Origin of the sequence: Steroidobacter flavus, assembly GCF_042651805.1 — a bacterium.
Taxonomy (GTDB): domain Bacteria; phylum Pseudomonadota; class Gammaproteobacteria; order Steroidobacterales; family Steroidobacteraceae; genus Steroidobacter; species Steroidobacter flavus.
Window position 1 is genome coordinate 1,267,838 of the sequence record NZ_JBHSDU010000003.1, and the last position, 57,086, is coordinate 1,324,923.

Annotated in this window: 51 protein-coding genes and 1 pseudogene (2 of these 52 running past the window's edge); 31 read left to right on the forward strand and 21 right to left on the reverse strand. The window is 62.3% G+C overall.

The window, feature by feature from the left end; genetic code table 11:
• On the forward strand, positions 1–1,393 hold the 3' portion of the coding sequence (locus ACFPN2_RS11080) for an ATP-binding response regulator (protein WP_380596663.1). It extends 371 nt beyond the left edge of the window; only the last 1,393 of its 1,764 coding nucleotides appear in the window; its start codon lies beyond the left edge, outside the window; it ends in the stop codon at positions 1,391–1,393.
• On the opposite strand, the gene ACFPN2_RS11085 is transcribed toward ACFPN2_RS11080, so the two are convergent.
• The 3 genes from ACFPN2_RS11085 to ACFPN2_RS11095 are packed head-to-tail and all read right to left on the reverse strand — an operon-like array spanning position 1,394 to position 4,586.
• Positions 1,394–2,635 (reverse strand): aminotransferase class V-fold PLP-dependent enzyme, encoded by a 1,242-nt coding sequence (locus ACFPN2_RS11085; RefSeq protein WP_380596664.1) that lies wholly within the window; start codon positions 2,633–2,635, stop codon positions 1,394–1,396. It lies immediately after the preceding gene.
• 53 nt (positions 2,636–2,688) lie between these two features.
• Positions 2,689–3,156, reverse strand: coding sequence for a hypothetical protein (locus ACFPN2_RS11090; RefSeq protein ID WP_380596665.1), 468 nt, complete (start codon positions 3,154–3,156; stop codon positions 2,689–2,691).
• An 8-nt stretch (positions 3,157–3,164) separates the two neighbouring features.
• Entirely contained in the window at positions 3,165–4,586 is a 1,422-nt protein-coding gene (locus tag ACFPN2_RS11095) for a GMC oxidoreductase (protein WP_380596666.1), read from the reverse strand.
• A gap of 145 nt (positions 4,587–4,731) precedes the next feature.
• Here ACFPN2_RS11095 and ACFPN2_RS11100 point away from each other — a divergent pair, with 145 nt between their 5' ends.
• The gene (locus tag ACFPN2_RS11100; RefSeq protein WP_380596667.1) at positions 4,732–5,586 is read left to right on the forward strand and encodes a pseudouridine synthase; all 855 of its coding nucleotides are present in this window, start codon (positions 4,732–4,734) and stop codon (positions 5,584–5,586) included.
• Here the strand turns inward: ACFPN2_RS11100 and ACFPN2_RS11105 are convergent, their stop codons facing one another.
• Positions 5,587–6,561, reverse strand: a complete 975-nt coding sequence (locus ACFPN2_RS11105; RefSeq protein WP_380596668.1) for an acyl-CoA thioesterase — start codon at positions 6,559–6,561, stop codon at positions 5,587–5,589. It lies immediately after the preceding gene.
• 85 nt (positions 6,562–6,646) lie between these two features.
• Between ACFPN2_RS11105 and ACFPN2_RS11110 the strand changes: the two genes are divergently transcribed.
• Genes ACFPN2_RS11110 through ACFPN2_RS11125 form a run of 4 tightly spaced genes read left to right on the forward strand, consistent with a single transcriptional unit; the run spans position 6,647 to position 11,650 of the window.
• Positions 6,647–7,384, forward strand: a complete 738-nt coding sequence (locus ACFPN2_RS11110; protein ID WP_380596669.1) for a PspA/IM30 family protein — start codon at positions 6,647–6,649, stop codon at positions 7,382–7,384.
• Positions 7,385–7,394: 10 nt separating this feature from the next.
• A complete protein-coding gene (locus ACFPN2_RS11115) occupies positions 7,395–9,050 on the forward strand; it encodes an AAA family ATPase (protein WP_380596670.1) in 1,656 nt (551 codons plus the stop codon).
• A complete protein-coding gene (locus ACFPN2_RS11120) occupies positions 9,047–9,904 on the forward strand; it encodes a hypothetical protein (protein ID WP_380596671.1) in 858 nt (285 codons plus the stop codon). The genes ACFPN2_RS11115 and ACFPN2_RS11120 overlap by 4 nt, the downstream gene beginning before the upstream one ends.
• Before the next feature lie 36 nt (positions 9,905–9,940).
• The gene (locus ACFPN2_RS11125) at positions 9,941–11,650 is read left to right on the forward strand and encodes a phosphate ABC transporter substrate-binding/OmpA family protein (protein ID WP_380596672.1); all 1,710 of its coding nucleotides are present in this window, start codon (positions 9,941–9,943) and stop codon (positions 11,648–11,650) included.
• 56 nt (positions 11,651–11,706) lie between these two features.
• Here ACFPN2_RS11125 and ACFPN2_RS11130 read toward each other — a convergent pair whose 3' ends face one another.
• From ACFPN2_RS11130 to ACFPN2_RS11155, 6 genes are all read right to left on the reverse strand, one after another.
• Entirely contained in the window at positions 11,707–13,068 is a 1,362-nt protein-coding gene (locus ACFPN2_RS11130) for a heavy metal sensor histidine kinase (RefSeq protein WP_380596673.1), read from the reverse strand.
• Positions 13,065–13,754: a heavy metal response regulator transcription factor gene (locus ACFPN2_RS11135; RefSeq protein ID WP_380596674.1), complete on the reverse strand. Its 690-nt coding sequence runs from the start codon at positions 13,752–13,754 to the stop codon at positions 13,065–13,067. Before ACFPN2_RS11135 ends, ACFPN2_RS11130 begins: the two co-directional genes overlap by 4 nt.
• Before the next feature lie 25 nt (positions 13,755–13,779).
• Positions 13,780–15,270: an efflux transporter outer membrane subunit gene (locus tag ACFPN2_RS11140; RefSeq protein ID WP_380596675.1), complete on the reverse strand. Its 1,491-nt coding sequence runs from the start codon at positions 15,268–15,270 to the stop codon at positions 13,780–13,782.
• Positions 15,267–18,419, reverse strand: a complete 3,153-nt coding sequence (locus tag ACFPN2_RS11145) for a multidrug efflux RND transporter permease subunit (protein WP_380596676.1) — start codon at positions 18,417–18,419, stop codon at positions 15,267–15,269. The genes ACFPN2_RS11140 and ACFPN2_RS11145 overlap by 4 nt, the downstream gene beginning before the upstream one ends.
• On the reverse strand, positions 18,416–19,609 hold the full coding sequence (locus ACFPN2_RS11150) for an efflux RND transporter periplasmic adaptor subunit (protein WP_380596677.1): 1,194 nt from the start codon (positions 19,607–19,609) through the stop codon (positions 18,416–18,418). The genes ACFPN2_RS11145 and ACFPN2_RS11150 overlap by 4 nt, the downstream gene beginning before the upstream one ends.
• Before the next feature lie 198 nt (positions 19,610–19,807).
• Positions 19,808–21,061: a serine hydrolase domain-containing protein gene (locus tag ACFPN2_RS11155; protein ID WP_380596678.1), complete on the reverse strand. Its 1,254-nt coding sequence runs from the start codon at positions 21,059–21,061 to the stop codon at positions 19,808–19,810.
• 205 nt (positions 21,062–21,266) lie between these two features.
• Here ACFPN2_RS11155 and hrpB point away from each other — a divergent pair, with 205 nt between their 5' ends.
• The 5 genes and pseudogenes from hrpB to acs form a co-directional block, all read left to right on the forward strand.
• The gene (hrpB, locus tag ACFPN2_RS11160) at positions 21,267–23,810 is read left to right on the forward strand and encodes an ATP-dependent helicase HrpB (RefSeq protein WP_380596679.1); all 2,544 of its coding nucleotides are present in this window, start codon (positions 21,267–21,269) and stop codon (positions 23,808–23,810) included.
• Between the two features lie 48 nt (positions 23,811–23,858).
• The gene (locus tag ACFPN2_RS11165) at positions 23,859–24,638 is read left to right on the forward strand and encodes a DUF4412 domain-containing protein (protein WP_380596680.1); all 780 of its coding nucleotides are present in this window, start codon (positions 23,859–23,861) and stop codon (positions 24,636–24,638) included.
• 32 nt (positions 24,639–24,670) lie between these two features.
• Positions 24,671–24,940, forward strand: a complete 270-nt coding sequence (locus ACFPN2_RS11170) for a DUF4404 family protein (protein ID WP_380596681.1) — start codon at positions 24,671–24,673, stop codon at positions 24,938–24,940.
• A gap of 8 nt (positions 24,941–24,948) precedes the next feature.
• Entirely contained in the window at positions 24,949–25,383 is a 435-nt protein-coding gene (locus ACFPN2_RS11175; protein ID WP_380596682.1) for an HIT family protein, read from the forward strand.
• A gap of 13 nt (positions 25,384–25,396) precedes the next feature.
• A pseudogene (gene acs, locus ACFPN2_RS11180) lies at positions 25,397–27,337 on the forward strand (acetate--CoA ligase); the annotation flags it as partial.
• A 283-nt stretch (positions 27,338–27,620) separates the two neighbouring features.
• Here acs and ACFPN2_RS11185 read toward each other — a convergent pair.
• On the reverse strand, positions 27,621–28,211 hold the full coding sequence (locus ACFPN2_RS11185; protein WP_380596683.1) for a C40 family peptidase: 591 nt from the start codon (positions 28,209–28,211) through the stop codon (positions 27,621–27,623).
• A 235-nt stretch (positions 28,212–28,446) separates the two neighbouring features.
• Here ACFPN2_RS11185 and ACFPN2_RS11190 point away from each other — a divergent pair, with 235 nt between their 5' ends.
• From ACFPN2_RS11190 to ACFPN2_RS11200, 3 genes are all read left to right on the forward strand, one after another.
• The gene (locus ACFPN2_RS11190) at positions 28,447–30,078 is read left to right on the forward strand and encodes a M28 family metallopeptidase (RefSeq protein WP_380596684.1); all 1,632 of its coding nucleotides are present in this window, start codon (positions 28,447–28,449) and stop codon (positions 30,076–30,078) included.
• 34 nt (positions 30,079–30,112) lie between these two features.
• Positions 30,113–30,367 carry an EF-hand domain-containing protein gene (locus ACFPN2_RS11195; protein WP_380596685.1) on the forward strand — a complete coding sequence of 85 codons (255 nt, stop codon included), beginning with the start codon at positions 30,113–30,115 and terminating at the stop codon, positions 30,365–30,367.
• Positions 30,368–30,577: 210 nt separating this feature from the next.
• Positions 30,578–30,820, forward strand: a complete 243-nt coding sequence (locus tag ACFPN2_RS11200; protein ID WP_380596686.1) for a hypothetical protein — start codon at positions 30,578–30,580, stop codon at positions 30,818–30,820.
• A 227-nt stretch (positions 30,821–31,047) separates the two neighbouring features.
• On the opposite strand, the gene ACFPN2_RS11205 is transcribed toward ACFPN2_RS11200, so the two are convergent.
• The 4 genes from ACFPN2_RS11205 to ACFPN2_RS11220 all read right to left on the reverse strand — a co-directional run bounded on the left by ACFPN2_RS11205 (position 31,048) and on the right by ACFPN2_RS11220 (position 34,121).
• On the reverse strand, positions 31,048–31,431 hold the full coding sequence (locus ACFPN2_RS11205; protein WP_380596687.1) for a LytR/AlgR family response regulator transcription factor: 384 nt from the start codon (positions 31,429–31,431) through the stop codon (positions 31,048–31,050).
• 12 nt (positions 31,432–31,443) lie between these two features.
• Entirely contained in the window at positions 31,444–32,088 is a 645-nt protein-coding gene (locus tag ACFPN2_RS11210) for a response regulator (RefSeq protein ID WP_116807151.1), read from the reverse strand.
• Positions 32,089–32,141: 53 nt separating this feature from the next.
• On the reverse strand, positions 32,142–32,528 hold the full coding sequence (locus tag ACFPN2_RS11215; RefSeq protein WP_380596688.1) for a helix-turn-helix domain-containing protein: 387 nt from the start codon (positions 32,526–32,528) through the stop codon (positions 32,142–32,144).
• 162 nt (positions 32,529–32,690) lie between these two features.
• Positions 32,691–34,121: a CHASE3 domain-containing protein gene (locus ACFPN2_RS11220; protein WP_380596689.1), complete on the reverse strand. Its 1,431-nt coding sequence runs from the start codon at positions 34,119–34,121 to the stop codon at positions 32,691–32,693.
• Positions 34,122–34,400: 279 nt separating this feature from the next.
• Between ACFPN2_RS11220 and ACFPN2_RS11225 the strand changes: the two genes are divergently transcribed.
• The 14 genes from ACFPN2_RS11225 (at position 34,401) to ACFPN2_RS11290 (ending at position 45,256) form a co-directional block, all read left to right on the forward strand.
• Positions 34,401–34,829, forward strand: a complete 429-nt coding sequence (locus tag ACFPN2_RS11225) for a hypothetical protein (protein ID WP_380596690.1) — start codon at positions 34,401–34,403, stop codon at positions 34,827–34,829.
• A gap of 48 nt (positions 34,830–34,877) precedes the next feature.
• Positions 34,878–35,198, forward strand: coding sequence for a BON domain-containing protein (locus ACFPN2_RS11230; protein ID WP_380596691.1), 321 nt, complete (start codon positions 34,878–34,880; stop codon positions 35,196–35,198).
• Positions 35,199–35,348: 150 nt separating this feature from the next.
• A complete protein-coding gene (gene bufA2, locus ACFPN2_RS11235) occupies positions 35,349–35,603 on the forward strand; it encodes a BufA2 family periplasmic bufferin-type metallophore (protein WP_380596692.1) in 255 nt (84 codons plus the stop codon).
• An 88-nt stretch (positions 35,604–35,691) separates the two neighbouring features.
• The gene (gene bufB / locus ACFPN2_RS11240) at positions 35,692–36,543 is read left to right on the forward strand and encodes an MNIO family bufferin maturase (protein ID WP_380596693.1); all 852 of its coding nucleotides are present in this window, start codon (positions 35,692–35,694) and stop codon (positions 36,541–36,543) included.
• Entirely contained in the window at positions 36,540–37,328 is a 789-nt protein-coding gene (locus ACFPN2_RS11245; RefSeq protein WP_380596694.1) for an HvfC/BufC N-terminal domain-containing protein, read from the forward strand. Before bufB ends, ACFPN2_RS11245 begins: the two co-directional genes overlap by 4 nt.
• Before the next feature lie 31 nt (positions 37,329–37,359).
• Positions 37,360–38,043, forward strand: coding sequence for a fumarylacetoacetate hydrolase family protein (locus ACFPN2_RS11250; protein ID WP_380596695.1), 684 nt, complete (start codon positions 37,360–37,362; stop codon positions 38,041–38,043).
• Positions 38,040–38,678, forward strand: coding sequence for a maleylacetoacetate isomerase (maiA, locus tag ACFPN2_RS11255; RefSeq protein WP_380596696.1), 639 nt, complete (start codon positions 38,040–38,042; stop codon positions 38,676–38,678). Before ACFPN2_RS11250 ends, maiA begins: the two co-directional genes overlap by 4 nt.
• A gap of 19 nt (positions 38,679–38,697) precedes the next feature.
• Positions 38,698–39,504, forward strand: a complete 807-nt coding sequence (locus ACFPN2_RS11260; RefSeq protein ID WP_380596697.1) for an SAM-dependent methyltransferase — start codon at positions 38,698–38,700, stop codon at positions 39,502–39,504.
• An 11-nt stretch (positions 39,505–39,515) separates the two neighbouring features.
• The gene (locus ACFPN2_RS11265) at positions 39,516–40,058 is read left to right on the forward strand and encodes a GNAT family N-acetyltransferase (protein WP_380596698.1); all 543 of its coding nucleotides are present in this window, start codon (positions 39,516–39,518) and stop codon (positions 40,056–40,058) included.
• 283 nt (positions 40,059–40,341) lie between these two features.
• Positions 40,342–40,623 carry a hypothetical protein gene (locus ACFPN2_RS11270; RefSeq protein WP_380596699.1) on the forward strand — a complete coding sequence of 94 codons (282 nt, stop codon included), beginning with the start codon at positions 40,342–40,344 and terminating at the stop codon, positions 40,621–40,623.
• A 115-nt stretch (positions 40,624–40,738) separates the two neighbouring features.
• Complete coding sequence (locus ACFPN2_RS11275) at positions 40,739–42,448, forward strand: GGDEF domain-containing protein (protein ID WP_380596700.1); 1,710 nt, start codon at positions 40,739–40,741, stop codon at positions 42,446–42,448.
• 119 nt (positions 42,449–42,567) lie between these two features.
• Positions 42,568–43,287, forward strand: coding sequence for a response regulator (locus ACFPN2_RS11280; RefSeq protein WP_380596701.1), 720 nt, complete (start codon positions 42,568–42,570; stop codon positions 43,285–43,287).
• Complete coding sequence (locus ACFPN2_RS11285; RefSeq protein WP_380596702.1) at positions 43,287–44,696, forward strand: ATP-binding protein; 1,410 nt, start codon at positions 43,287–43,289, stop codon at positions 44,694–44,696. The genes ACFPN2_RS11280 and ACFPN2_RS11285 overlap by 1 nt, the downstream gene beginning before the upstream one ends.
• A 110-nt stretch (positions 44,697–44,806) precedes the next feature.
• Positions 44,807–45,256 (forward strand): hypothetical protein, encoded by a 450-nt coding sequence (locus tag ACFPN2_RS11290; RefSeq protein ID WP_380596703.1) that lies wholly within the window; start codon positions 44,807–44,809, stop codon positions 45,254–45,256.
• Positions 45,257–45,310: 54 nt separating this feature from the next.
• Here the strand turns inward: ACFPN2_RS11290 and ACFPN2_RS11295 are convergent, their stop codons facing one another.
• On the reverse strand, positions 45,311–47,335 hold the full coding sequence (locus ACFPN2_RS11295; protein ID WP_380596704.1) for a DUF4394 domain-containing protein: 2,025 nt from the start codon (positions 47,333–47,335) through the stop codon (positions 45,311–45,313).
• Positions 47,336–47,609: 274 nt separating this feature from the next.
• Here ACFPN2_RS11295 and ACFPN2_RS11300 point away from each other — a divergent pair, with 274 nt between their 5' ends.
• The 3 genes from ACFPN2_RS11300 (at position 47,610) to ACFPN2_RS11310 (ending at position 51,769) form a co-directional block, all read left to right on the forward strand.
• Positions 47,610–48,197, forward strand: coding sequence for an acyl carrier protein phosphodiesterase (locus tag ACFPN2_RS11300; RefSeq protein ID WP_380596705.1), 588 nt, complete (start codon positions 47,610–47,612; stop codon positions 48,195–48,197).
• 173 nt (positions 48,198–48,370) lie between these two features.
• Positions 48,371–49,585 (forward strand): energy transducer TonB, encoded by a 1,215-nt coding sequence (locus ACFPN2_RS11305; RefSeq protein WP_380596706.1) that lies wholly within the window; start codon positions 48,371–48,373, stop codon positions 49,583–49,585.
• 54 nt (positions 49,586–49,639) lie between these two features.
• Positions 49,640–51,769 (forward strand): WD40/YVTN/BNR-like repeat-containing protein, encoded by a 2,130-nt coding sequence (locus ACFPN2_RS11310; protein WP_380596707.1) that lies wholly within the window; start codon positions 49,640–49,642, stop codon positions 51,767–51,769.
• On the opposite strand, the gene ACFPN2_RS11315 is transcribed toward ACFPN2_RS11310, so the two are convergent.
• The 5 genes from ACFPN2_RS11315 to ACFPN2_RS11335 form a co-directional block, all read right to left on the reverse strand.
• Entirely contained in the window at positions 51,756–52,523 is a 768-nt protein-coding gene (locus tag ACFPN2_RS11315; RefSeq protein WP_380596708.1) for a hypothetical protein, read from the reverse strand. The two genes, ACFPN2_RS11310 and ACFPN2_RS11315, sit on opposite strands and share 14 nt — an antisense overlap.
• Before the next feature lie 43 nt (positions 52,524–52,566).
• Positions 52,567–53,502: a pectate lyase gene (locus ACFPN2_RS11320; RefSeq protein WP_380596709.1), complete on the reverse strand. Its 936-nt coding sequence runs from the start codon at positions 53,500–53,502 to the stop codon at positions 52,567–52,569.
• 202 nt (positions 53,503–53,704) lie between these two features.
• A complete protein-coding gene (gene paaK / locus ACFPN2_RS11325; protein ID WP_380596710.1) occupies positions 53,705–55,009 on the reverse strand; it encodes a phenylacetate--CoA ligase PaaK in 1,305 nt (434 codons plus the stop codon).
• 42 nt (positions 55,010–55,051) lie between these two features.
• Entirely contained in the window at positions 55,052–55,426 is a 375-nt protein-coding gene (gene paaI / locus ACFPN2_RS11330) for a hydroxyphenylacetyl-CoA thioesterase PaaI (protein ID WP_380600107.1), read from the reverse strand.
• A 117-nt stretch (positions 55,427–55,543) separates the two neighbouring features.
• Positions 55,544–57,086, reverse strand: partial view of an efflux RND transporter permease subunit gene (locus ACFPN2_RS11335; RefSeq protein ID WP_380596711.1) — the 3' end only. Its footprint extends 1,670 nt past the window's final position; only the last 1,543 of its 3,213 coding nucleotides appear in the window; its start codon lies off the right edge, out of view — the gene reads right to left on this strand; its stop codon occupies positions 55,544–55,546.

Below are 57,086 nucleotides of genomic sequence, written 5' to 3' on the forward strand. Positions count from 1 at the left end.
CACCATCAGCGTCATTACTCATGCTCACTTTCCTCCGGCGCTCCATGCGTTCACCGCGCCGGTGTTCGGTTCGCTCGCGCTTCGTTACATCTTGCTCGGCGGCTACGGTAACGCCGCGCTCGGTGTGATGTGGTTTGCGGTGCTGGGCTATCTGTTGTTGTTCGGCGATCGTCAGGCCCGAGTGATCGTGGCGCAGATCCGGTTGCGTTATGAGAACGAGCAGCTGGTCGGTCAGTTACAGCAGCAATATGCACTGGCCGATCAAGCCCGCGCGCGTGCCGAGTCCGCCAGCCGGTCCAAATCGTTGTTCTTCGCCGCCGCCAATCACGATCTGCGTCAGCCGCTGCATTCGCTGGGCTTGTTCGCCACCGCCCTGCGTAACGGCAAGGTCGATGAGCAGGGCCGCCGCATGATCGATCAGATCCTGCAAGCGACCGAATCGCTGGAGCAGTTGTTCGATAACCTGCTGGATATTTCCAAGCTCGACGCCGGCCAGGTCGAGGTCAAGAAAGAGATCGTGCCGGCGAACCTGGTGCTCGATCGTCTGCGCAGCACCTTCACCAAGCAGGCCGAGGAAAAGGGACTCAAGCTGGTCGTGCGCCGCTCGCGAGGCGTGCTGTACACCGACCCGACGCTGCTGTTTCGCGTGCTGTCCAATCTGGTCTCGAATGCGCTCCGCTATACCGAACGGGGCGGCGTGATCGTTGCTTGTCGTAAGCGCCGTAACGGCGTGAGCATCGAAGTGTGGGACTCGGGCATCGGCATCCCGCCCGAGCAGCACGAGCGCATCTTCGAAGAGTTCTATCAGCTCAACAACCCGGCGCGCGATCGCTCGCGCGGTTTGGGATTGGGCCTCGCCACCGTGCGCCGTATCGTCAATCTGCTCGAGCATCCGTTGAATGTGCGCTCGACGATGGGCCGCGGCTCGCGCTTCAGCATCGAAGTGCCGCTCGCCGATCCGAACAAGATTCACTCGGGCGCCGCGACCATCGAGCAGAAAGTGCCGAACCTGATCGGCGGCAAGCTCATCATGGTCATCGACGACGAAGAATCGGTGCGCCTCGGCATGCAGAGCCTGCTGGAAAGTTGGGGCTGCAAATGCATCACGGCCATGGATTCGGACCAGGCGCTGGCCAGCATCAATGGTCGCGTGCCGGACTTCATCATCGCGGACTTGCGCTTGCGCGGCGACCGTAACGGCATCGACGCGATTCGTGAGCTGCGGGCAAAGTTGGGCGACGGCATTCCCGCCGTGCTGATCTCCGGCGACACGGCGACGGAACAGCTACGCAAGGTGAGCGCCGCCGGCCTGACGATGATGCACAAGCCGTTGAAAGCAGTTCGCCTGCGCGCCCTGCTCAATCACGAATTCGCGAAGAAACAGCGCGCCTGATCACCAGCGCGCGGCGGGACCTGCCAGCGCCTTTCGCAGCTGTTCGACATCATCGAGGCTCGTGAACATCGACGGCGTCGCGCGCACGCAGGCGCCCGACTCGACGCCGGTTCGATGCACGGTCAGGATCTTTGTTTCTTCCAGCAGGCGCTTCGCCAGCTCGATGTTGTCCTTGAGTTCGGCGCGACCTTTGCGCCTGAACGACGTCAGTCCCGCGTACAAACGGGGGTCGGTCGGTGTGAGAATCTCCCAAACGCCGTGGTCACGAATGGCTTCGGCCCACTGATCTCGCAGGTATCTCAAGCGCGCTTCCTTCACGGCCGTGCCGATGGCGTCGTGGAAATCGAGCGCGTCGGGCACCGTCATGAACGCAGCGAAGTTGGCGGTGCCGGAATGCACTCGACTACGAATATCATCCGCCGGAAAGCTGCTGTCGCCCATGTACGGCTCGATGTCCGCCAGCCGTGAGCGGCGGATGTACATGAAGCCCACGCCCAGCGGCGCGCCCATCCATTTCTGCACATTGAAGCCGGCGAAATCCACGCCCAGCTGATCCAGACGAAAATCGATCTGGCCCCAGGCGTGCGCCGAATCCAGAATCACGTCCACGTCGCGATGCCGGGCCAACGCGATGATTTCTTTCACGGGCGCGATCAAGCCAGTGCGATGACCGAGATGTGTGAGCAGGATCAGTCGAATGTTTGGATGCGCTTCGAACGCAGCGGCGTACGCATCGATGATGCCTTGATACGTCGCAGGCTCGGGCAGCGCGATTCGTATCACCTCGACACCGCGACGCGCACTCAACCAACGCATCGCATCCTGCATGGCGTCGTAGTCCAGGTCCGCAAATAACACGGCGTCGCCAGGACGCAGCTTACCGTAACTACCGATGAGTGCTTGCAAGGCCTCGGTCGCGTTTCGAGTCAACGCGATCTCCTCGGCACTGACGCCGAGAGAAGCCGCGATACGAGCGCGAACCTTGTTCTGATCGTCCGCGAATCGAAGCCGCGCGTAATACGAGTTCTCGCGATTCACTCGCTCCAGGTTGCGCTCATAGGCAGCCAGCACGGGCCGCGCCATGACGCCGAAATATGCATTCTCCAGGAGCACGACATCGCGGGTGACGTCGTACTGCGCGGCTATTTCACGCCAGTAGCCTTCATTACGCGCGAGCTGTTCTGGCGTTTGGTTAGGGCGCGCCGGTAGCTTGGCGGCGGCAGCGGAGATCGGAGAGGCCATCGCCGCAATCATACCTGTGACCAGCAGATCGCGGCGCGAAACCATGGACCTGTTTATGCCCTGCTAACGGTGGGAGGACTACTGTAAGTGAATGGATTCCGGCACGCCACGATCATTCCGCTGTAAACAATCGTCTCGCGTTTCGGATCGGGGATGCGGAAGAAGTTGCTGCCGATCAAATATTCGGTCAGCACATAGCGCTCCAGACCTTCCAGGCCGTGGCGCGCCTTGGCGATGTGCGCCGGCAGCCAGGGAACGAAGCGATCGGCGAATACCGTCACCTTCACCTCCCGACGCTGCATCCGTTCGCTCGCCAGCATGTCCTTGACGAACGTTTGCAACGAGGCCGGATCGAGATCGATCCCTGGCAGGTTCTCCCGGACCACACGCTCGATCCAGGAGGCGCGATAGTTCGTCAGCTGCCCCCACGATGCGGCACCGAAGATTCCCAATGCAGCGACGCCGCCGCCTGCGATGAGCAGCTTGCGTCGGCCGGGTGAAAATTTGCGGGTCTCGTTCATCGACATAGTCACGCGATCAAAGCGGCGCTACGCAAGGACAGCGCGGCCACACTCAAGCTGGGATTCGAGTTCGGCCCCGACGGGAACACCGAGGAGCCGACGACCACCAGATTGCGCACATCATGATGGATCTGTTTCGCGTCGATCACGGACGAGGCGCGATCGCTGCCCATGCGCAGCGAGCCCTGAATGTGAGATTCGGTATCGCGCATGCCCTTGAAGTCGATGCGCTCGACCGGCAGCGGCTCCAGCACTTTCTCGATGTTGGTCAGCGATTCCTGAATGCCACGCTTGGCATAGTCGGAAACGTCCGCGTGCAGCACCTTCGGCACGCCGTCTTTATCGAGCACGACGCGATTGGAATCCTGCGGCAGATCCTCGACCACGACGACCAGAGGAGACAGCTGTCGCCACCGCCCATACTCCTTGCGCAAGCCGTGCGGCCAGCGGTTGTCGAAATAGATGAGCGCGCCGGCGTAGTCCTTGCGGGACGGGCCGTCGTAAAGCGAGTAGTTCAACGCGGTCGTGATCGTGCCGCCATCGAGACTGTCCACACCGTCGAGCAGCACTTCCAGGGAGTAACCGACTTGCTCGTGAATGCCCACGCCGGTCAGTGGATGATCGATCCCCGAGCGCAACAGGATGGCGGGGCTATGAATCGCGTTCGCGCCGAGCACGAACAAATCGCCGGTGACTCGATGCTCCGCCCCGCCCTTGTTATAGACAGCGGCGCTGACAGTGCCGCCGGAACGATCGAAGTGCGTCACCTCGCACTCGGTGCGGATCTCGACATTGGGAAGATCGCGCAGCGTGGTGAAGCCATTCTCGAAAGTGAACTTCGCATTCACCGGGCACAGATTGCATCGAGCCGAAGCACAGCACGGCGGACGACCCGCGTCCGCGACACTGGCACGCGCCGTGGCGATAGGAACATGAAACTGCGGCTGAGCCTTGCGCATGATCGCGTCGACCGCGGTCTGCTTATGCGGCGGCTGAGGAAATGGCGCCGAACGCGGCAGGATCACGCCCATGTCCGGCGAGCCCGCGACCGACATCTTGGTTTCAGCAGCGACGTAGTAAGGCTCGAGCTCGTCGTAATCGAGCGGCCAATCCTGCGCCACACCGTACTTGCTGTGCATCCGGAAGTCGCTCGGATGAAAGCGCGGCGTCTGCGCGTACCAGCAATTGGTGCCGCCACCGACGCCGATGGTGAAATTCCAGACCTTCTTGGCCTCGTCGGTGCGGAACGTCGAGGCGGGAGGAATGGGGGAGTTCTTGCCTTGTTCGAGCTGCCACGCGTGCGAATTGAACGTGCCGCGCTCGAGCATCAGGATCTTCGCCGCCGGTCGCTTGCTCAGGTACCCTTCGACAAAAAACAATGAACCGAACCCGGAGCCGACCACGACGACGTCGAAATGCTCTTGAACCATCCGTCCTCCCGAAACGCATCGGAATTAAACCGACGCGTAGCCGGGAAGTTCCGTTGACAGGTAGCTTTTGCGCGCATACCTGACAGCCCGGCGCGGGAATCCGTGTAAGCTTCGCGCCCAGATTTGAACACACCTCGTACTTTCCATGCCCAAGTCGCGACTTTCCGACACTGCTCCCAAGGGAGTGAGGCTGCAAAAGGCCATGGCCGACGCAGGCCTCGGCGCACGTCGCGATTGCGAGGAGATGATCACTTCAGGGCGCGTGGCCGTGAATGGGCGCATCGTCAACACGCTGCCCTGCTTCGTGGACCCGGTCAACGACGAGGTCCAGCTCGATGGCGAGGTCATCGCGTTGCCCGTGCCGGAAGAAAGCGCGGGCGACACGGCCGCGCCCAAGGCGCGCTCCTTCATCTATGTACTGATCAACAAGCCCAAGGGCGTGATCACCACCACCAGCGATCCGGAAGGCCGTCGCAACGTGCTGGATCTGGTGCCGCAGTCATTACGTAATAACGAGCGATTGTTTCCTGTCGGTCGGCTGGACGGCGATTCCACCGGCCTGCTGCTGATCACCAACGACGGCGATCTGGCGTATCAACTTACTCATCCGAAGTTCGGCATCGCCAAGGAATATCGGGTGCTGACGTCCGGTCTCGCCTCCGACGAACAGCTGCAAAAACTGCGCGCCGGCATGTACCTGGTCAATCCCGCCTCGGACGGCACCAAGACGTCGAAGAAGGCGTCGATGGAATCCGTGCGCATCGTCAAACGTTTCGTCGATCGCGCTCGCGGCGATCGCACGATGCTCAGCGTGACGTTGCGCGAAGGTCAGAATCGCGAGATCCGTCGCATGCTCGCACGCGTCGGCTTGAAAGTGCGCGAACTGGAGCGAGTCGCGATCGGCCCGCTGCGCGCGGGCGATCTCAAGCCGGGTCAGGCCAAGCTGCTCGGCAAGAAAGATGTGGAGAAGCTGCGGGCCGCGACGCTCAGTAGCGACTGACTAGCGCGGCTGCTTATCGAGCAGGCGAATCAATCCTTCCTGCGCGACTGACGCCACCAGTTTCCGGTCGCGACTGAACATTTCCGCTCGCGTCAGCCCACGCGCGCTGCCGGCGAACGGGCTCACCGCTTCGACCAGTATCCACTCATCCGCTCGCGGCGGGCTGTGGAACCACATGGCGTGATCGAGGCTGGCCATCATCACGTCCTTGTTCTGCATCTCGATCGGATGCTTCAACAACGCGGTCGAGACCAGGAAGTAATCCGATAGATATGCCAGCCCCGCCAGCTGCGTCAGCGGATCGTCCGGCAGCGGCGATGACGAGCGGATCCAGTACTGAGCCCGCTGCAGCGACTGCTTGCGAAGCATGAACATTTCCGGATTGACCGGCTTCAGCTCGATGATGCTCTGTTGAGAAAGCAGCGCGACTGCGCCCTTCGGCAGCCGGTCGCCGAACTTCTCGACCAGCTGACGCACGTCCATCAGGTCTTCCGGATCGGGCACGTCGCCGCTGACCGTGACCTCGTGCTGCAGGCCTTCCTCATGCCGGTGGAAGGACAGCTCCATATGGAAAATCGGGCGCGAGCGCTGCCGGGCCACGACGCGGCGGGTCGAGAAGCTGCCGCCATCGCGCGTCAATTCGACGTCGTAGATGACGGGAATGTCGCTGGCGCCGGCCAGCAGGAAATAGCCATGCAGCGAGTGACAGACCCGGTCGGGCGCCACCGTCTGCTGGGCCGCCCGCAACCCCTGACCCAGGATCTGGCCGCCGAACAGCGTGCGATTGACGTTGATCTGGTTGACCTGGCTGCGGAACAGATTGGTGTCGAGCTGCTCGAGCTCCAGCACTTCGCGCAGATACTTCGGAGCCGGGGGCGGCGAAATCGGGGTGACCATGGCGGCCAGTGTAGCACCGGCGCGCAGTCCACCGGTGCCGGCGGGCCACTCACCGGCGGTGGCCGGCCGCCGACCCACGATCTCTACTAGTTACCGGTGAATTTCGCTAGGCTTTGCGCACTTTTACGGCTTGGGCCACCGGCCCGAAATCCTTGGAGGGTGCATGTTCAGCCGGCTCGGAAACCTCATCAAAGGCTTCTTCTCCCTCTTCATCTCGGGCATCGAGAAGCGCAACCCCGAAGCGCTGCTGGAGCTGGAGCAGGAAAACCTCCGCAAGCAGATCGCCAACTTCAACCAGGGCCTGGCGACGCACGCCGGCCTGTGCGAGCGGATCATGGGCCAGGTGCGCAAGCTCGAAGCCGAGCAGAAGGACCTGCGCGCCAAGACGGCCGCGCATCTGCGCGCCGGTAACAAGTCGGCTGCCGGGCAGTACGCCCTGCGCCTGCAGACCATCGAGTCGCAGCTGGAAGAGAACCGCAAGCAGCTCGAAGCGGCCGAAGGCACTTACAAGAATCTGGTCAAGGCCCGCGACGTGGCGGTGCAGACCGCCCGCGCCAAGATCGAGAGCTTGAAGGGCGCCATCAACGACATGAAGATGAATCAGGCCATGGCCGAGATCCACGAAATGGCCTCGGGCATGATCACCAGCATCGGCGGCTCGGGCGACACGCTCAATCGTCTGCACGAAATGGTCGAGGAAGAACGCACCAAGGCCGCCGGCCGCGCCCGCGTCGCCAAGGACTCGATCGACATGACCAATGTCAACGTGCAGGAAGCCGAAATGAATGCGCTCGCCGATCAAGCGCTGGCCGACTTCGCCGCGCGCGAGGGCATCTCTATCGAAGGCAGCACCCCGGCCGCGCCGGCGACCCGCACCATGGGTGCGCAGTCGGAATCGTAAAGAGCAGACGATGCCAGCACCGCATGGAGCACCGGCTTGGGCGAACGAGCTCGCGCTCGCTTACGAAAGCGGCGCGCACGGGCAATTCATCCTGTACGGCAACGTGCATGACCGGATTGCGGTCGGCGCGCAGCTGGTCGGGCTCGCCGGCTATCTCGAGAATCATCTGCTGTCGAGCTTTCAGGTCGTGCTCTCGTACGACCTCGGCAACGGGCTGACCATCGAGCGCGGTGGCGAGCTGGTGGAAAAATGGGGCGGCTCGGATCTGAAGTCTCTGCCGCGCGAGCCGCAGCCGGCGCTTCAGTACATCAGTCGTTACCTGCGCTATCTCGGTAACCTGCGAGCGATCGGTCGCGAAGTGAAAGAAAACGTCGCGGTTATTCTGCGTGGCGTGGATCACATCGTGCCCGCCGATGGTGCCGGCTTCGAACACGGCAGCCTCACGAGCGTGCTGCGCGAGTGGTCTTCCGAAGCGCCGTTCGCCGACCTGCCGTTCACCAGCATTCTGATTGCCGACAACCTCAACGATGTCGAGCCGCTGGTCGCGTTCAGCACGCATGCTTCGCGCATTCGGGTGCCGCTGCCAGATTCCGCTGAGATCGAACGTGCGCTGACCCTTCTGCGCACTCACGAGCCGAAAGCTTTTCCTGCCGACGCGAATCTCGCGCAGATCGGCGCGGCGCTCGTGGGCGTGACGATCTCAGCGCTGGAAAGCCTGGTGAAGGTCCGCGATCACTCCGGCCAGGCGCTGACCAACTCCGATCTCACTCGCATCAAGAAAGAACTGGTGGAGCGCGACTCCGCCGGCCTGGTGGAATTCATCGAGTCCACTCGCACACTCGATGCCTATCACGGCCAGGAAGCGCTGAAACGCTGGCTGCGCCAGGACATCAAGCTGTGGCAGGCCGGTGATCTCAAAGCGCTACCCATGGGTTATCTGCTGTGCGGCCCGGTCGGCACCGGTAAAACGTTTCTAGTCGAATGTCTCGCCGGCGAGGCGGGCGTGCCGGTCGTCAAGCTCAAGAACTTCCGCGACCGGTGGGTGGGCTCGAGCGAAGGCAACCTGGAAAAGATTTTCCGGCTGATTCGCGCGCTCGGTCGCTGCATGGTGTTCATCGACGAAGCCGACCAGACGCTCGGTCGTCGCGACTCGGGCAGCGGCGATAGCGGCTTGTCGGGCCGGTTGTATTCGATGATCGCGCAAGAAATGTCGGACTCGTCCAATCGCGGCCGCGTGCTGTGGATTCTGGCGTCGTCGCGACCTGACCTGATCGAAGTCGACTTGAAACGCCCGGGCCGTGTCGACGTGAAAGTGCCGCTGCTGCCGACCAGCACTCATGCTGAGAGCGCCGCGCTGATCGGAGCACTCGCTAAACGTTACGGCCTGCAATTGAACGACGCGGATCTCACCGCGCTGGAGTCGCGCATGCCCTTGCTGCTGACGCCGGGCGCTGCCGAGGCGCTGGTCGTGAAAGCTTATCGTCGCGTTCGCACGGAGAGCCTGGAGCCGCGCGCCGCGCTGGAGGCGTGTTTGGTCGGTTATCAGAACCCGGTGCCCTCGGATGTGCTGGAATTCCAGATGCGCATCTCGATCCGGGAAGCGACCGATCTAGCCTTCGTACCGCCGGCGTTCCACAAATACGCCGAGCCCAACGCCACGCCATGAGTGGCCAACGCTCTTATCTCGCCGCGGCTTTCAACGCGCGCCCTTTCGGCATGCCCGTGCCGCTGAACTGGTTTGGCATCGCGGCCTTCGCGTTGCTGGGCGCGTTTGTGAATCCCGGGCTGTGGTTGATCGGCGCCGGCCTCGAGGGTTTGTATCTCTGGGCGCTGTCCCGGAACGAACGTTTCCGGGCCGTGGTCGATTCGGAGGGCAAAGGGGACGATTGGGTCGCGCGTTACAACGCGCTCAGCTATCACCTCGACGAAGACGCTCGCCGTCTCCAGGAATCGATTGAGATACAGGCGCGGGAGATCGTCGATCTGTTGTCGCGCACGGGCGCGACGGAGATGCAGAAGAGCGATGTGCGACAGATGGCGTGGCTGCATCTGAAGCTGCTCGCCGCTCGTGCGTCCATCTTGCAGGTGATCAATTCAGCGGAGCGCGACAAACGCGCGCTCGAAGAACAGGAACGCCGAGTTATCGACCGGCTGTCCGAAGCCTCGATCGGCGACGAGCTCAAGCGCAGCCTGGAACAACAGCTCGAAGTCCTCCGCTCCCGGCGCGCCGGGCACACGGATGCTCAGCGTCGACGCGAGCTGGTCGAAGCCGAACTGGAACGGCTGCGACAGCAAGTTTCGCTGGTGCGTGAGCAGGCGCTGCTTGCGACCGATGAACACAGCGTCGCGTCGTCGCTCGATGCGCTGTCAGTTTCGTTGAACGAAGCAAATCGCTGGCTGCGGGATCAACGTGAGTTGTTCGCCGGCTTGGAAGGGCTCACCGATGAGCCGCCGCCGGCCGATCTGCTTCAACCGCGTGCGAGCCAGACGAAACGTCGGCGCGAGCGGGTCGCGCAATAAATGAATCGAACAGAGTTCTCAGCAAGGACCTCTTCCATGAGCAACCTGAAATCAAGGCTGATCCAACGCGGCTCCGCCGGCGGCAACATCGTCACGTTGGTGTTGCTGGTCGGCATCATCGGCCTGGGCCTGTTTCTATGGCTCGGTAAGAAAGGGGACGATAGCGCCGGGTCCGCCAACAACTCCAGCGCGCCCACTTCTCAAACCAGCCCCAGCAAAGCCAAGAGCAACGACGGTGACGCGCCCGCGCCCATCGAGCCCGTTACCGGGACACCGCCTCTTGATGCCGCAGCCACTTACGTCCCCAAGGACAACGTGCTGCAAATCGATATCAGCGAGTACGCCGGCTACGGCGGCCTGATCGTCGCGAACGGCGGCATGGAGCCGAATCCCGACTCCATCTTCGCGAAGGAATACGGCTTCAAAGTAAAGATCACCAAGAGCGAAAGCGAAACCTGGTCCGCGCTGAATAACGGCCGCCTCGCTGCCACCGCCACAACCACCGACTCGCTCGCCGTGCTCGGCCGGCAATTCGACGCCGTCGTTCCTTTGCAGATCGGCTACTCGCGCGGTGCCGACATGGTGGTTGTCGATCGCGGGGTCGCCTCGGTCAATCAGCTCGCGGGCAAAGTGCTCGCCGCCTCGCAGTTCAACGAAAGTGAATTCTTCATCCGTTATCTCGCGCAAGAAGCCGGCGTGCCCGTCACCGTCCTGCGTGACCTCGACTCGAAGCCCTCTTCCAGCGAGCTCGGCCTCGTGTTCTACGACGACGCCTCCATCGCCTGCAAAGCCTACGAGCACGAGCTGACCGGCTCACAGCGCTTGAACGGTTGCGTCGGCTGGACGCCGTTCACCGATGAAGTCGTGGAGAAGTCGAACGGCGCCGCGAAGGTGCTGGTATCCAATCGCAACCTGCTCGTGATCGCCGACGTGCTCGCTGTGAACGGCGGCTTCGCTCGTGCGAATCCCGACATGGTGCGCGGCCTCGTGCACGGCATTCTCGAAGGCAACCGCCGCTTGCGCGATCAGCAAGCCGCGAACATCGGCATCGTCGCCAAAGCTTTCGGTTGGAGCGACGCAGACGCTCGCGACGAGCTTTCACGCGTGCATCTCGCGAACCTTCCCGAGAACCGCGCCTTCTTCGCGGGCACGATCGACTCCGCCGGCTCGTTCGGCGGCATCTTTCAGTCGTCGGTGCTGGCGTACGGCAGCGTGATTCGCAATCCCACCGACGCGTCGCGCTTTGCCGATGTCACCGCGCTCGATGCGCTGGCAAAGAAAGGTCTGTTTGCCGATCAGACCATCGCCATCGCGCCGATCCGCAGCAGCACGCAAGCGTCGCTCGAAGGCGATCCGTTGCTGAGCAAGGACATCCGGTTCTTCTTCGAAGCGAACTCCGCCAAGCTCGACAAGACCGAGACCAAGAATCAGGAATATCTGGACACCATCAAGCGCTTCCTGCAGGTGAGCCCCGGCTCGACCGTGCTCTTGCGCGGTCACGTCGATAACGCACGCGTCAGCGAGTTCCGCGATCAAGGTGGCGAACAGTTGGTGAAGAGCATGGCCCTCAAAGCCATGGAGCTGTCCCGTCAACGTGCCCTCGCGGTCAGCGAAGCACTGCGCGCTCGTCACAAGGACATCGATCCTTCACGCATCGAAGCTGTCGGTCGCGGCTGGGAAGAGCCCGCCGGCCCGGACAGCGAGTTGAACCGGCGCGTCGAAGTGCAGTGGTTTACGCTGGAATAATCACTTCGCGAACTCTTGTTCCCCCTCCCGTCGGGAGGGGGCCAGGGGGTGGGTCTTCACGTCGCAACAGTGAAGCCAATATTCGTAGCCCCACTCTCACTCTCCGCGAAAACAGTGCCACCATGCATGGTGGCAACCGCGCGCACGATCGCGAGCCCGAGGCCGTGATTCTCACGGCTGCCGCTGCGGGAACTGTCGACACGATAGAAGCGGTCGAACAGCCTCGAAAGGTGCTCCCGCGCGATACCGGGGCCGGTGTTCTGCACCGAGACGCGAATCGCGCCTGGCTCGTGCAACACGAACACGACAATCTCGGCACCGCGCGGGGCGTGCTGGACGGCGTTCTGTAACAGATTGGTCACAGCGCGCCGAAACAGAGAAGTCTCGATACTGGCCTGGGCATCGCCTTCGATGCGCACCTTGACGCCAGCTTCTTCGAAGATGAACTCCAGGTACTCGACGGCGTGGGCCACTTCCTGCGCAATCGACACCTCGACCCGGTTCGGCGCGCGTTCGCCGCGATCCGCACGAGCCAGGAACAGCATGTCGTTGACGATGGCGCGCAGCCGTTCAAGATCCTCAAGGTTAGAGTGCAGCGCCTCTTTTAGTTCCGTGCTATTTCGCTCGCGCGACAAGGTGACCTGAGTTTGGCCGATCAAGTTGCCGAGCGGCGTGCGCAACTCATGCGCCACGTCTGCGTTGAAGGCCTCGAGCTGTTGATACGCCGTCTCGAGCCGCGACAACGCGCCGTTGAAGGAATCGGCCAGCTCTGAGAGCTCCGGCGCCAGCGTGTCAGTCTGCAGACGACGCGACAAATAACCTGGCGACAACGCCTGCGCCTCGCGCGACAGTCGCTCCACCGGCCGCAAGCCAACACCCGCAATGTAATAACCAAGTCCCGCCGCGCCCAACGCGCCGACGACTGTCAGAGCAATCAGACCGACCGTGAATGATTGTAGTGTTTCGACGAACGGCGTCGAATCGATGCCCACCGTCAGCAGCACCGCCGGGCGATCGCCGTGCGCTTCAACTTCAGCCGAGTATGTTTTCAGCGGCGCTTCGTGTCCCGGCAGCATGACTTGCCCGAAGCCATGCGTGCCCATGCTGTGCCGCTGCTCGTCCGTCAGCGGCGCGCCATAGACAAAGTGAGAGTCGTCACCCTGCACCCAAAGGCTGACGCGGTTGTTCTCTGAGATGGAGTTGTCGAACTTCTGGCGCACATACTGCCAATGCTCCACGTCGTCATTACGCACGACGATGGGCTTGTACATGGTCCAGCGCGCCTGTAGCTCGTTGCTCTGGTGACGCTCCAGCTCACGTTTCAACAAGCTATGCATGGCGACGCTCAGCACCGCCAGCATGACGAAGCTGGCGACGGCGAACATCGCGGCGAGACGTTTGCTGATCGACAGCTTCATGCGTCCTCGCCCTGCTCCTCGCGCACTTCCAGCACGTAGCCCATGCCACGCACCGTATGCAGCAACGTCGGTTTGAACGGATCGTCGAGCTTGCTCCGCAACCGTTTCACCGCCACTTCGACGACATTGGTATCGCTGTCGAAGTTCACGTCCCACACCAGTTCGGCGATGGTCGTCTTGGAAAGAATCTCACCTTTACGACGCGCGAGCGCGGCCAGCAATGCGAACTCCTTCGCGGTGAGATCGAGGCGCTGGCCATTGCGCCACGCTTTACGAGCCAACAAATCGATTTGCAGATCGGCGATGCGCAGCTGCATGGCTTCTTGGCCGCGGCTGCGACGGGTCAACGCTTGCAAGCGCGCCACGAGTTCCAGGAACGAGAACGGCTTGACCAGATAATCGTCCGCACCTTCGCGCAAGCCACGCACGCGATCATCCACACGATCGCGCGCCGTCAGCATGATCACCGGCGTCTGACGCTGCTCGCGTAACGCGTGCAGGACGGAGAAGCCGTCCGTGCCCGGCAACATCACATCGAGCACGATCACGTCGTACTCGTACTCGAGCGCCATGTGTTTACCATCGAGCCCGTCGCGCGCCACGTCCACGACGTAGCCCTGCTCACGCAGACCTCGCTCGAGATAATCGGCCGTCTTCGGCTCGTCTTCCACGATCAGAACTTTCATGGCATCGTCGCTGCGATAAGAAATACTAGCCTCCGGTCGGCGGCACCAGGCCCATCGATTCGTAAACGTTCACCAGCCGGATGGAAACATCCGCGGTGGCCTGTGCCGCATTCAGTTCGACTGCATAGACACTGCGCTCGGCATCGAGCACTTCGAGCAGTGACAACGCCCCCGCAGTGTACTGCCGACGTGCAAGTTGAGCAGCGCGCCTCGCCGAATCGGCGGCCTGCGACAGTTCCTGTTGTCGGAGCTTACCCTGCGTGTACAGGACCAGCGCCGTCTGCGTTTCCTGGAGTGCCGTGCGCGCGGTCTGCTCGTAGGTCAAATAGGCCTGCTCCTGAACCGCATCGGCCGCGTCGATCGCCGCACGGATCCGGCCGAAATCGATCAACGGCGCCAGCAAGCCCGCGCTTACCGACCAGGTCCGCGAGCCGTTATCGAGCAGATCGCTGACGCGATTGTCTTCTACACCAATCAAGCCCGCCAGCGTGATTCGTGGGTAACGCAAAGCCGCCGCGACGTTCCTTTGTTCCGCCGCCGCGATCAAGCGCCGTTCGGCGGCTTGCACGTCCGGTCGGCGCGCGATGACGTCGGCGGGCGTGAGCAGTACACGTTCGGCGTCGCTGTCGGGCAGCGCGCCTGGGTCGCTCGTCGACGTGGGCAATAGCGGATTCAATGCGTCGGGCGTCGATGCTGTGAGCAGGATCAGGCGATATCGCGCTGACTCGGCGAGCTCGCGAGACTGCGGGATTTGGGCTTGCGTGGTCCGCAACGCGGACACTGTGCGTTCCAGATCCAGCCGACTCGCCATGCCCTGATTGAACCGGGCCTGCGTGATGCGGACCGTTTCCTGCTGAGCCTGCGCGTTTCGCAGCGACAGCTCGGTCTGCACTTGATACAGGCGGAACTCGAGATAGTTGCGAATGACCTCGGCGATCAGCGTCAGTCGGACGCCATCGCGATCGGCCTGCACCGCTTGGAGCTCGGCTTTGGCAGCACGAGCTTCGGCCCGCAGTCTTCCGAACAGATCGATCTCCCAACTGGCAGTCGCGCTTGCTGAGGCGCTGTCCTGAATCGCGGTCGTCTCCGATCCCTGACGACGAGCGCGAGCCCGATCCGCATCGATAGAACCATCGATCTCCGGCGCCAGATTCGCCAGCGCGGCCCGCCGCTGAGCCCGCACCTCCCGCACCCGCGCCTCCGCGACCCGAAGGTCGAGATTGCGCTGCTGAGCGAGATCGACCAGCTGATCGATGGTCGAATCGTCGAACGCCTTCCACCACGTCAACGCCGCCGCATCCGCAGCGGTCGTCGCTCGCTGCTCGTCGACCCACGACGATTGCAGGTCGTCAGGCAGCTGCTTTACCGGCGCGCTACACGCGGCGAGCACGCCGCCTAACGCCACGGCTGATATTGCTCGAGCTATCCGAGTACCTGGGCTCACCTCGCCGCCGCCGAAGGCGGCGTGCGAGCGTCGCGACAGCGATCTGATCGCGAGCATGATATGGCGGCTCATCGCGCCGGCTCCGGATGCGGTAACGCCTCCGGCGTCACGGACTCGCGTTGTTTCTTATGAAACACCCGGTCGAGCGCCAGGTAGATCACTGGCGTCGAGAACAACGTCAGGATCTGACTTATAACCAACCCGCCGAAGATCGCGACGCCCAGCGGCTGACGCAACTCCGAGCCCGTGCCGAAGCCGAGCATCAGCGGAATCGCGCCGAGCATCGCGGCCAACGTCGTCATGATGATGGGACGGAAGCGCACCAGACACGCCTCGTGGATCGCATCGAGCGGCGACAAGCCGTCCTTGCGTTGACGTTCCAGCGCGAAGTCCACCATCAGAATGCCGTTCTTCTTCACGATACCGATCAGCAACACCACGCCGATCAGCGCCATGATGGAAAAGTCCGTCTTCGTCAGCCACAGCGCCAGCACCGCGCCGACGCCAGCGGACGGCAGCGTCGAGAGAATCGTCAGCGGATGCACGAAGCTCTCGTACAGCACACCGAGAATGATATAGACCGCGATCAACGCGCCCAGAATCAACAGCGGTTGCGTCGCCAGCGACTTCTGGAACTCCTGCGCCGTGCCTCGGAAATTGCCGGTGATGGTGCTCGGCATCCCGATCTCCGCCTGCGTGCGCTCGATCAGCGTCACCGCATCGCCCAGCGCCACGCCGGGTGCCAGATTGAAAGAGATCGTGACAGACGGAAACATACCGTCATGCGTAATCGCCAGCGGCCCCGAGGCCGGTGGCTCCATGCGAGCGACGGAAGACAGCGGCACCATCTGGCCAGTCAACGGCGAGCGCAGATAGAAATTCTGCAAGCTCTCGGCGCGACCGCGCTGACTCGGATCGATCTCCAGAATGATCTTGTATTGATTGGTCTCGGTCTGATACTCGCTGATCTGCCGTTGCCCGAAGGCGTCGTACAGCACCTGATCGATATCGGCGGCACGCAGGCCGAATCTCGCGGCAGCGGCACGATCGATGTTCAAGCGAGTGATCGCCGCACCCAACTGCAAATCATCCGAAACGTCACGCAACTGCGCCGTGCCCTGCAGCTCCTCAGCCAGCCGGCGCGACCATTCGGACAGCTCGCGACTCTCCGGCCCCTTCAGCACATACAAATATTGAGCGCGACCGCCGCCCGCACCGAGGTTGATGTCCTGCGCCGTGCGCATGAACACCTCGATACCTGGCACGCCCGACACTTTCGGCCGCATACGGTTAATGAATTCTTCCGAAGACACGTCGCGATCGCCGCGATCCTTCATCACGATGAAGATGCGGCCGCTCGCCATGCTCGAATTGCCCATGCCCGCGCCGACCACATGCGCGACCGCCTGCACCGCCGGATCCTGCGCGATGATGTTAGCGATCTGCTGCTGCTTGACCTTCATGTCCTCATAGGAGACGTCATCGGCACCTTTGGTGGCAGTGAAGAGGAACGCCGTGTCCTGCAACGGGAAGAAGCCCTTCGGCACGAAGATATAACCCACGACCGCCAGCGCGACCGTCGCACCGAATCCAACCAGCACGGTGCGCTGATGCGCGAGAGCCCATTTCAGCCCGCGGTCGTACCGCGCGATCAAGCGCTGCGACAGGTTCCCTTCCGCGTGATGTTTCATCGGCTTCATGAAGCGCGACGACAGCATCGGCGCAAGCGTCAACGACGCCACGACCGAGATCAGAATCGCGACCGTCATGGTCACCGCGAACTCACGGAACAATCGTCCGACCACGCCGCCCATGAACAACAGCGGCACGAACGCGGCGATGAGCGAGAAACTGATGGACACGACCGTGAAGCCGATTTCCGCCGCGCCCTGGCGGGCCGCGTCGAGCATGGATTCGCCGGCCTCCAGATGCCGGTGAATGTTCTCCACGACCACGATGGCGTCGTCGACGACGAAGCCGACCGCGACCACCAGCGCGACTAACGTGAGATTGTTCAAACTGAAGCCAAGTAAGTACATGGCTCCTATGGTTGCGATGAGCGCGACGCCGAGCACCGAAGCGACGATGGCGGTTGCCGATAGCTGTCGCAGGAACACGCCCATCACAACGACCACCAGCAACACCGTCACGATCAGCGTGACTTCGACTTCATGCAACGACGCTCGAATAGTTCGCGTGCGATCGTTGATGACTTCGAGCTCGACGCTGGCCGGCAGCAGCTCACGCAGATGAGGCAGCGCCTCGCGAATGCGGTCGGCCGTGGCCACGATGTTGGCACCGGGCTGACGGCGAATGATGAACATGATGCCGGGCTTGCCGTTCTGCCAGGCCTGCACGTATTCGTTCTCGGCACCGAACGTGACTTTGGCGACGTCGCGCAGGAACACCGGCGCGTTGTCGCGATACGCGACGATGAGATTGTCGTAGTCCGCCGGCGTGAAGATCTGATCGTTGGTCTGCAACGTCGAGACGCGATCCGCGCCGAACAACGCGCCCTTCGCCTGGTTCACACTGGCGGCCTGAATCGACTGGCGCAGATCGGCGAGCGTCAGCCCCAGCGCCGCGAGCTTTTCTGGCGCGGCTTGAATGCGCATCGCCGGCTTGCGCTGACCGTTGATCGGAATCTCAGCGACGCCGTCGATCTGACTCAACTGACGCGCGATCATGGTCTCGGCGATGTCGCTCAACTCGGTGAGCGTCATCAGCTCGGACTGCATGCGCACGACCAGCACAGGACTGTCGTTCGGATTGACCTTGCGCCAGGTCGGCAGGTTGGGCAGGTCCGAAGGCAGCCGGCCGGACGCGGCATTGATCGCCGCCTGCACTTCCTGCGCGGCCACGTCGATATCTTTGTTGAGCACGAACTGCAGTGTGATCTGCGTGCTGCCGAGCGAGCTGGTCGACGTCATCTCGCTGATGCCGGGCACCGAGCTGAGTTGCACTTCCAAAGGAGTCGCGACCGCGGACGCCATCGTTTCCGGGCTCGCGCCGGGCAGATTCGCATTGATCTGCATGGTCGGCAGTTCGGCCTCCGGCATCGGCGCGACTGGCAGCAACGGAAACGCGACGATGCCCAACAGCACGATGCCGAGGGTCAGCAGCGTGGTGCCGATCGGATGTTTGATGAACCAGTCGGAAAGGCCGGGTCGCGTGAGATGAGTCTGCGCGCGACTGCTCGGCACGGGCGGAGTATCGCTCATCGACCGGCGCTCCCTTGCGGGCGCGGCTTCGTTTGCGCTTCGGACACCATGGCCGCCGGACCGTCGACCAATTTCACATGCGCGTTCGGCGTGAGTCGCGAGTGGCCATCGGAGACGATGCTGTCGCCCTTCGCCACACCTGCGGTAATGACCGCGATCTCATCGTTGCTATAGCCGACCTGCACAGGCACGACTTCAGCTTTCTGCTCACGGACCCGGAATACGAACGGACCTTCCAATCCTTGACGCACGGTACGCGCCGGCACGACGAGTGCGTTGTCGCTCACGCCGGTCTGCAAACGAATCGTCACAAACTGCCCCGGCCACAGCATGCCTTGCGAGTTCTCGAACTCGGCGCGCAGACGAATCGTGCCGGTGTTCGCATCGACCTGATTATCGATGGTGGTGAGCTTGCCTTCGGCGAGCAGCACGCCCCCGTCGCGATTGAAAGCGCCGACGTGCGCGAACGGTTTGCCATTGGTCAGCCCCTGCACCCGACCCAACAATTCCTGGGGCAAAGTGAAAATGACGGAAATGGGATCGACCTGCGTGACAGTCACCAGGCCCTGCGCATCGCCGGTCTGCACCAGGTTGCCCGGATCGACGTGCCGCAGACCGACGCGCCCGTTCACCGGCGAAGTGATCTTCGTATACGACAGCTGCACCTGCTGAGCCGCGATAGTCGCTTCGTTGGCGCGAATCGCCGCTTCGAGCTGTTCGACCAGCGCGACTTGTTGCTCGACCGTCTGTCGCGAGATCGCTTCTTCGGCGAGCAGATTGTCGTAACGTGACTTATCCAGATTGGCCGCTTTCAGCTGCGCTTCGTTACGCGCTTTTTCCGCTTCGGCCTGCCGCAGATTGGCCAGGATGGTGCGATCGTCGATGCGTGCGAGCAACTGACCGCGCTTCACTTGCTGTCCTTCCTCGAACAGCACTTCGGTGACGATGCCGCTGACCTGCGGCCGCAGAACCACATTGTGTAACGACTGGACCGTGCCGATACCCGCCGCCAGCTGCGGCACATCCTTTTGCTCGACGGACACGACCGACACAGGCACGGGCGGAGGCCCATGCGGTGGATCGGCTGCCAGCGAGCTGGACAACAACCTCCATGCGAGCAGCACGACGACGGTGACGGACGCGACGGCACCGATGACGGCACCACGAGATTGGGGGAGTCGGATAGACATAGCGGTCGACTGGACAGCCTCTGAGGAGGCCCGCAGCAACATAGCCCAACCGCCGGCACCGGAACATGACGAGCACCTTACGAAGTTGTCAGGAACGCTCGGGCGCTGGGCGGGGGTTGCTGGAAGGGCAATAAGTGACATCTTCCGGGCGAGGATTCGCCCGGAAGAGGCCGGCCCTTGGATAAACGTAGCGCGAGGCTACTGTTCGACAATCGATTGGTACGTGAGCGATCGCGACAGTGCCCGAAAATCGGGCATGTCATCGCCGCGCTGCTGGATCATGCCGACCACGATCAACTGATAGACCGGATCGATCCAAAACCAGGTGCCCGCGTAGCCGCCCCAGAAGTAAGTGCCTTCGCCTCCGTAGCCGCCGGATGCCGCCGGATCTTCGACCACCGCGAAATCCAGACCGAAGCCCGTGCCCGGCCCCATGGTCCGTGCCGACTCGGGCAGCATGTTGGTGCGCATGAGCTGCACGCTGAGCGGCGACAGCACGCGCTGCCCATCGAGCGTGCCGCCATTCAGCAGCATCTGACAGAAACGCATGTAGTCGCTGGCCGTCGACACCAGACCGCCACCGCCGGACGGGAACACCGGCGGCTTGGAATAATCGGCGACGCCAGGATGTTTCACGGTCTTGCCATCCTTGCCGCGGTAATAGAACTCAACCAAACGGTTCCTCTTCGCGGCCGGCACATAGAACGCCGTGTCCACCATCTTCAACGGTCCGAACACATGGTCCTGCAGGAATTCCGGGAACGACTGCCCGGACAACTTCTCGACCAGATACCCCTGCACGTCCACCGACACGCTGTAGTGCCAGCGCTCGCCGGGCTGGAACAGCAGCGGCGTCTTGCCCAGACGTTCGATGAAGGTCTGCATGGGCTGGCTCTGGTCGAACACTTTGTTATCGACGTACTGTTTGTCGACCGCGGTGCCGCCGAAGAAGCCGTAAGTGAGACCGCCCGAATGTGACATCAGCTCGCGCATGGTCATCGGATGATTGCTGGGCACGGTCGTGACCGCGCCATTGGCCGGATCGACCTTCGCGACCTTCAGATCGGCGAACTCGGGAATATATTTGGACACCGGGTCGTTCAGCTGCCACTTGCCCTGCTCGAACAGGATCATCATGGCGACGCCGGTGATGGGCTTGGTCATGGAATAGATGCGGAAGATCGAGTCCTTCTGCATGGGCGCGCCGCCTTCCAGCTCGCGCTTGCCGGCCGCTTCCAGTTGCACGACTTTGCCTTTCCTCGCGACCATGGTCACGACACCCGACACGTCGCCACGCTCGGCGAGGGCTTTCATTTCCGTGGTCAGCCGATTGAGTCGTTGCGACGACATGCCGACGGCTTCGGGCCGGGCGGTGCCGAGATCGGCGGCACCGACGCTGCCGACGACAAACGCAAGCAACAACGAACAAAAGAAGCGACGAGCGAGCTTCATGCGTCCCCCAAAACAGATTGAGATGATGTTCCGGCGCGCCGCGTCCAGGGTCTGCGACGACCGCCGTAGGCGAGTTCGAGTTGGCATCGAGAGTGTAGTCATACGCCGCGACTGAAAGGAACCGCACGCCGCCGGGAGCGCCGCCGGTTTCGCTGTACGGGCCGGCCTCTCGTGATTGACCGGGAGGATGGTCGATAATGGCGGCGTGAACCGTCCAGCCTCTCTACCCATTGAAACGGCATTGCCCGACCTGCGGCGTGCTCTGACCGACCATCGCAACGTCGTCCTGCAAGCCCCGCCGGGCGCGGGTAAGTCGACCGGTGTGCCGCTTGCATTGCTGCCCGAGCCCTGGCGCGGTGACGCTCGCATCGTGATGCTCGAGCCACGACGGCTCGCCGCCCGCGCCGTGGCAACTCGCATGGCGCAGACGTTGGGCGAACCGGTCGGGCGCACGGTCGGCTTTCGAACCCGACTCGAAACCAAGGTGACCAAGGACACGCGCATCGAAGTCGTCACCGAAGGCATTCTCACGCGCTGGCTGCAACGCGACCCGACGCTGGAAGGCGTCGCGCTGGTCATCTTCGATGAGTTTCACGAGCGCAGCCTGAACGCGGATCTCGGCCTGGCGCTGTGTCTCGATGCTCAGGAAACGATACGCGAGGATCTGCGCCTGCTCGTGATGTCGGCCACGCTCGACGGCGCGGCCGTCGCGAAGCTGCTCGGCGATGCGCCGATTATCACATCGGAGGGTCGTGCCTTCCCGGTGACGACGCACTATCGCGAACGACTCGATGTGCGCAGCTCACGTCCCCAATATGAAGACATGGCGCAGATCCTGGCTCGAACCATCTCGCGCGCCATCGAAGATGAACCCGGCGACGTGCTGGCGTTTCTTCCGGGCCAGGGAGAGATTCGTCGCGCGCAGCGTTTCCTGGAAGAAACATCGCTGCCCCCGGGCGTGAGAGTGTTGCCGCTGTTCGGTGAGTTGTCGCCGCAGGAACAAGACGCGGCAATCCAGCCGAGTCGTAGCGGTGAGCGCAAGATCGTGCTCGCGACCAACATCGCCGAGACCAGTCTCACCATCGAAGGCGTGCGCATTGTCGTCGACAGCGGTCAAGAACGGCGCTCACGTTTCGATCCTGTCACCGGCATGGGCCGCCTCGAGCTCGGCAGTATCTCTCGCGCGTCGGCCGATCAGCGACGCGGTCGCGCCGGACGCGTTCAAGCAGGTGTGTGTTATCGACTGTGGAGTGAAGTCGAACACGCAGCGCTGCCGGCACAAACCGCGCCGGAGATTGTCGGCGCCGATCTCGCGCCATTGGCGTTGGAGTTGGCAAATTGGGGAATTGCCGACCCGTCCGCGCTGCGCTGGCTCGATCCGCCGCCCTCGGCGACCTTCGCGCAAGCTCGCGATCTGCTTCGTTCTCTCGATGCCATCGCCGCTGAAGGACGCGTGACCGAACATGGTCGCGCGCTGGCGAGGATGGCAACGCATCCACGACTCGCGCATATGATCGTGAGAGGCGCGGAGCTGGGATTGCAGACCACGGCGCTGCAAATTGCAGCCGTGCTCGGCGAGCGCGACTTCCTGCGCACTCAAGGCCAGGATAGAAACGTCGATCTGCGCTTTCGCGTCGAAGCACTGCGCGGTGAGCGCAGCCTGCCCGCGAACGTCTTCATCGATCAAGGCGCGAAACAACGAGCGCTGCGGAGTATCGATCTGCTCGCGCGCCAACTTGAAAAGCCACGCAAAGACAGTTCGCAGCTGGGCGACTTCGACGTCGGCCGTTTGCTCGCGCTCGCGTATCCCGATCGCATCGCTCAGTCTCGCGGCACCGGCGGACGATATTTGTTATCGAGCGGCCGGGGCGCGCAGTTGCCGCCGGCGCAAAGTCTGTCGCAGGCGGAATTTCTGGTGGTCGCCGATCTCGACGCGGGCGATCGCGAAGCGATGATCCGGCTCGCCGCGCCTCTCACACGCGAGCTGCTCGAAGCCGACTTCGCCAGTCACATCGAGCATCGCGAGCGCTTCGAGTGGAGCTCGCGCGAACAGAGCGTGGCGGCCCAGGATGAACGCTGGCTCGGCGCGTTGAAATTATACGAACGTCGAATCGACAAGCCCGACCCAACCCGGATGCTAGAGGCCATGCTGGCAGGCGTTCGCGAGCTCGGACTCGGCGCGCTGCCCTGGACAAAAACCGCCCGCGCGCTCCAGACCCGACTGATTTTCGCGAAACGATTCGACGAGCGGGCACCGGCACCGTGGCCGGACGTGAGCGATGCGGCACTGATGGAACATCTCGATGAATGGCTGGCCCCGTGGCTCAACGACATGAGCCGTCGCGATCATCTGGCGCGTCTGGATTTGCATGACATTTTGATGTCATTGCTCGACTGGAACGCGCAGCAGCGGCTGGAAACGTTCGCGCCGACCCATCTGGCCGTGCCCAGCGGCTCGCGCATTCCCATCGATTACACCGAAGAGTCACCGACTGTCGCCGTTCGGCTGCAGGAAGTCTTCGGCATGCATGAAACACCGACCGTCGCGGAAGGCCGCGTGCCCCTGACCCTCCAGCTGCTCTCGCCCGCCCACCGCCCCGTTCAGGTCACGCGCGATCTGGTGAGCTTCTGGGCGCGCGGCTACCTGGATGTCAAAAAGGAGCTCAAAGGCCGCTACCCCAAGCATTATTGGCCGGACGATCCCCTCACCGCCCAGGCCACGGCCCGCGCCAAGCCCCGGCCGCGCTGAGCCGGGCCCAAGCGGGTAGAATCGACCCACCACTTCAGGGGGGAACCCATGCTCGTCCGCACACTGCCGTTGCTGTTGCTGACCGTCACTGCCGCGCACGCCGGGACCAAGCTGGAGACCGTGAGCCGCGACCTGTCCGGCGGCAAGGCCACCGCCATCAGCACCTGGGCGCAGGGCGGGATGATGCGGGTCGAGACCAAACCCAATGAGTCGACCATGATCTTCAAGGACGACACGATCTATGCGATCAGCCACAAGGACAAGAGCTACGTCGCCATGGACCGCGCCTCGATGAAACGCATGGCCGAGCAGCTCAACCCGGCGTTGCAGATGCTCCAGGAGCGCATGAAAACCATGACGCCCGAGCAACGCGCGCAAATGGAAAAGATGCTCGGCGCCAAGATCCCGAACGGCGAGGCCCAGCCGGCGCCGGAAATCAAGCGCACCTCACGCAATGACAAGATCAACGGCTACGGCTGTACTTATGTCGAAGTGCGCGAAGCCGGCGTGCTTACCGACGAGCTGTGCGTAGTGCCGGCCAATGCCTTGAAGGGCTCGGCCGAGCTGATGGCTTCCGCCAAGAAAATGTCGGTCCTGGTGAATGACATGATGACCAGCATGGATGCGCCGTGGCTGAAACAGATGGCGCAGAAACAGATCCAGAACTTCGAGGCGATCGGCGGCATTCCGGTGATCAGCCGGCACTTCGTGGACGGCAAGCCGCAGAACGAGACCAGTCTGAGCAGCATCAGCTCGGAGACCGTCGCGGCCTCGATGTTCGATATCCCGGCCGGATATACCAAAAAAGACATGATGGCGCCGCGCTAAGCTTTCAGGCGCGACGCTCAACGGAGAGATCAGTGACTCAAGATATTCAACAGCACATCCTCGCCCTGCACGCACAGCTGGAGCGGCTCGACCGGGACGCGATCGACTCGCGCACGCGCGACTCGCTCATGCTGTTGCTCAACGACCTGACGCGTCTGCTGGGCGCGGCTTCGCTCGACAACGAAGATCACCCGCTCACCGAACGGCTCGAGCAGCTTGCGGTGGGCTTCGAAGCCGAGCATCCGGCGGTCGGCACCGCCGTGCGCCAGCTCATCGACGCGCTCGCCAAAGCCGGCATTTAGGAGGCGCGATGTACGACCAGAACAATGTGTTTGCAAAAATCCTGCGCGGCGAGATTCCGTCGTTCAAGGTTTATGAGGACGCGACGGCCCTGTCCTTCATGGACGCCATGCCGCAGTCGGACGGGCACACGCTGGTGATTCCGAAAGTTGAATCGCGCAATCTCTTCGACATCGCGCCGGCCGCGCTCGCCGATCTGATCAAGGCGACTCAGCATGTCGCGAAGGGCGTGCAACAGGCGTTCAAGCCCGATGGCATGCGCATCATTCAATTCAACGAGCCGGCCGCCGGCCAGACCGTGTTCCATATTCATTTCCATATCCTGCCTTGTTACACAGGCAAGGAAATCCGCGGTCACAACCGGGACTGGGCCGACAAAGGCCTGCTGGCACAGCAGGCTGAAAAAATCCGCGCCGCATTAGCCAACCTGCCACCACGCCAATAAGCCGGCGGTTTCCATGAGCCAGAAAATATATAAAGTTCCCGAGGACTTCGCCGCGCTCGCGCATCTGCGGCTGGCCGACTATCAGCGGTTGTATCAGGAGTCGATGCGCGACCCGAACAGTTTCTGGGCGCGCATCGGTCGCCGCCTCGACTGGATCCAGCCGTACGCGAAGGTGAAGGACACCAGCTTCGACGAGCACGATTTCCGGATTCGCTGGTATTACGACGGCAAGCTCAACGTTTCCGCCAACTGCCTCGACCGGCATCTCACCAAGCGCGGCGACAAGACGGCCATCATTTGGGAAGGCGACGATCCCAAGCTGTCCGAGCGCATCACTTATCGTCAGTTGTATGAGCGCGTTTGCCAGTGCGCCAATGCGTTGAAGTCGCTCGGCGTGAAGAAGGGCGATCGGGTCACGATTTATATGCCGATGATTCCCGAAGCGGCGGTCGCTATGCTCGCGTGCACGCGCATCGGCGCGATTCATTCGGTGGTGTTCGGCGGCTTCTCCGCCGACTCGCTCGCCGGCCGCATTGCCGACTGCGGCTCGAGCGTCGTGATCACCGCGGATGAAGGCCTGCGCGGCGGCAAGCGCGTGCCGCTGAAGACCAACGTGGATCTGGCGCTGACGATGCCGAACACCGATTGCGTCAAGCACGTGCTGGTCGTGAGACGCACGGGCATTCGGGTGCCGATGTATCAGGCCCGCGATGTCTGGTTCGACGACGTCGTGAATTCGCAGCCGAAGGAATGCGCCCCGGAAGTGATGGACGCGGAAGATCCGCTGTTCATTCTTTATACGTCCGGCTCGACCGGCAAGCCCAAAGGCGTGCTGCACACGAGCGGCGGCTATCTCGTCTATGTATCGATGACTCATGAGCTGATCTTCGATCTGCGCGAAGACGACGTCTTCTGGTGTACCGCCGACGTGGGCTGGGTCACCGGTCACAGCTACGTTGTGTACGGGCCGCTCGCGAACGGCGCGACCACCGTGATGTTCGAAGGCGTGCCGAACTATCCGGACAGCGGCCGTTTCTGGCAGTCCGTCGACAAGCACAAAGTCACCTTGTTCTACACCGCGCCGACGGCGATTCGCGCGCTCATGCGCGAAGGCGAAGAGCCGGTCAAGGAATGGTCGCGCAGCTCCATCCGTTTGCTCGGCACAGTAGGCGAGCCGATCAATCCGGAAGCGTGGGAGTGGTATCACCGCGTGGTCGGCGATGGCCGCTGTCCCATCGTCGATACGTGGTGGCAAACGGAAACCGGCGGCTCGTTGATTGCGCCGTTGCCCGGCGCGATCGATCAGAAGCCCGGCTCGGCGACACTGCCGTTCTTCGGTGTGAAGCCGGCCATCGTCGACAACGAAGGCAACACGATTGAAGGCGCGTGCGAAGGCAATCTCGTTCTCACGGATAGCTGGCCCGGGCAGATGCGCACGGTGTTCGGCGATCAACAGCGCTTCATCGACACGTACTTCAAGACATTCCCCGGTCGTTACTTTACGGGTGACGGCGCGCGGCGCGATGAAGACGGTTACTACTGGATCACCGGCCGCGTCGACGACGTGTTGAATGTCGCCGGCCATCGACTGGGCACGGCGGAAATCGAGAGCGCGATGGTCGCGCATCCCAAGGTCGCGGAGGCGGCGGCGGTGGGTTATCCGCATGACCTCAAAGGTCAGGGCATCTATGTCTATGTGACTTTGATCGCCGATGCTCTGCCCAGCGAGGCGCTGCGCACTGAGTTGCGAGATTGGGTGCGTAAAGAGATCTCTCCGATCGCGACACCGGATTTGATTCAGTGGGCACCCGGTTTGCCGAAGACCCGCTCGGGCAAGATCATGCGCCGGATCCTGCGCAAGATCGCGGCGAACGAGCACGATCAGTTGGGCGATATCTCGACGCTGGCTGATCCGAGCGTGGTCGAGAGCTTGGTCCGCGAACGCATGAACCGCCCCGCGGCCGAGCTTGCCGCCGCTCAAGCCGCTGCCGCGCTGGTTGCTGCCGAGAAGGCACCGGCTAAGAAGAAAAAGAAAAAGGCTGAGTAATTCGCCGTCCTAACCAGAGCGCCGCGCCGTCCAGGCGCGGCCGCTCTTGCCCGACCAAGTGTCTGATACAGCTGCGCTGCCGAGCCCGCCTCGCGCCGGCCGCTGCACTCTGCATGGCTGCGTTATTAGCCGGACCGGCGCCGCTCAGGCACGGTGGCCGGTGCCAAACTAATTATTTACTTGGCGGCGGTTAAAACAAGCGCCCCGCGCCAGCCAGGCGCGGGCGGTAGAAATCGTCGTCGAGCATTCGTAGCTCAACCGGGCGTCCGGTCTGGGGGGCGTGCACGAAGCGCCCTTCGCCGGTGTAGATCGCGACGTGCGAGATGCGGCCTTTGATTCGGAAGAACAGCAGATCCCCCGGCTCGAGCTCGTTCAGCGGGACTGGCGTCGCGGCGGAGTACTGTTCGGCTGCGGTTCGGGGCGCGAATATTCCCAGCTGATCGTGGATGAAGCGCACCAGCCCGCTGCAATCGAACGTGGTCGGCCCATTGCCGCCCCACTCGTACGGCGACCCCAGCAGCGAGATCGCACGGATGGCCACTTCATTGCCCACCGTGGTCGCAGGTGCGACCGGCGGGCGGACCGTCGAGGTCGTGGGCGTCGGCGACACGTAGGGCTGCGGCACAGCGCACCCCTGCAGAGTGAGGCTCGCTGCGACCAGCGATAAATAGAGCGCGGGGAAAGCGAGTCGAGCCGTAATGGCCCCGGCGCCCTCGCCAGCGATCGCATGCGGGCGTGCCGCCCGAACGGCGCTCGATGTAAAGACTTGCGTGCGGTTCATAACGATACCGCCTGAAGAATGCCTAACCTCGAAGCTAAGTGCCAGGCACTGAATCGCGCATGAACTGGCACGCGGCAGTTCGCCGCCAACGGCCGGTGCAGCGATTTCAGCGGACGCAATTCAAGATTCCGGCCGCAGCATCTAAAGCGAATGGATGGCGGCGTTCCGGCCGCGCCAGCGAAACCCCTGCGTCAGTGATACTGTTGCGCCCGTTCGCCATCGACCCCGAGACATCATGCGTGGATTGTCAGCCGCTCTATTGTCGTTGATCGCCGCCGGCTCGCTGCAAGCGGCCGAGCGCGGCCCGTGGAGCGAGGTCCAGCCCGACGCCATTCGCAGTCACGTTGAATTTCTTGCAGCCGATTTGCTGGAAGGTCGCGCCACCGCTTCGCGCGGCTACGACATCGCCGCCGCGTATGTCACGTCGCAATTCCGCCAGGCCGGCCTGCAACCGGCCGGCGACGACAAGAGCTATCTGCAAAAGGTGCCGCTGCTGGAAGCGACGCCAGTGCTGCCAGGCTCCTCCGCCGAGCTGGTTCGCGGCAACGATACATACACGTTCGAGTACGGCACCCACTATCTGCCAAGCGCCGACTTCTCCTCGGCCAGCTCCACGCTCAGCGCACCGATGATGTTCGCCGGCTTCGGCATCTCCGCGCCCGAGCTCGACTACAACGACTTCGAGAACATCGACGTGAAGGGCCGCATCGCCGTGATCTTCAGCGGCGCGCCGGCCAAGTTCCCGAACGAGAAGCGCGCGTACTACTCATGGGAAGAACGCAAGCTGTCCACGCTGGTCGACCGCGGCGCCGTTGGCGTCATCACCATCGATTCGACAGCCGACACCAAGCGCACCCCTTGGGAACGTCGCGTCGCCATGAGCTGGATTCCCCAGATGCGCTGGCTCGACGAAACCGGCCAGCCCCAGAACGCATTCCCCGCTTTGAAGCTGCGCTTCCGTTTCAATCACGACGCCGCCGCGCAGCTGTTCGAAACAGCGCAAAGCAATTTCCCCACGGCGCTGGCCGCCTCTGAAGAAGGCACGCCGCAAGGCTTCGAGTTGCCCGGCATGATGACGTTGTCGGCGACCACTGGCCTGCGTAAGACCGAGAGCGCGAATGTCGTCGGCATGCTGCCCGGCTCGGACCCGCAGTTGAAGAATGAATACGTCGTGATCACTGCGCATCTCGATCATCTCGGTCGGGGCACAGCGGTGAATGGCGACGCCGTCTACAACGGCGCGCATGACAACGCCGTGGGCATCGGCGTCATGTTGGAGATCGCCCGCGCGTTGTATGCGTCGAATGCGAAGCCGCGACGCTCGGTGATCTTCGCTGCCGTGACCGCCGAAGAAAAAGGCCTGCTCGGCTCAGACTTCCTCGCGCGCCAATATCAGACGCAGGAAAAGAAGCTGGTCGCGAACATCAACGTGGACATGCCGCTGACGTTTACGCCGGTATTCGATTTCGTGGCCCTCGGCGCACAGCATTCCACGTTGGGAACAGCGGCGAGGCAGGCCGTCGCCGCGCAGGGCTATCGACTGAGCGCCGATGCCGCGCCCGAGCAGGTCAAATTCATCCGCAGCGATCAGTTCTCTTTCATCCGTCGCGGCATTCCGGCGCTGGTGCTGAGCGCGGGTTATCAACCCAGGAACCCGAGCGTCGATCTGGATGAGCTGCGCCGGACCTATCTGGCCACGCACTATCACCAGCCCAGCGACGATCTAATGTTACCGATTGATTACCCGACCGCCGCCGATCTGGCCCGCATCGATTTGCGGATCGCGTTGAGCGTGGCGAATGCGCCGGGCGCGCCGCGTTGGACGAATGGCGATTTCTTTGCGGAGAAATTTTACACGGTGAAGTAATATCCGACCCGCCGCAACTAAGGATGAACGCGCCATGGCAGATCTGGATCAGATCAAAGATGTCGATGTGGATGCCAGCGACCTGGGCCCGCTGAAACAAAGCTTCGACGCCTGCGACAGCAACGGCGATGGCTGGATCGTGAACCAGGAATTCAGCGCGCTGTTACACACGCTGGATCAGGACCTGTCCGAGGATGAATGCCTGCTGGCGTTCGAGCTCACCGACGCGGACGGCGACGGCTCCATCAGCTTCGAAGAATTCATGGGCTGGTGGACCGACTCCCGCTGAAGCGATTATTCGCGCGACAACGAATATTGTTAAAAACCTCCGGCCCGCGATCTGTGACTTCGCTCACACGCGCTGCCGGCCCGCCACGTGACGTAATGCTCAATCCCTGCATGAATTAGGGGCTTACTGCTTTCCCCTAGTCGAACATCAACATCGATGCCCCTAACCTACTGCACTGCTCGTGCCGATAGCGGTGAGTAAGGAGACATCATGAGCAGCGAAATGAGCGAGGCGATGCGCAGCAGCCTGCGTATCGGCGATCCGGTCCGACTCAAAGACAGCGACGTGGATTTGCGGGGCGACGTGTGGCAATTGCGCACGGGCCGCTATGTCGTCGTGCGTTGGCAGGACGAATGTCGCAGCACTCATTCGGAGACGGCGGTCGAATACGACTCCTCGCGCAGCCGGGCCGAGTGGAGCCGGAACATCAGCCACGAAGATCGCGATCGTTGAATAAAAGAAGGCCGCGCCTGTTGAGCGCGGCCTTTGAAGTGCGCAGCCGTCAGCATGGTGTCCGATGGGTTCTCAGCGGGTGCCCCCATCGTCCTGGGGAGGTCCATGTAACGAGTTGCGCAGGGTCCAATTCAATTCAGTTGCGTCACAACGCACCATCAGACGCGCAGGATCCTGAGTATGTTCCGTGATTCAGCTGCGTAAATTTTCGGCGACTACGGATGTTCTCAGGCAGCGTCGATCTGCAACAGCACCTCTCTGACTTTGTGAAACTCCGAAGCCTTGTCGAAGAAATGATCGGCGCCGCACTCTCGGCTCGCAATCCGGTAATCATCGGATGGATGATTCGTAACTACGATGACTGCTTCGGGTCGACTAGCGCTGGCCCGCAATTGCTTCAACACCTGGAAGCCACTGCCGCCACGTAACTGGATGTCGAGGATCAGCACGCGAGGTTGTGACACGCGCATGCCCTCGATAGCGGCAGCGACTGCATCGGCGCTGCCCACCACCTTGGCATTCGGAATGTCACCCACGGCTTCCACCAGCCGCTCCATGACCGCCGGAGAATCCTCGACGATATAGATCGTCAGCTCGGCCCCGGCAGTCATGATCCAACTGTCTCATTCCACCAGTTGGTTGCGGACGGCGTAAGCCGCGATCTCGGCATTACTGCGCATTCCCATCTTCTCGAGGATGCGCGCCCGATACGTGCTCACAGTCTTCACGCTCAGGCCAAGCTCGTTGGCCATCACTGCCGGCGAGACGCCACGCGCGATACGCGTGAACACCTGCAGCTCGCGCTCCGACAGCCGGTTGTGCATCGGGCCCTCTTCATCGGCCGCGCACTCGGAGGCCAGTAACTCGGCCACCAGTGGCGTGATGTAGCGGCGCCCGGTGCCGACCGCTCGCACGGCCTTCACCAGCTCCTCGGGCACGATCATCTTCGGCACGTAGCCGTTCGCCCCGGCCCGCATCAAGCGGACCGCGAAGCTGCGCTCCGGGTGCATGCTCAGCACCAGGATCGCCAGCTCCGGCTGATCGCGCTTCAGTTGCTTCAACAGATCGATGCCGCTCTGGCCGGGCAGTGTGATGTCGAGCACCACGACATCGACCTGCAAGCCATTACGCAACTGTTGAAGCGCATCCTCGGCGGAGCCGGCTTCGGCGACGACCTGCAGATCCTGTTCTTCCGCCAGCATCTCGCGCACACCGGCGCGAAGGATGGCGTGGTCATCGACGATCAATACACGGATCGGCGTGTGCATGGCTTGCAACACGTCCCTGGCCTCGTTCTCCCGAGAGCCTAGTTCGGTTGGGTTCAACATCGTTGTGGTACCTCGGTCATTGCTTCACGGAGGTCGCCCCCCTGCAGGGTGGTGATGGCCACGTCCTGACCGTCATTCAGGCCCTGGTCCATGGCCAGCCCTTGCGCACGGTATGCGTTGAGGCGGTTGTACAAAGTCTTCAGACTCACCCCCAGCAACGCCGCCGCGCGGGTCTTGTTTCCCCCGCATTTCTGCAGCGTCGCGAATATCATCCAGCGCTCCACGTCGGCCAGGTTGGTGCCGACCGGGATGCGTAATGCCACAGGTGCCGGCGCTAGCGTGCGCTCGCTACCCACCCCTGATTCCTCGCCCGAATCCTGGTCATCGCCCGCATAGGCGCGATGATCGTTGTGGGTCGCTCTTTCGACATGATTCTCCATGCGCTCGCTCCTGACGGTCAGCTTTACACTCGTGGCCCGATGGATCACAACGGCATCAGGGGAAGGAAAAGTTCCCAACAAAGTGAAGTTCGTACCGTCAGACGTTTCCTACGTATTGACGCCGACCCCACAATGGCACCCCTTTGGGGCAAAACCCCAGCTTCATGCCGACATCGCAGTCGCATTGGTGGCTGGAATGAACGCCTCGACGATGGTCCCGGTGCCTTCATCCGGTTTTCGGATCTGGAAACGGCCGCCCATCTGACGCATCCGTTCCCGCATGCCCACGATGCCATGCGACTTGGGCTTGCTCAGCGACTCTTCCGCGACCCCGACGCCGTCGTCGATGATCCGCAAGCGAATGCCGCCGTCCTCGCGCGCCAGGATCACCCGCACCTTGCTCGCTTGCGCATGCTTGGCGATGTTGGTCAGCGACTCCTGCGCGATCCGATAGAACGCGATCGACCAGGACGGATCCAGGTCATCGAAGTCCTCTTGCACGTCCACCTCGCAGGGGATGCCGGTGCGACGGGTGAACTCGCGACAATGTGAGCGCATGGCGAAGGCGAGCCCCAGGTTGTCCAGGTGGCTGGGCCGCAGCCCTTCGATGACCTCGTGCTTGAGCTCGACGGTCTCGCTCAACATTTTCAATGCCCGTTGCAGACGTTCCTTCACTTCACGCGCGCCTTCGGGCAGACGGCGTTGAATCCAGTTCAAGTCCATGTTGATCGCGGTGAGATTGCTGCCCAGCGTGTCATGCAACTCGCGCGCGAGCTTGGCCTTCTCCTCTTCGGAGACGCGGATCAAGTGCTGGGACAGTTCGGTGAGCTCGGAGGTGCGCTGCTCGACCTGCTCGTTCAACTCCTGATTCGCCTCAAGCATCGCGTTCTCGGCGGTCTCCCGATCGCGCACATATTTACGAAGTAGTTTGTTCAGGCCAATCAGCACCGCGACCGTGACGACTGTCGTCAGCAATGCCAGCCCGCCGGCGACCAGCAAGTCGCGCAACACCTCTCGACGCAACGCTTCGATGCGTGCGTCCTCCTCCGCCATCATGCGATCGACGATGCCTCGCACCCGATCCATCGTCGTGGTCGCGCGCTCGGTGCCCGCAACGTCAGCCGTGCCGTTCGGCCCAGGCTGCGGACTGCGACTGATCGTTGCCTTCAGGCGGCTGACGGCCGCGGCGGTGAGGCTCTCCAGGTCGGCAATATCTTTTTGCCGGGCGGCGTTATCGGCGGTCAGCGTGCGCAGCTTCTCCAGCTCGCTACGCCAGCTGCGCATCGCTACGTAATAGGGCTCGAGATATCCCGTCTGACCGGTAAGCAAATAGCCGCGCTGGCCCGATTCCGCCGCCGTGATCACCGATTGAAACGTGCTGAGCGAGCGCTTGATCTCGTACGAGCGTGCGTATTGAGCGTGCGAATCGATGGTTGCGCCGACGTTGATGACCAGCAGGGTGGCATTGACCACCAGCAACGCGATCGAGATCACGATCACGATGCGCACGTGCAGCGGCACACCGCCGGACGCCGCCGGCGGTGTGTTCAGGGATGCATTCGGCACCTGCCCGCTCTGAGTAACGTCGCCCATGAACTCCTGTGCACTGACCGCTGTGACCAGCAACGACTGTGAACATTTCTTGGTTCCTTCGTCAGCCGTGGCCGACGGACGCCCCCCATGCCCCTGCTAACAATTGCAAACTGCCATTGCTCCGGATTGTGCGAGGAACCTTGCATTACATCGGCACGTTATCGACGCGAATTCCACGAGGAACCGGCCCTTCCGCAGGAGGATTCCAGCCGGTACGAGTGGTTACTACGAGTGGTTACTTAGTCAACAGACCGCGAGGTCACAGACGAGGATAGTGAGATGACCCGAACCAATATTTATTTGATTCTCGCCGCAGCCGGCCTGGCGCTGGCGGGCTGCAACAAGGCGGAGTCGCCTTCCGAAGTTCAGCATGACGTGACGAATGCACAAGCCGAAGCGCGCAAGGATGTGACAGAGGCGCAGGCCGATGCTCAGGAGAAGATGGCGGATGCGCAGAAGGACGTGGCCGATGCACAGGCTGATCACGACGCGGACGATGTGGCCGATCAGGCCCGCGACGCAAGTGAGACCGCCGCGCAAGGCGATTTCAAAGTCGCCGTAGCACGCGCCGAAGCCACGCATAAGATCGCTGTCGAGAAGTGCGAGGCCCTGCAAGGCAACGCCCAGGAAGACTGCAAAGCTCGCGCCGATGCGGACCTGGAGAATGCCAAGCGTGCGGCCGAAGCGCGTCGCGACGGCGCGGGTTAAGCTAGAGTCAACCAACCAGAACTTTTATTAGTTCAGGAGCGAGGGAATATGGCACGGCAAACCACGGCGGCATTGTTGTTGGCCGCCATCATGGCTTCGACCGTCGTCGGCTGCTCGTCGACCCCGACGCAGCAATCGACCGGTCAGGCCATCGACGATGGCGTCGTCACGGCGAAGGTCAAGGCCAAGCTCATCGAGGATCCGGTGACCAAGGCGCATCAGATCAACGTCGAGACGTTCAAGGGCACGGTCCAGCTGAGCGGCTTCGTCGAGACCGACCAGGCTCGGAACCGGGCGCTGCAACTGGCGCGGGATGTCGATGGCGTCAAGAGCGTCAAGGACGCGCTGGAGATCCGCAAGGGCGGTTAACCCGCCTGCCAGGCGGAAGGCACCGAGGGCGGGTGAGCGATCACCCGCCCTTTTGTTATGTCGTACGTCTGAATCCGAACGATGCGGGGCTGCGTATAACCCAGCGCTTCGCCTTCGAAGCGCCCATTTTTTATGTGAGGGATGGCATCGATGACCCACGGCAAGAAACTCTCTACGCTCGCTCTGGCCACCGCGGCCGCTGTGATGTTCAGCACCGCGCCGCTGACCGCCAGCGCGGCGGATGAAGCCAAGGTGAAATGCGAAGGCGTGAATGCGTGCAAGGGCACCACCGCCTGCGCCACGGCGGCCAATGCCTGCGCCGGCAAGAATGCCTGCAAGGGCACCGGCTTCCTGATGCTGAGCAAGGCTGACTGCGACGCCGCCAAGGCCAAGCTGAAGAAATAATTCAGCTTCAGGCCCGGTCTGATAGGGTCAGGACGGCGCGGTCTTCCGTCAGCGGCCGCGCCGTTTCCTGATCGCTCGAGAGTATTCAGTGCCCAAATCGACTTCTCATCCCCCGCTGGGCTTCGGGCTCGGCGTCCGCCCGACTCATTACGAGGCCTTGCTCGGCGAGCGCAAAGGCAGCGTCAGCTGGCTCGAGGCGCTGACCGAGAACTATCTGCTCCCCGGCGGCAAGCCGCTGCATTATCTGGAACGGCTGCGCGCCGAATATCCAATCGTGCTCCACGGCGTGTCGCTCTCCATCGGCAGCACCGACCCGCTGAATGAAACGTATCTGCGCGAAGTGAAAGCGCTGGCCGACCGCGTCGAGCCCGCGTGGGTGTCCGATCATCTGTGCTGGACCGGCGTCGATGGCGTGAACCTGCACGACCTGATGCCGCTGCCGTTCACGGAAGCGGCGCTCAAGCATGTCGTGTCACGCATCGCCGCCGTTCAGGAACGACTCGGCCGCCGGCTGGTGCTGGAAAACGTGTCGAGCTATGTGAGCTTCACCCGCTCCGATATGACCGAATGGGAATTCCTGCGCGAAATTGCCGAGCGCGCCGACTGTCACCTGCTGCTGGATGTGAACAACGTGTATGTCAGCAGCGTGAACCATAACTTCGATCCGATGGCTTATCTGCGCGGCATTCCGGTGGAGCGCGTCCAGCAGCTTCATCTCGCCGGCCATCGGAACATGGGCAACTATCTCATCGACACGCACGATGAGCCCGTCTGCGAAGCGGTGTGGGCATTGTTTCATGCGGCTGTCGAGCGCTTCGGCCCCGTGTCCACGATGATCGAGCGCGACGACAACATTCCCGAGCTGGAGGTCTTGCTCGCGGAGCTCGAGCGAGCCCGCGACATCACGGCAACCGCGCAGAAATCGAAGTCCGCCGCATGAGCGCTCAACACGACACGCACGCGCTGGCCGAACTGCAGCGGGATTTTCAACGCCATGTCATGCATGGTCACGAGCGCATCGTCGATGCGGTCGACGGCTCGGCGAGCGTGCCTGCGACGCTGCGCCTGAGCATTTATTCCGAAGCGTATCGACTGCGCCTGACCGAGGCGCTGGCGAGCACACTGCCTCGCCTGCAACAGTTGCTCGGCAAAGAACAATTCGCCGAGCTCGCCGGCGAATACATCGATCTGTGCCCGTCGAGCTATCCCTCGATTCGCTGGTTCGGCGATCGGCTGCCGCAACTGCTGACGAAATCGTTTCCCGATCGGCCCTGGCTGGCCGAACTGGCCACCTGGGAGTGGACCATCGCCGCTGCTTTCGATGGCGCCGATGCCGAAGCCGTCGGCATCGACGCGCTGGCTGCAGTCGCGCCGGAGCAATGGCCGTCGCTGACGTTTCAGTTTCATCCGACAGTGCAGGTGCTGGCGATGCACACCAATGCGCCGGTGTTATTCAAGGCGCTGTCGGCGGATGACCCGCCGCCCGAACCCGTCGTCTTCGAGGAGCCGCAGTCCTGGCTGATCTGGCGCGAAGCGCTCAAGACTCAGTACCGCTCGCTGTCACCGGACGAGAGTGCGGCATTGGACGTCATGCGTAACGGCGGCTCGTTCGAAATGCTCTGCGACACGCTGTGCAACTGGCACGACGCCGAGGCCGTGCCCGCCCAGGCCGCCGGTTTGCTCAAGCGCTGGGTGGTCGAGCAAATGATCGTCGGAGTATCCTAGCGGCCCGCAACTTTTCGCCCGCTCACCGCCTATGTCCTTCGTTTTCCCGCCGCCGGCGCCCGCCGCCGTCGCCATCGTCGGGCGCACCGAGCGCTTTCCTGTGCATCGCATTTATTGCGTCGGTCGCAACTACGCGGCGCACGCACGGGAGATGGGCAAAGATCCGGAGCGCGAAGCCCCGTTCTTCTTCACCAAGCCGGCCGATGCCATCGTCGCTAACGGCGCGCGGATTCCGTTCCCGTCCCGCACCTCCGATCTGCATCACGAGATCGAGCTGGTGGTCGCGATCGGCACGGGCGGCGCGAACATCGGGATCTCTCAAGCGCTGTCGCATGTCTTCGGTTATGCCGTCGGCATCGATCTGACGCGTCGGGACTTGCAGGCGGAAGCGAAAGACAAAGGCCGTCCGTGGGATACCGCCAAGGGCTTCGACCGGTCGGCGCCCATCACGGCCATCACGCCGGCCGACGATGTGAAGCTCGATGCCAGCAAGATCTGGCTCAAGGTGAACGGCGCGCTGCGCCAGCAAGGTGCGATTGCGGACATGATCTGGAACGTGCCGGAAATCGTCGCCGAACTGTCCACGCTGTTCGAGCTCGCGCCCGGCGATCTGATCTATACCGGCACCCCCGCGGGGGTCGCGGCCATCAAGCCGAACGATGCGTTGGAAGGCGGCGTCGACGGGCTGGAAACGCTCAAAGTGACTTTGGTATGAAGCTGTACAACTACTTTCGCAGCTCGGCCGCGTTCCGGGTGCGCATCGCGCTGAACCTCAAGGGACTGGAATACGGCTATATTTCCAAGGCGTTCCTGAAGAACGAGCATCGCGCTCCGGAGTATCTGGCGGTCAATCCACAAGGCTTGATTCCGGCGCTCGAGGTCGATGGCACCGTGATCTCACAATCGCTCGCCATCATCGAATATCTCGACGAGCTGCACCCGCAGCCGCGGCTGTTGCCGGCCGACCCGCTGGCTCGCGCGCAGGTGCGCTCCATGGCGCTCGCGATTGCCTGTGACATTCATCCGCTGAACAATCTGCGCGTGCTGAATTATCTACGTCAGGAGCTGGCGCAGAACGACGACGGCGTGAATACCTGGTATCGACACTGGGTTGCAGAAGGTTTCCGCGGACTGGAGCAGCAAGTCGCGAAACATTCCAGCACGCGCCGGCATTGTTTCGGCGACAGCCTGTCGCTGGCCGACGTGTGTCTGGTGCCGCAGATGTACAACGCACGGCGTTTCAACTGCGATCTCACGCCGTTCCCGACGCTGGTCGCCATCACGACTCATCTGGAATCGTTGCCCGCGTTCGACACGGCACGGCCGGAAGTCCAGCCCGACGCCAGATAAACTCACAGAGCGAACATTCATGAAGCCAGCGGGAAGTTTGGTGTGCGTCGGGATCGGCATGACCCTGGGAGCGCACCTCACGCCGCTGGCGCGCGATTACATTCAGAACGCCGACGTGGTGTTCACCGGGCTGTCCGACGGCATCATCGAGATGTGGATCGCGCGCATGAACGGCGACGTGCGCAGCCTGCAGGCGCTGTATCGCGAAGGTAAGTCGCGCATGGACACCTACCGCGAAATGGTGGACACGATGCTGGCGGAAGTCCGCGCCGGCAAGCGCGTCTGTGCCGCCTTTTACGGGCATCCCGGCGTGTTCGCCTGGCCGACGCACAAGGCCATCGAGATCGCGCGCAGCGAAGGTTACAGCGCGCATATGGAGCCGGGCGTGTCGGCGGCCGATTGCATGTATGCCGACCTGGGCTTCGATCCCGGCAAATATGGCTGCCAGCATTACGAAGCCAGTCAGTTCATGTTCAACCGGCGCCGACTCGACACGGCCGCCTATCTGATTCTGTGGCAGGTGGGGCTGTCGGGCGATCAGTCGTTGACACGTTTTTCCACCGGCGCCGCTTATCGCCAGGTGCTGGTCGATGTGTTGAGTCGCGACTATCCCCTGGACCACGAAGTGATCCTGTATCAGGCAGCAACGCTGCCCACGTTCCGCCCCAAGATCGTTCGCGTGCCACTCGGCGAGCTGCCCACCGCCGAGGCGGACATGCACTTCACATTGGTGATCCCGCCGGCACAGCCATTGCAACCCGATCATCACACCCGCGAGCGTCTGTCCGCGCTCGATCGCGATCTGGGACTGGCCGTACAGGGCTGAGTGGCAACACCGTGCACGTGTTTCCAGTCGAGACGGCCCGGCTGCGCATGCGCCCCATCGTCGCCGCCGACGCGCCGCTCTTTGAGCATCTGTATACGGACGCCGAGACCATGCGCTTCATCGGTGCACCCCTCGCGCCCGAACGTGCGGCCCGAAGTTTTCGAAGTGCGCTCGCCGGCATGCAACGCCAGCCCATCGAGCAGCTGTTTCTCACCGTGGTGGAAAAGGCGTCACAAGCCGATGTCGGAATTTGCAGCCTGCAAAACCTGGATGCTGCTGACCGGAGCGTACAAGCCGGCGTGATGTTCATCGAAGCGGCGCGTGCCCGGGGCTATTCCAAGGAAGGCTTCACCGGCCTGATCCAGCAAGTCTTTGCGCAGTTACCGGTGGATGAGCTGTGGGTGCAGTTTGCAACCGACCACGTGGCTGTGCAGCGGGCTGTGCTTAGCGTAGGCTTTGCACGCCGTGGCCACGCCACGGATGGGCAAGGGAATGCCTGGGCGGTTCATCGCAATTCGTGGTCGCCGCCGTCCGCCTTTCGGAACGCGCGGTAGGAACCGGCTCATGCTGGGCAGGACGCCCGAATGCCGGGGACGCAGGGATGCGTAGGACCGGCCTCCCTGCCCGTCCGGCTCGTTGCCCCGGGATCATTCTTGTACCGTCTGTTGGCTTCGAAACAGGCATAATTCTGTTAAGTCACGACTGTCCCCGCTGGCGTTAATGTTTCTGTGGAGCGTTCGAGAGCCCGCCCGCGGCGATTGTCCTAGGCTTATTACAACTCCAGCTGCACGGGCAGCGGTCGTACCCAACAACAATCGGGGTGAGGAGGAGCGCATCGTGTCCAATGTCGTGGATCTGTTGGAGAGAATGGGTCAGAGCTCGCGGCTGCAGTCGCTGACCGGCGAGCAGCTGGCGCAGGAACTGGCACAGTCGGGCCTCGAGCCGGCCGTGCAGGCGGCCATCGTGCAGCAGCGCCCGCGTCAGCTCGAGGAGCTGATCGGCGCCAGCCACAATGTCTGCTGTCTGGTCCATGCACCCCAGGACGAAGAGCCTGAGGACGACGAGCCCGAAGACAAACGTCTCGAACTGTCAGCTCACCGTGTCGCCCGAGCGGGTTGAACAATCGCGTGTCCGTAAAGATTCCGCCCGGCACTGGCTGTTGGGCGGAATCGCTTCTCTATGCCTGTTCGCCGGTCAGCCTCTCCTGGCGGCCGAGACGGAAGATGTTGCCGCCATGTTGCAACGGGCGGACGCCGTCAAAAGCGTCGACCCCGCCGAATTCACCCGGCTGATCGATCAACTGCACAGCCAGTTCAATGACTTGTCGGCGCAGCAGCGCGAACACCTGCAGTACTTGCAGGGCTGGCGCTTCGCCTATTCCGGCGACTACGCCAAAGCCATTCCCTTGCTGGAGTCCCTCGTCGATAGCGCGAGCGATCCGACTCTGCAATTCCGCGCCGGCTCGACCGCCACGAATGTACGTGCATTGTCCACGCAATACGAAGGCGCGTTCCTGCAACTCAACAAGCTGTTGAACAAATTGCCTGAGGTGACGGACCCGGACGCCCGTTTGCAGGGCATGTCGGTGGCCGCCGATCTTTACACGCTGGTAGGCGAGTACGACCTGGGTATTCACTACGCCCAGCTGGTCGTCAAAGAAAACGCTCGTGGCCGCGGAGTATGCCGGGGCGAGCAGATCCGCCTCGACGCCCTGTGTAAGAGCAAGCGGATCAAGGCGGACGATCCTTCGCTGCCCGCCGCCATCAACGCCTGTTTACAACAAGGCGAATCGCTGGCCGCCAACGCGATTCGCACCACGCAAGCGCGTTTGTTCCTGCGCGAGCATCGCTTGGACGACGCCATTAGCTTGCTCGAACGACATTACAGCGAGGTGGAGCAATCGCGCTATCCGCGCGGCATCTCCGAGTGGGAATCGTTGATGGCGCAGGCGTATCAACAGCGCGGCGCCGGCGTCAATGCGCAGCGCATGGCATCGCGCGCGGTCGAGCACGCCGTCAAGGATCAATTCACACCGCCGCTGATCGGTGCGTATCGCGTGCTGTACGAAGAGGCGGAGAAACATGGCGATATCACCAGCGCCATCGCTTACCTGAAGAAATCCGCCGCCGCGGACAAGGCTTATCTCGACGACGTGACCGCGCGCCAGCTCGCCTATGAGCGCGTGAAGTCGAACACCTTGTCGACCAAATCGCAGCTCGAAGCGCTCAATCAGGAAAACAAGCTGCTGCAGCTGCAGGGCCAGCTCGATAGCAAGGCCGCCGAAACCAGCCGGCTGTATATCGCGCTGTTGATGCTGGTCGTGGTGTTCATTGCGCTGTGGGCTTATCGGACCAAGCGCTCGCAGCTGCATTTCATGAAATTGTCACAAGTGGACAGCTTGACCGGCATCTCCAACCGGCCGCGTTTCATCCAGCTTGCCGAAGCCGTGCTCGAGACCGCGCGGAAGTCACAACAGCAGGCCAGCGTGGTCCTGTGCGACCTGGATCATTTCAAATCCATCAACGACCGCTTCGGCCATGCCGCCGGCGATCATGTGCTGCGCCAGGCGGTGATCGCCTGTCAGAGTCATTTGCGCGTCAGCGATATCTTCGGACGCGTCGGCGGCGAAGAGTTTGGCATCGTGCTGCCGGGCTGCGGCCTGGAGGACGCGAAACAACGCGCCGAACGACTGCGCGTGGCGTTGAACGAAATCGATCCCACCTACCAGGGTGAGCGCTGCCAGGTGTCCGGCAGTTTCGGTGTCACATCGACTGAAGTGTCGGGCTACGAGCTGCGTCAGCTGCTGGCGCATGCCGACGCGGCGCTGTATCGAGCCAAAGCCGCCGGCCGCGATCGCGTGCTGCCCTATGACGGCAAGATCGTTCCCCAGGAGCAGCCGGATCCCCCCATCGACGACGAGCTCCGTAACCTCGGTCACGCCTGAGCCCGGGCAATAGTTACGCACTGTTGCTCCTCGCCTCGGCGTAACACTTAGTTACAATAGTCCCGGGCGCGTTCAGCAGTCATTGGTCATGATGCGAAACGGGCCCCCGACGTGATCCCATGACCGACTCTCGCCATATTCTGATCGTCGACGACGATCGCGAAATACGCACCCTGCTGGGCGATTACCTGCAGAAGAACGGTTATCGCGCCACTGCGGTCGCCGACGGCAAAGCCATGCGCCGCGCGCTCGAGCAATCGCATGTCGACCTGATCGTGCTCGACCTGATGCTGCCCGGCGAAGACGGCCTGAAGCTCACGCGCGAGCTGCGCACCCAGTCCCAGATTCCGATTCTCATGCTCACCGCGCTGGGCGAAGAAATCGATCGAGTCGTGGGCCTGGAGGTCGGCGCCGACGATTACTTGTCGAAGCCGTTCAGTCCACGCGAGCTGGTGGGAAGAATCAAAGCAATCCTGCGGCGGACGGCCCACATGCCGCGCGATCCCGTGCAGAGCACCGTCAATGTTTATCGCTTCGGCGATTGGAAACTCGACGTCACCGCGCGCTCGCTCACACACATCGACGGCTCACAACATGCGCTCAGCGGCGCCGAGTTCCGTCTGCTCTCCATTCTGCTGGCCCATCCGACGAGAGTGTTGTCGCGCTCGCAGTTGATGGAGCTGCTGCGCGGTCGTGACATCGATCCCTTCGATCGCAGCGTCGACGTGCGCATCAGCCGCCTGCGCCAGGTACTGCGCGACGACGCGCGCTCGCCGAAAATCATCAAGACGATTTACGGCGAAGGCTATGTGATGGGCGTGCCCGTCGAGCAGGAATAATGGCCCGACCGCTGCTGCCGGACACGCTGTTCGGGCGCCTGTTCGTAGCGACAGTGGCCGTGATCGGCGCCATGCTGATCGTGTTTATCCTGCTCATCGTGCGCGAGCGTCGCGAGCTGGCGCTGCTCGACAGCGGCGCCGGCAGCTCGGCGAACACCATCGCCGAAACGAGCCAGTATCTGGCGGGGCTGTCGATGGAAGCGCGCGACGATGCACGCCTGAAACTACGCGAGCAACGCCTCTCACCGTACGACGTTCGCCCACCCCCGCCGCGGATGCAGGATGCAGAGCAAGCCGCGCTGGAGCGTCAGTTCGCCGCTCATCTGCAACGTCAGCTCGGCTCGGAATACAAAGTTTCCACCGGTCCGCCGCGAGCCCGCCGCGGCGACGTCATTCCGCTGTTCATTTTCCGTCCTAACGAACCGCCGCCCGGTCCGCCGCCGCCGAACATGATGCCGCGTCGTGATCGGGTCTTCGACGTCACTGTGACTTTGCCGGACGGTGACAAAGCCGTCTTTCGCACCATCGCGCCTCGCCTGGGCCCTCGCTTGCCGCGACAGATTTTCTTCGAGCTCGGTTTCCTCGCCCTGGCACTGGGCATCGTGCTCTATGCGGTCGCGCGTACCATCACTCGTCCGCTCGGCGATCTCGCTCGCGCGGCCGATGCAGTGGGTCGCGGCGCGACCGGTACGCCGCTGAAGGAAAGCGGCGCGCGAGAAATCCGTCGTGCCACACGAGCATTCAATGCCATGCAAGAGCGCTTGCGGCGTTATCTCGACAGCCGCACTCAAGTGCTCGCAGCGATGTCACATGACTTGCGCACGCCTCTGACTCGACTTCGACTGCGCGTCGAATCCATCGACGACGATCAGCTGCGTCAACGCCTGGTCGAAGATCTGGATGAGATGTCGAACATGATCCGCGGCGCGCTCGGCGTGTTTCGCGGCCTGAACGATGACGAAGCGGCCGTGCCCGTCGACATCAATGCGCTCGCGCTGGACGTGCAACGGCAACATGTGGAGCTGGGCGGCGATGTCACCGTCGTCGGCACAGCACGAGCGCCGTACGTCGGCAAACCGCTCGCGTTGAAACGCTGTCTCGGCAACCTGGTGCAGAACGCGATCCGGCACGGCGTGCGCGCCACGATCGAGATCGATGACGGCCCGAAGCTCGTGCTACGAGTCCAGGACGAAGGCCCCGGCATTCCCGAAGACATGCTGGAAAAAGTATTCGAGCCGTTCTTTCGCCTCGAGCAATCGCGCAACCGGGACACCGGCGGCACCGGCCTCGGCCTGAGCATCGCTCGGGACATCGCGCAGGCGCACGGAGGTTCACTATCTCTCCACAATCGTCAGGAGGGCGGTCTGGAGGCCCGGCTGGCACTGCCTCGCGAAGCCACAAGCCACTGACCGCACAGGGATTTTGACCCTTCACAGTTGGTAACGATTGATTACCGCACTGGCTTTCGAGACCACTTATTCTGCAAGCGTGTTCTCAGGCCCCTCAATGGAGAGATGCAATGAAATCCAAAGTCACCCTGCTTGCGCTTGCCTGGCTTGCCAGCGGCGTGGCCTTTGCCGCCGACACGACGACGGCGACCACCACCCCGCCCGCGCGGGTCGCCCCGGGTCCGGACATGGACCGGCTGGCGCTGCTGCTCGACCTGAACTCGTATCAGAAGACCGAAGTCGAGAAGATCCTGAAGGAGCAGCACGAAAAGATGCGCTCTGAATTCGAAGCCGCGCGTGCCGCCGGCGCTGCTCGCCCGTCGCGCGATGAGATGAAGGCCAAGCGCGAGCAGGCCAAACAGGAGCTGCAGACCAAGCTGAGCGCAGTTCTGGATGAAACGCAGTTGAAGAAACTCGAAGCGCTGCACGAGCACGGCCGTGGCCCCGGCCCGGGTCGTGGCTTCGGCAAGCATGACCGCGGCGATAAGGATGCCGCGGCCACCGAAAGCTCGAGCAACTAACGAGCGATGCGACGGCGGTGACTGTCACCGCCGTCGCTGCCGAAGTTATAACTTCTACTTGACCGAAATCTGACCCACCGCCAGCCCGCTCACGCCGGCCGGCAACGCGCCCAGATCCGTGGCGCGACCGTTACTCAGATCGATCGAATACAAGCGCGTCGCGGTGCCCACCGTGAGTGCCGCGAAGCCCGAGCCCGTCGCTGGCGATGCGGAGGTCGTCACTCGCACGTTCGCTGGAATGTCGAAGCCATTCGCTTCGGTGAAGTCCAGCGTGGCGCCATTCAACGTGATGGTCTGCGCCGCCGTCAGCACGCCGTTGTTCGGCGGGTTCTGGATGAACAGCGAGTTGCTGACCGGATCGATCACGTATTGCGTCGTCACACCGCCCATGAGCGATTGACCGAAGCTGTTGGTATATGCGGCCGCGGTCACACCCGTCGAGCCTGCGGGTCCACCGTTGATCGAGCCGTCGGGATTGGTCCCCGTGGCGGTTGCGTCGCCGTCGACCGCCGCGCCGTTGTTCGGATTGAGCCGGAAGTTCAAGCCGGTCCCCGTGACGACGCGAATACGATCGACCGTGGGATTGAAGTCGAACCCGTAGCCCGCGCTCACCGGCGGCAGATCGACAGGCACACCCGCCGCTGTTACGAACGCGACCGTGCTGGCCGTTCCGACGACACTCGCCATGCCCGTCTGCGGATCGATGATATAGACGGTGCCAGTATCCGTCGTGGCATTCACACCGAACGAGAACAACTGACCGGTTTGCGGACGGTAGTCGATGCCAACCAATGTTTCTCCGATCGTGATGCCGCCGATCGTCACGGTCGCGGGCGTCGCCAGCGCGGTGCTCAGCAGCCGGAATAACTGCGTGCCGTCGGCAGAGAGCGCAAACAACGGCGGCGTCGTTGCGGGCGACTGAAGCGCGACGCCGATGATGCCCGCGGGACCGACCGGGCCCAACGTCGTCACTGCGCCCGTCGAGAGATTGATGTTGACCAGCTCATCCTGCGTGCGACCCGAAGCCCGCACCACCGCCGTGCCCAACCCGGTTGCCACTGAGTTCGACGCGGTCACCGCCACCGTCGAAGGAATGTCGAAGCCCTGCACCGTCTCGACCGGCACCGACAGCAGCATGCACATGGTCTGCGTGCCATTGTTCGGTGGATTCTGAATGCACAGCGAATCGATCGTTTGATCGAGCGTGTACTGGGTCGTCATGGCGGCGTTCGTCACACTGTTCGTATACGCCGTTTCCTGCACCGACACGGTCGGGCCGTTGATCCCGCCGTCCATTTGCGTGCCCGTGGCAACCGCATCGAAGTCCACCAACGCGCCGTTGTTGGGATTGATGCGGAAGTTCTGACCGGCGCTGTTCACGACGCGCACCCGATCGACGGTCGGGTTGAAGTCCATGCCGAAGACCGTGTTCGCATCGGCACCGACACGCACCGCCGTCACGCCATCGGCGGCAGTGAAGCTGCCAGCGGTTCCGATCGCCGTCGCCGTCGCCGTCTGCGAAGAAATATTGTAAAGCTGAACGGTGCCGGCGGTGGCGTTGTAGCCGAGGCCATACAGGAAGCCGTTCTGCGGCCGCCGATCGATGCTGACCAGGACGTCGCCCATGTTCACGCCCGCAATCGTGACGGGCGTATCGAAGCCGGCTGCGGCAATCGAAGGAAAGGCCGCGAGCATGTTGTTCGACAACAGTGCATTGCTGTCGAGCGGCGGCGACGTGACGATCTGCGAATACGCGCGGCTGTCCATGCCGAAGTTGTTGGTGGCGGCGACGGTGAATGTGAAAGTGCCGGCGGCCGTCGGCGTGCCCGTGTACGCGCCCGTCGTGGCGTTCAGCGTGAGGCCCGGCGGCAACGTGCCCGAGGCCACGCTCCACATCACGGTGTCGCCCGAAGAAACGAATGTCGCGCTGAAGGCCACTCCCAACGACGCCGACGCGAGCGGCGAGGCCGGCGCGGAGATGCTTGGGCGACGCCGCTCGTCATCGCCGTTATCGCTACAGGCGGTCAGCAAGGACGCGCAGATCAGGACTGCGACCGAGCCCAACTTCATCACTCTCATGGGAGAATCCCTTGTGGTTTGCATCGCACGTGCGACGCGAAAGCGCGCACGACCGGTCCGTGATCGTTCAGCTCACGGTTGAATCTGCAGCGTTATTCGAGAACCGGCCCGCGTGCGGATGCAGAACTGTCGCGGATTACAGTGTCTGGCGTGGGCGACATGCTGATCCTCTGTTGAAAAAAGCCATCCTGACTTTTTTCAAGTCGCTTGCGAAAGGCGCGACTTTCGCGGCGCTCCACGCTAAATTTGCCGCGGTTCACCATAGGAAATTCTCTTGAATTGGCTGGCCCACGTTTTTCTGTCCGAGCCCGATGTCGAGTTTCGCCTCGGCAATCTGCTGGCCGATATCGTCAGAGGAGAAGAGTTGCGCCGGATGAGCGCGAGCTTCCAGCGCGGCGTGCAAAAACATAAGCAGATCGACGCGTTCACCGACTCGCATCCGCTGGTGAAGCGCAGCCGCTCGCGGGTGAGCGCTGGCTTCCGTCGTTTCAGCGGCGTGCTCGTGGATGTTTTCTACGATCACTTGCTGGCGACCAGCTGGGATCGTTACTCGCCCATCGTGCTCGACGCCTTCACCGCAAAGTTCTACGCCGACATCGAGTCCAGCAAGATCGAGCTGCCATCGTCGGCGCGCGTGACCATCGATCGGATCATTCGCCACGACCTGCTCGGCTCGTACCGACGCATCGAAGGCGTGGAGCACTCGCTCCGTCGTTTATCCGCTTATTTGTCCTCGCGCTGGCAGCGGGAGTTTGCGTTGGAAAAAGGGGTCGCCGACTTGATTGCGCAGCGCGCCGGCTTCGATGCCGACTTCGCCGAGTTCTTTCCGCAGCTGCAAGCTGCAGTAACCGAGAGACGTTAGCGCCCCTTTTGCTGACGTCGAAAAAATCGACACTCCCGGCCTTTACCTCGGAAGGTCCGTACATTAGGACTTCCGACCACTGACACTCTGTTTTTATTGGATTAGGTTGGCCTGCAGAGCAAGCCCGCTTTGCGCTGTGGCGCAGCAGGGGTGCCACCCTTGGGGAGTAGCGCATGCCCACCGATACTGCGCGAGTAAAACTGGAACTGGCGTCGGGACGAAACGAAATCACCGCGCCGTTCTATCAAACCGCCCAACGCCGGCGGAACCCACAACTCGAATCGGAGCCAGTATCGGTGGATGCGCCGGCCACGGCGCCGACCGTCGTCGATGTGCCGCTCGCCGCCGCACCACCACCTGCGCAAGTGTCAGTGCCACTTGCCGCGCCGGAAGTAAGTCACGAGCAACGCGGCGGCCGTACGCCCTGGATTGCATTCGCCATCGCTATCGTGTCGGTGGGGTTCGCGGTGTGGTGGGTCATGGCTCAGCGCATTCCCGACATCGATCCGCGCGAAGTGATCGCTCGCAATCTCAACGATGCGCACACCGCGATGGCTGACGGCCGTTACTCCGATCCACCGGAGCGCAGCGCCTTTCACTACTACAGCACCGTGCTCGCGCTCGATCCCAACAATCACGATGCGATCGCCGGGATCGATGCCATTGCCGATCGTCATCTCACCAATGCGCGAGTGTTGTTGGCACAGCACCGAATCGCCGAAGCCGGCGTCGCACTGGAAAAGGCGCGACGGGTGCGGCCGGATCACAATGGCCTTCCGGTATTGGATGCGCAGTGGCGGGCGCAGCTAAAGCGCATGCTGGCTGCGGCAACCAAGACGGCCAAGCCTAATGCAGAAGCGCTCGAAAAAGCGGAGCCTGCAATCATTACTGGGCCCGTTGCCTCGCGTCCGGCGACCGCGCCGAAATCTCAAACACCGGCGCCAGAAGTTAAAGCCGAGCCCGCTCCGTCACCCAAAGTCGCCGACGTGACTGCGGTCGCCGCGACGCTGGCGGCCAATCAGCCACCAGCTTCATTACAGACAATCGGGCCGCCACCTCCTGAAGCGCAGCCCGCACCAGCAGAGGTTGAACCAATCGCAGTTGCGGAGCCGCCCGCGCCTGCCGGTGAACCCAAGCTCATCCGCATGGTTCAGCCTCAATATCCGCAAGAAGCGCTGATGCGTGGCATTGAGGGGTGGGTCGATGTCAGCTTGCAGATCTCTGCAGCTGGCGATGTGGTCGAGCCGCGCGTCGAGGACACCAGTCGCGGTCGAATATTCAATCGTGCGGCGCTCGCCGCTGTCGAACAGTGGAAATACGAACCGCGTAGCGATGGCTCGACCAGCGAACGAGTTCGGGTCCGCCTGAGATTCCAGCGCTCGAACTGACCTACTTGCCACTCGTGCCCCGTCGGGGGCAGCATGCGGATCGGAGGGATCCGCATGAGCTCAAAGGAACTGCTCGCGTGCGCGTTGCTATTTATCGGCTGCGTTCCACTCGTATGCCACGCCGCCAATCGTGACGCTCCCATCCGTTATTCGGCGCGCGTCATCAATCCCAAATTGACCGGCTCACTGTACGAGCCCAAATCCCGGACTCTGCTGATCTGGGGCACCGACGGCACCATTCTCTATTCCACCGACCTCAACACTTGGAACTACGCCGACACACCCATCGATGCGGATCTCGCGCGCATCGCCTCGGATGCATCGGGCAAAGTTCTTATTGCTGTCGGCGAACGCGGCACGATCCTTCGCTCGGAAGATGCGGGCCGTCATTGGCAAGCGGTCCCTCTCGCTGCATCCGACTTCGATCTGCGCACAGTTGTTCACCATGCGCCGGGCGGTGCGTGGATCGCGGTGGGCTCTCGAGGAACGATTCTGCGTTCGACCGATGGCGGCAAAGCCTGGTCGCCCTTGCCCAATGAATTGAATCTCACATTGCAGACCCTGTTCGTCGAGCCGGTGAGCGACGCCATTCTGATGGGCGGCGAAGCGGGCTTGATCGGCCGCTCGACGGACGCGGGCGCCAGCTGGCATGTCACGCAAGTGAAGATGCAGGACCCGGTCACTCCAGTGACCGCCATCCATTCACTGGAAAACGAGTTGATTGCGACCAGCGCGCTGGGCCGATTCCTGATCTCCACGGATCGCGGCGAGAGTTGGCGATTGGTCGGCATGGGCGACGGTGCTTACTTCACCGACGTAGCGGTCGATCCGAGATCTCACGCTACCCTGCTCGCGAGTCATACGGGCGATTTGTATCGTCGCGGGCGCGGCAACAACGCGTGGAAAAGAATCGAGCTGCTCATCGACGGGCAGAAGCGATTCATCAGCGCGATTCGTTACGATGCCCCGAGTCAGTCGTTGATTGCCGTCGGTCATCACGGCCTGGCCGCCCGCTCCACTGACGGCGGGCGACAGTGGCAAAAGCTCACGATCGGTTTCGACACCGGCCTGGAATCGCTGGCGCAGATCGGCGATGGACGCTTCGTCGGCTTCGGCGAAGGCGGTTACATCGTGACCACAGTAAATTCCGGCAAGAGCTGGCGACGCATCTCACCCGAGCTGAGCTTGAACTTGCGCGAAGTCGTCGCTCTGCCTGGCAGCGATGCGATGGTCGCCAGCGGCGAGCTCGGGGGCATCTTGCGTTCCGCGGACAGCGGGCAGACGTGGGAAAGCGTCGATGTCACTTATCCCAACATGAACACGCCCCCAAACCTGCGCTCTCTGGTGATCGAGCCCTCCAGCAACGCTCTGATCGCAGCCGGCGCGCCGGGAACGATCATTCGTTCGGAGGACGGCGGGCGCAAATGGCACATCGCTCATTGGACGCCACTGGAAAATGAAGAAGCATTTCCGTGGATTCTCAGCGACCCACGGCAGAAATCATTGGCTGTGATTGAAGCACGCGGTTCGATCTACTCGTCGCAAGACACCGGCCGTACGTGGCAGCTGTCGAAACTCTCGACCGAGCGCGAGCTTTGGCAAGGCGCGGTAGCCTCAAACAAATCCACGATGCTTGCCGCCGGACAACGCGGTGTCGCCGCGCGAAGCATCGACGGAGGACGACGATGGTCGCTCGTCGAAACCGGCACGGACGAGGACTTGTTCGGCAGCTACGCCGACGAGCGCTCGGACACGATGTTTCTGCTAGGAGGCAAAGGCACGCTGCTGCGCTCGACCGATGCGGGACTGAAGTGGCACCGCGTTTCCTCCGGCACGGAGCGCTCCCTTCGACGCCTGCTTCGCGATTCAAAGAGCGGCGCGCTCATTGCATTCGGCGAGCATGGCAGCATCGTGCGATCCACCGACGACGGTGCATCCTGGCAACTGATCGTCAGCAACACCGACGTGGAGCTGCGCAAAGGCTTGCTCGAGCCCGGCAGCGGCAACCTGGTCATCGTCGGTCAGCAAGGAACGATCCTGCGCTCGACCGATGCGGGCAAATCCTGGCAGCGGGTCTTCAGCCACACTCCACGTCACTTTCGCAGCGCCGGGTTCAACTCACGCACTGGCGATCTCATCCTGGTCGGCGAGCGCATCGTGCGACTGTCGCCTACTTTGCATTGATCCGTTGCTGCAATCGGCTCAACTCGCGCGAGAACTCGGTCGTCTCATAGTTCTTGAGCTGCGTGTACTGTTCCTGCGTGAGCGACGGCGCCACGTCGGTGAGGAAGTCTTCCATGTACTGCTTCAACGCCTCGGCCGCTCTCGCATGTGCGTAGGCACGCTCCTCATTCGATAGACTCTCCCGCTCGAGCCCGACATCTCGCATGACCGAGGCATAGCGCTGTTTCTGACGCAGCTTCGCATCCAGCACGATGCGCTCCTGCTGCTCATCCAGCGGCGCGACATTGCTGATGCCACCCGTGTATTCAGTCAGATGATGCTGTTCGAGATCGGAATCCTTCAGCGTCTGATAGTAAGCGAAGCTCTCCGCCGGCAGCATCTTGCCAATGCCCGCGTCGATGCGATCTCGCGAGCGAAGATCTATTTCCGACTCACGCTCCAGCAGCCGTCGACGCAATTCATCGACGTGCTCCTCATCGACTTCCGAAATCAGGAATCGATATTTGTGCTCGACCTGAGCGAGCAGCGCGGGGTCGAATGCATCGTCGGTCGCCGCGAGGGCGCGCGACTGCTCCGGCACCAATGGCGAAACGAGCGGACGTTGTCGGCTCTGCGATGCCCGCGCACTCGCCGATTCAGCAGCGGCCGCGGACTCATCCTCCTGACGTTGTTTCGAGATGAAAATCGCGGCGGACGCAAGCGCCGCCGCGATAACGATGCCCGAGACAATGCTTCTTTCCTTGAAGTCGATCATACCGTCCTTGTTTAGCCTGGAATGGTGTCCATCCCCTCGTCGATCAGTAGCTGGTGTTACCCGATTGTGTGCAACTCGCCCATGAGCCGATACAAACCGAGCCCGCATCGTGCAACCGGCTGTTGGTCAAGCTGGCCCGGCTGCTGGAACTATCGGTGCGAAACACACCCTCCTCCATCGTATTGATGTCGCACCGATTGAAGCTGACGTTGATCTGGAACGTCGTGCCACCATTCTGGCGCAGCGCCTTGCCGGCGCGATGAATGATGCAATTGGTCACGTTCAGCGTCGACGCGGCATTAATCTGGAAGAACTTATCGTCGGCATCGTAGCCTTCGATGTTGCTCACCGTAGTCGTGCCCGAGGATTTGATGGTCATCGCATCCTCGCCGACGTTCATCCAGTAGATATTATCGAGGTTCGCGCCGTTGTACGTGTGTATACCGTCGGCGCCGTTGGTGCCGATGACAACATTACGCAACGTCGCGCCGTTCTCGACACGGAACACCGGATCCTGGCCTTCCGACTGACCGCCGTCGCCCAGCTCCGAGCCTGCATTGAAACGCTTGCAACCGCCGTCATAGGTGCCGCTGGTTACACGAATCGTTTCATGCACGGTCGTTTGCGTGCCGCCGGTCGAGCACGAAGAGCCCGTGATCGATCCGGTCGACGGCGGCGGCGTCGTGCCACCACCTCCTCCGCCACCTCCGCCGCTGCCTGACGGCACCGAACATTCCTTCACTTGCTTTGAAGGAATCGGATCGGAGCCGAAGGTCGCGACCGTGCAGCTGAACGTGCCGTTCAGAACTTTATATACAAACTGACCGGAGGCGCCGAAGGCCACGTTGGTGCTGCTGCTCACCGAGCACGTCTCGTTGATCTTGCAGATGGTCACGTAGCCCTCGGGCCGGTTGGTCGCGCTCCAGGCGGAGGCGGCCGCGGTCAGTAACAATCCCCCTACAACCAAATTGCGAAGCATAGTTATCTCCTGTCCGTTGGATACTTCCGTATAGTTGCCCTCACAGAGTTGACACCGGTAGCAAAATACGCGCGCTTTATGACACCGGTGTCAGCGACCGTACAAGCAGCTTCGACCGAGCGCCTATACGTACAAAGGGAAGATCAGTCAGGACTTTGATGGGCTTGGGTTTTCTGCACTAGTCGGGCCGGAGATCGAGTCATTATGTCGGCCGGCGGCGATCGCTGACCCTTTTTGCCTTGCCCATGGAGCGCTCGAGCGAGCGGGCGGGATGAACGACCACGGTGGTCGTGACGCCGATGTATGACTTGATCGAATGGGTCAACTCGCCCGCGACACCCTCGCGCCGCGCCTGATGATCTTCGACGCCCGCTTGCAGCTCGACATTGACGGTGAGCGAGTCGAGGTGACCGTCGCGGAATATTTCCAAGTGATAGTGAGGCGCCAGCGCCGCCTGCTTCAGAATCAATTCTTCGATCTGGGTCGGAAATACATTCACGCCGCGGATGATTAACATGTCATCGGTGCGACCCGAGATGCGATCCATACGCCGCATCGTTCGCGCCGTCGGCGGCAACAGTCGAGTGCGATCACGCGTGCGATAGCGAATCACGGGCAGCGCTTCCTTGGTCAATGAAGTCAGCACCAGCTCACCCTCTTCGCCTTCGGGCAACACTCGACCGGTCTCGGGATCGATGATCTCGGGATAAAAATGATCTTCCCAAAGCACCGGTCCATCTTTGGTCGAAACACATTCCATCGCGACGCCCGGCCCCATCACTTCCGACAATCCATAGATGTCGACCGCGTCGATACTCATGCGCGCTTCGATCTCCGCTCGCAAGGCATTGGTCCACGGCTCGGCGCCGAAGATGCCGATGCGCAGCGAACATGAAGCCGGGTCGACTCCCTGACGCGTGAACTCTTCAGCGATTGCCAGCATGTAAGACGGCGTCACCATGATGATCCGCGGCTCGAGATCGCGAATGAGCTGCACTTGTTTCTCGGTCTGCCCGCCTGACATGGGCACGACAGTGCAGCCCAGTCTTTCGGCGCCGTAGTGCGCACCCAGACCACCCGTGAACAACCCATAGCCGTAAGCGATATGAACGAGATCCCCCGGCCGGCCGCCGCCGGCGAAGATGGATCGGGCCATCAATTCGGCCCAGGTATCGATGTCGTTACGCGTGTAAGCGACGACAGTTGGTTTACCCGTCGTGCCGCTCGACGCATGTAAGCGGACAGCTTGCTCACGCGGTACTGCCAGCAAACCAAAGGGATATTGATCGCGAAAGTCCTGCTTCACCAGAAACGGGAAGCGACTCAGATCTTCCAGCGAGCGCAGATCGTTGGGGTGCGCGCCGGCGGCGTCGAACGCCTTCTTGTAATGAGGCACATTGTCGTAGGCGTGCCGCAGCGACCATTTCAATCGCTGGAGCTGCAGCGCCCTCAGCTCATCGACGCTGGTGCGCTCGATGGCTTCGTACGTTTCTTTGTCGAGCGACATGCTCTCCTCCTGCAACGCTGCATTCGAGAGTGTGCTTGCAAACTAGGGCTCGCGAACCTGATGCGAGCGGCCGCGGAACAAGGCAATCGTTTCGCCACGCTGATTGGCGACCGTCACTTCATATACACCGTTACGCTTCGATCGCCAACGCTCGACCGCGGTCGCGGTCAACTCGTCGCCGCCTTGCGCGGGCGCGAGAAAATCGATCGATGCCGCGGCTGCGACAACTACCCCGCCGTGAGAATTGCACGAGAATGCGAACGCACTGTCGGCCAAGGAAAAAATGAAGCCGCCATGACACGACGAGTGGCCGTTCAGCATGTCCTCGCGCACCAGCATCGCAAGCTTCGCGTAGCCCGGACGAGTTTCGACGACGCGCATGCCCAGGCCTTGCGAGGCCCGGTCGTTGGCATACATCGCCGCAGCAGAGCGCTCGGCGAGCAATTGAGCAGGATCGGAGGACACGCGCGACTCCGCGACCAAAGGTGCGTCGTAAAATGACACACCATTTTGCGCAGCTCAACCGTTGTTGTGTCAGGTCGGTCGAGGCGTGCCGGACGGATCGGTTTGATCCGCGAGCGCGGGATGCTCAGGCTCGGCCGCGTGAGCGGCGGTTTCCTGATGCTGATGACTGCGGCGCCAGCGCGCTTTGACGCGCTCGGTGAAGCCGTAGATGTAGGTGTAAAGCACCGGCACGATGAGCAAGGTCAGCAGCGTCGAAGTAATCACGCCACCGATGACCGCGCGTCCCATCGGCGCGAGCAGTTCGCCACCCGCACCGACGCCGATGGCCATGGGCAGCATGCCGAAGATCATCGCAAGCGTCGTCATCAAGATCGGGCGCAGACGCACCTGACCCGCTTCGAAAATCGCCTCGCGCAACGGCACCCCATTACGGATCGCCTGGTTGGTGAAGTCCACCAGCAGAATGGCGTTCTTGGTCACCAGACCCATCAGCATGATGAAGCCGATGATGGAGAAGATATTCAGCGTCGTGCCGGTCATCGCCAGCGCGAGCAACACACCGATCAGCGACAGCGGCAACGACGCCATGATCGCCACCGGCTGCAGGAAGCTGCCGAACTGCGACGCCAGCACCAGGTAGATAAAGATGACCGCCAGACCGAGCGCGGCACCCGCGGCAGCGGAAGTTTCATTCATCTCCTGCTGCGCGCCGCTCACGTCGAAGCGATAACCCGGCGGCAGCTGCATCGCCTTGACGATCTTCTCTGCGTCGGTGCCCACGTCACCCGACGGCCGACCCTGCGCGTTGCCGTAGATGGTGATGCGACGTTGCAGGTTGAGTCGCTTGATCTGTTGCGGGCTGGTGGTCTCGACGAAGTCCGCGATCTGACGAATCGGCACCAGCATCGGATTGCCGTTCGCGTCGACACGCGTGCTGGTCACATACAGATCGCCGAGATCCGACACGATCTCGCGACGCTGCTTCGGCAATTGCACGATCACATCGTAGTCCTGGCCATCGGGCCCGAGCCAGGTACTGATCTGATCGCCCGCGATCAACGGGCGCAGCGCGTTACCGATGCTCTGCGTCGTCAGGCCGAGATCGCTCGCAAGCTCGTTCTTGATCCGCACGGCAATGGTCGGATTGGCACCGCGCTCGCTGCTCTCCAGGTCGGCGATGCCGGGAATCGTCGACAGACGCTTCATCAGGTCCTGCGACAGCTCGGTCAGCTTGGCGTTCTCGGGGCCCAGGATGGAAATCACGACCGGCTGATTCTGTCCCTGCACCGTCAGGCTCAAGCCGGCCATGTTCGAGAGCCGATTACGAATCTGTTCTTCGATCTGCTTCTGCGGCGGACGCTTGAACAGCATCTTGTCCTTCAGCAGGATGCGGACGCGCGCGTAGTTGCGGCCTTCATCGGTACCGACGGTGGTGAGAATGCTGTCGACGCCGTCGATCTCGCGAATCGCATCTTCGGCGTCGCGGATCTTCGCATCGGTGTATTCGAGGCTCGAGCCGATGGGCGTGTTCATGCGCATGAACATGATGCCCTCGTCCTGCTGAGGCACGAACTCGGTGCCGACCAGCGGCACGATCGCGAAGCTGCCAAAG

What these genes read in the sequence shown, in the direction of transcription:
- ACFPN2_RS11290 (WP_380596703.1), top strand. Translation starts at nt 44,807, where the DNA reads ATGAAATCCAAAGTCACCCTGCTTGCGCTTGCCTGGCTTGCCAGCGGC.
- maiA (WP_380596696.1), top strand. Translation starts at nt 38,040, where the DNA reads ATGAAGCTGTACAACTACTTTCGCAGCTCGGCCGCGTTCCGGGTGCGC.
- ACFPN2_RS11110 (WP_380596669.1), top strand. Translation starts at nt 6,647, where the DNA reads ATGTTCAGCCGGCTCGGAAACCTCATCAAAGGCTTCTTCTCCCTCTTC.
- ACFPN2_RS11315 (WP_380596708.1), bottom strand. Translation starts at nt 52,523, where the DNA reads ATGATCGACTTCAAGGAAAGAAGCATTGTCTCGGGCATCGTTATCGCG.
- ACFPN2_RS11155 (WP_380596678.1), bottom strand. Translation starts at nt 21,061, where the DNA reads ATGAAGCTCGCTCGTCGCTTCTTTTGTTCGTTGTTGCTTGCGTTTGTC.
- bufA2 (WP_380596692.1), top strand. Translation starts at nt 35,349, where the DNA reads ATGACCCACGGCAAGAAACTCTCTACGCTCGCTCTGGCCACCGCGGCC.
- ACFPN2_RS11310 (WP_380596707.1), top strand. Translation starts at nt 49,640, where the DNA reads ATGAGCTCAAAGGAACTGCTCGCGTGCGCGTTGCTATTTATCGGCTGC.
- ACFPN2_RS11205 (WP_380596687.1), bottom strand. Translation starts at nt 31,431, where the DNA reads ATGACTGCCGGGGCCGAGCTGACGATCTATATCGTCGAGGATTCTCCG.
- ACFPN2_RS11260 (WP_380596697.1), top strand. Translation starts at nt 38,698, where the DNA reads ATGAAGCCAGCGGGAAGTTTGGTGTGCGTCGGGATCGGCATGACCCTG.
- ACFPN2_RS11175 (WP_380596682.1), top strand. Translation starts at nt 24,949, where the DNA reads ATGTACGACCAGAACAATGTGTTTGCAAAAATCCTGCGCGGCGAGATT.
- ACFPN2_RS11140 (WP_380596675.1), bottom strand. Translation starts at nt 15,270, where the DNA reads ATGAGCCGCCATATCATGCTCGCGATCAGATCGCTGTCGCGACGCTCG.
- ACFPN2_RS11250 (WP_380596695.1), top strand. Translation starts at nt 37,360, where the DNA reads ATGTCCTTCGTTTTCCCGCCGCCGGCGCCCGCCGCCGTCGCCATCGTC.
- ACFPN2_RS11215 (WP_380596688.1), bottom strand. Translation starts at nt 32,528, where the DNA reads ATGGAGAATCATGTCGAAAGAGCGACCCACAACGATCATCGCGCCTAT.
- paaK (WP_380596710.1), bottom strand. Translation starts at nt 55,009, where the DNA reads ATGTCGCTCGACAAAGAAACGTACGAAGCCATCGAGCGCACCAGCGTC.
- ACFPN2_RS11095 (WP_380596666.1), bottom strand. Translation starts at nt 4,586, where the DNA reads ATGGTTCAAGAGCATTTCGACGTCGTCGTGGTCGGCTCCGGGTTCGGT.
- ACFPN2_RS11190 (WP_380596684.1), top strand. Translation starts at nt 28,447, where the DNA reads ATGCGTGGATTGTCAGCCGCTCTATTGTCGTTGATCGCCGCCGGCTCG.
- ACFPN2_RS11135 (WP_380596674.1), bottom strand. Translation starts at nt 13,754, where the DNA reads ATGAAAGTTCTGATCGTGGAAGACGAGCCGAAGACGGCCGATTATCTC.
- ACFPN2_RS11320 (WP_380596709.1), bottom strand. Translation starts at nt 53,502, where the DNA reads ATGCTTCGCAATTTGGTTGTAGGGGGATTGTTACTGACCGCGGCCGCC.
- ACFPN2_RS11150 (WP_380596677.1), bottom strand. Translation starts at nt 19,609, where the DNA reads ATGTCTATCCGACTCCCCCAATCTCGTGGTGCCGTCATCGGTGCCGTC.
- ACFPN2_RS11115 (WP_380596670.1), top strand. Translation starts at nt 7,395, where the DNA reads ATGCCAGCACCGCATGGAGCACCGGCTTGGGCGAACGAGCTCGCGCTC.
- ACFPN2_RS11295 (WP_380596704.1), bottom strand. Translation starts at nt 47,335, where the DNA reads ATGAGAGTGATGAAGTTGGGCTCGGTCGCAGTCCTGATCTGCGCGTCC.
- ACFPN2_RS11195 (WP_380596685.1), top strand. Translation starts at nt 30,113, where the DNA reads ATGGCAGATCTGGATCAGATCAAAGATGTCGATGTGGATGCCAGCGAC.
- ACFPN2_RS11090 (WP_380596665.1), bottom strand. Translation starts at nt 3,156, where the DNA reads ATGAACGAGACCCGCAAATTTTCACCCGGCCGACGCAAGCTGCTCATC.
- paaI (WP_380600107.1), bottom strand. Translation starts at nt 55,426, where the DNA reads ATGTATGCCAACGACCGGGCCTCGCAAGGCCTGGGCATGCGCGTCGTC.
- ACFPN2_RS11245 (WP_380596694.1), top strand. Translation starts at nt 36,540, where the DNA reads ATGAGCGCTCAACACGACACGCACGCGCTGGCCGAACTGCAGCGGGAT.
- ACFPN2_RS11225 (WP_380596690.1), top strand. Translation starts at nt 34,401, where the DNA reads ATGACCCGAACCAATATTTATTTGATTCTCGCCGCAGCCGGCCTGGCG.
- ACFPN2_RS11130 (WP_380596673.1), bottom strand. Translation starts at nt 13,068, where the DNA reads ATGAAGCTGTCGATCAGCAAACGTCTCGCCGCGATGTTCGCCGTCGCC.
- ACFPN2_RS11220 (WP_380596689.1), bottom strand. Translation starts at nt 34,121, where the DNA reads ATGGGCGACGTTACTCAGAGCGGGCAGGTGCCGAATGCATCCCTGAAC.
- ACFPN2_RS11210 (WP_116807151.1), bottom strand. Translation starts at nt 32,088, where the DNA reads ATGCACACGCCGATCCGTGTATTGATCGTCGATGACCACGCCATCCTT.
- ACFPN2_RS11165 (WP_380596680.1), top strand. Translation starts at nt 23,859, where the DNA reads ATGCTCGTCCGCACACTGCCGTTGCTGTTGCTGACCGTCACTGCCGCG.
- ACFPN2_RS11145 (WP_380596676.1), bottom strand. Translation starts at nt 18,419, where the DNA reads ATGAGCGATACTCCGCCCGTGCCGAGCAGTCGCGCGCAGACTCATCTC.
- ACFPN2_RS11085 (WP_380596664.1), bottom strand. Translation starts at nt 2,635, where the DNA reads ATGGCCTCTCCGATCTCCGCTGCCGCCGCCAAGCTACCGGCGCGCCCT.
- ACFPN2_RS11185 (WP_380596683.1), bottom strand. Translation starts at nt 28,211, where the DNA reads ATGAACCGCACGCAAGTCTTTACATCGAGCGCCGTTCGGGCGGCACGC.
- ACFPN2_RS11120 (WP_380596671.1), top strand. Translation starts at nt 9,047, where the DNA reads ATGAGTGGCCAACGCTCTTATCTCGCCGCGGCTTTCAACGCGCGCCCT.
- ACFPN2_RS11230 (WP_380596691.1), top strand. Translation starts at nt 34,878, where the DNA reads ATGGCACGGCAAACCACGGCGGCATTGTTGTTGGCCGCCATCATGGCT.
- ACFPN2_RS11125 (WP_380596672.1), top strand. Translation starts at nt 9,941, where the DNA reads ATGAGCAACCTGAAATCAAGGCTGATCCAACGCGGCTCCGCCGGCGGC.
- ACFPN2_RS11280 (WP_380596701.1), top strand. Translation starts at nt 42,568, where the DNA reads ATGACCGACTCTCGCCATATTCTGATCGTCGACGACGATCGCGAAATA.
- ACFPN2_RS11200 (WP_380596686.1), top strand. Translation starts at nt 30,578, where the DNA reads ATGAGCAGCGAAATGAGCGAGGCGATGCGCAGCAGCCTGCGTATCGGC.
- ACFPN2_RS11275 (WP_380596700.1), top strand. Translation starts at nt 40,739, where the DNA reads ATGTTGCAACGGGCGGACGCCGTCAAAAGCGTCGACCCCGCCGAATTC.
- ACFPN2_RS11285 (WP_380596702.1), top strand. Translation starts at nt 43,287, where the DNA reads ATGGCCCGACCGCTGCTGCCGGACACGCTGTTCGGGCGCCTGTTCGTA.
- ACFPN2_RS11100 (WP_380596667.1), top strand. Translation starts at nt 4,732, where the DNA reads ATGCCCAAGTCGCGACTTTCCGACACTGCTCCCAAGGGAGTGAGGCTG.
- ACFPN2_RS11305 (WP_380596706.1), top strand. Translation starts at nt 48,371, where the DNA reads ATGCCCACCGATACTGCGCGAGTAAAACTGGAACTGGCGTCGGGACGA.